Origin of the sequence: Streptomyces flavovariabilis (assembly GCF_000725785.1) — a bacterium.
Taxonomy (GTDB): domain Bacteria; phylum Actinomycetota; class Actinomycetes; order Streptomycetales; family Streptomycetaceae; genus Streptomyces; species Streptomyces hawaiiensis.
The window spans coordinates 112,188-169,082 of the sequence record NZ_JNXD01000016.1; the positions used below are offsets into that span (position 1 = coordinate 112,188).

Annotated in this window: 52 protein-coding genes and 1 pseudogene (1 of these 53 cut by a window edge); 31 read left to right on the top strand and 22 right to left on the bottom strand. The window is 71.5% G+C overall.

What is annotated here, in order from left to right; genetic code table 11:
- From secD to IO24_RS0126640, 4 genes are all read right to left on the bottom strand, one after another.
- Positions 1-1,890, bottom strand: partial view of a protein translocase subunit SecD gene (gene secD, locus IO24_RS0126625; protein ID WP_031139710.1) — the 5' portion only. 381 nt of this gene lie to the left of the window's left edge; the window shows 1,890 of its 2,271 coding nt (coding positions 1-1,890); it begins with the start codon at positions 1,888-1,890; the stop codon falls past the left edge of the window.
- A gap of 82 nt (positions 1,891-1,972) precedes the next feature.
- On the bottom strand, positions 1,973-2,395 hold the full coding sequence (locus IO24_RS0126630) for a hypothetical protein (protein ID WP_031139711.1): 423 nt from the start codon (positions 2,393-2,395) through the stop codon (positions 1,973-1,975).
- Between the two features lie 65 nt (positions 2,396-2,460).
- Positions 2,461-3,141: a response regulator gene (locus tag IO24_RS0126635; protein WP_031139713.1), complete on the bottom strand. Its 681-nt coding sequence runs from the start codon at positions 3,139-3,141 to the stop codon at positions 2,461-2,463.
- 2 nt (positions 3,142-3,143) lie between these two features.
- Complete coding sequence (locus IO24_RS0126640) at positions 3,144-4,097, bottom strand: HAMP domain-containing sensor histidine kinase (RefSeq protein ID WP_031139715.1); 954 nt, start codon at positions 4,095-4,097, stop codon at positions 3,144-3,146.
- 363 nt (positions 4,098-4,460) lie between these two features.
- On the opposite strand from IO24_RS0126640, the gene IO24_RS0126645 reads away from it, so the two are divergent.
- The 6 genes from IO24_RS0126645 (at position 4,461) to IO24_RS0126670 (ending at position 12,255) form a co-directional block, all read left to right on the top strand.
- Positions 4,461-4,772, top strand: a complete 312-nt coding sequence (locus IO24_RS0126645) for a TraR/DksA C4-type zinc finger protein (RefSeq protein WP_031139717.1) — start codon at positions 4,461-4,463, stop codon at positions 4,770-4,772.
- 44 nt (positions 4,773-4,816) lie between these two features.
- Complete coding sequence (locus tag IO24_RS0126650) at positions 4,817-5,191, top strand: TraR/DksA family transcriptional regulator (RefSeq protein ID WP_031139719.1); 375 nt, start codon at positions 4,817-4,819, stop codon at positions 5,189-5,191.
- Positions 5,188-6,066, top strand: a complete 879-nt coding sequence (locus IO24_RS0126655) for a rod shape-determining protein (RefSeq protein ID WP_045296557.1) — start codon at positions 5,188-5,190, stop codon at positions 6,064-6,066. Before IO24_RS0126650 ends, IO24_RS0126655 begins: the two co-directional genes overlap by 4 nt.
- A gap of 82 nt (positions 6,067-6,148) precedes the next feature.
- Positions 6,149-6,712 carry a dihydrofolate reductase family protein gene (locus tag IO24_RS0126660; protein ID WP_031139724.1) on the top strand — a complete coding sequence of 188 codons (564 nt, stop codon included), beginning with the start codon at positions 6,149-6,151 and terminating at the stop codon, positions 6,710-6,712.
- Between the two features lie 255 nt (positions 6,713-6,967).
- Positions 6,968-10,834: a Pls/PosA family non-ribosomal peptide synthetase gene (locus IO24_RS0126665; protein WP_031139726.1), complete on the top strand. Its 3,867-nt coding sequence runs from the start codon at positions 6,968-6,970 to the stop codon at positions 10,832-10,834.
- Between the two features lie 77 nt (positions 10,835-10,911).
- Positions 10,912-12,255 (top strand): M1 family metallopeptidase, encoded by a 1,344-nt coding sequence (locus tag IO24_RS0126670; RefSeq protein WP_031139728.1) that lies wholly within the window; start codon positions 10,912-10,914, stop codon positions 12,253-12,255.
- A gap of 42 nt (positions 12,256-12,297) precedes the next feature.
- Here the strand turns inward: IO24_RS0126670 and IO24_RS0126675 are convergent, their stop codons facing one another.
- Positions 12,298-13,683 (bottom strand): hypothetical protein, encoded by a 1,386-nt coding sequence (locus IO24_RS0126675; RefSeq protein ID WP_031139730.1) that lies wholly within the window; start codon positions 13,681-13,683, stop codon positions 12,298-12,300.
- A gap of 250 nt (positions 13,684-13,933) precedes the next feature.
- Here IO24_RS0126675 and IO24_RS0126680 point away from each other — a divergent pair, with 250 nt between their 5' ends.
- From IO24_RS0126680 to IO24_RS0126725, 10 genes and pseudogenes are all read left to right on the top strand, one after another.
- Complete coding sequence (locus tag IO24_RS0126680) at positions 13,934-14,587, top strand: LysE family translocator (RefSeq protein WP_031139732.1); 654 nt, start codon at positions 13,934-13,936, stop codon at positions 14,585-14,587.
- 108 nt (positions 14,588-14,695) lie between these two features.
- A complete protein-coding gene (locus tag IO24_RS0126685) occupies positions 14,696-15,259 on the top strand; it encodes a snapalysin family zinc-dependent metalloprotease (RefSeq protein ID WP_031139735.1) in 564 nt (187 codons plus the stop codon).
- An 829-nt stretch (positions 15,260-16,088) separates the two neighbouring features.
- Positions 16,089-17,030 carry a bis(hydroxyethyl) terephthalate hydrolase gene (gene bdeA, locus IO24_RS0126690; protein WP_031139737.1) on the top strand — a complete coding sequence of 314 codons (942 nt, stop codon included), beginning with the start codon at positions 16,089-16,091 and terminating at the stop codon, positions 17,028-17,030.
- 714 nt (positions 17,031-17,744) lie between these two features.
- Positions 17,745-19,007, top strand: a pseudogene (locus IO24_RS0126695) (LuxR C-terminal-related transcriptional regulator); the annotation flags it as partial.
- 189 nt (positions 19,008-19,196) lie between these two features.
- Positions 19,197-20,474 carry a PucR family transcriptional regulator gene (locus tag IO24_RS0126700; protein WP_031139741.1) on the top strand — a complete coding sequence of 426 codons (1,278 nt, stop codon included), beginning with the start codon at positions 19,197-19,199 and terminating at the stop codon, positions 20,472-20,474.
- A gap of 285 nt (positions 20,475-20,759) precedes the next feature.
- On the top strand, positions 20,760-21,581 hold the full coding sequence (locus IO24_RS0126705; RefSeq protein ID WP_037668482.1) for an ABC transporter ATP-binding protein: 822 nt from the start codon (positions 20,760-20,762) through the stop codon (positions 21,579-21,581).
- Positions 21,578-22,378, top strand: coding sequence for an ABC transporter ATP-binding protein (locus IO24_RS0126710; protein ID WP_031139745.1), 801 nt, complete (start codon positions 21,578-21,580; stop codon positions 22,376-22,378). Before IO24_RS0126705 ends, IO24_RS0126710 begins: the two co-directional genes overlap by 4 nt.
- Complete coding sequence (locus IO24_RS0126715) at positions 22,375-23,271, top strand: branched-chain amino acid ABC transporter permease (protein WP_031139747.1); 897 nt, start codon at positions 22,375-22,377, stop codon at positions 23,269-23,271. The genes IO24_RS0126710 and IO24_RS0126715 overlap by 4 nt, the downstream gene beginning before the upstream one ends.
- Entirely contained in the window at positions 23,264-24,403 is a 1,140-nt protein-coding gene (locus tag IO24_RS0126720) for a branched-chain amino acid ABC transporter permease (protein ID WP_031139749.1), read from the top strand. Before IO24_RS0126715 ends, IO24_RS0126720 begins: the two co-directional genes overlap by 8 nt.
- Positions 24,400-25,683, top strand: a complete 1,284-nt coding sequence (locus tag IO24_RS0126725; RefSeq protein ID WP_031139751.1) for an ABC transporter substrate-binding protein — start codon at positions 24,400-24,402, stop codon at positions 25,681-25,683. Before IO24_RS0126720 ends, IO24_RS0126725 begins: the two co-directional genes overlap by 4 nt.
- Positions 25,684-25,779: 96 nt before the next feature.
- Here the strand turns inward: IO24_RS0126725 and IO24_RS0126730 are convergent, their stop codons facing one another.
- Together IO24_RS0126730 and IO24_RS0126735 are read right to left on the bottom strand one after the other, a co-directional pair.
- Complete coding sequence (locus tag IO24_RS0126730) at positions 25,780-26,889, bottom strand: beta propeller repeat protein (RefSeq protein WP_031139753.1); 1,110 nt, start codon at positions 26,887-26,889, stop codon at positions 25,780-25,782.
- 2 nt (positions 26,890-26,891) lie between these two features.
- Positions 26,892-27,941: a hypothetical protein gene (locus IO24_RS0126735; RefSeq protein ID WP_031139755.1), complete on the bottom strand. Its 1,050-nt coding sequence runs from the start codon at positions 27,939-27,941 to the stop codon at positions 26,892-26,894.
- A 295-nt stretch (positions 27,942-28,236) separates the two neighbouring features.
- Here IO24_RS0126735 and IO24_RS0126740 point away from each other — a divergent pair, with 295 nt between their 5' ends.
- Positions 28,237-28,752 carry a hypothetical protein gene (locus IO24_RS0126740; protein ID WP_234335284.1) on the top strand — a complete coding sequence of 172 codons (516 nt, stop codon included), beginning with the start codon at positions 28,237-28,239 and terminating at the stop codon, positions 28,750-28,752.
- A gap of 21 nt (positions 28,753-28,773) precedes the next feature.
- Here the strand turns inward: IO24_RS0126740 and IO24_RS0126745 are convergent, their stop codons facing one another.
- From IO24_RS0126745 to IO24_RS0126755, 3 genes are all read right to left on the bottom strand, one after another.
- A complete protein-coding gene (locus IO24_RS0126745; RefSeq protein WP_234335285.1) occupies positions 28,774-28,926 on the bottom strand; it encodes a hypothetical protein in 153 nt (50 codons plus the stop codon).
- 388 nt (positions 28,927-29,314) lie between these two features.
- The gene (locus tag IO24_RS0126750; RefSeq protein WP_107063028.1) at positions 29,315-31,237 is read right to left on the bottom strand and encodes a protein-arginine deiminase domain-containing protein; all 1,923 of its coding nucleotides are present in this window, start codon (positions 31,235-31,237) and stop codon (positions 29,315-29,317) included.
- Positions 31,238-31,453: 216 nt separating this feature from the next.
- A complete protein-coding gene (locus tag IO24_RS0126755) occupies positions 31,454-31,876 on the bottom strand; it encodes a DUF350 domain-containing protein (protein WP_031139764.1) in 423 nt (140 codons plus the stop codon).
- Between the two features lie 210 nt (positions 31,877-32,086).
- Between IO24_RS0126755 and IO24_RS0126765 the strand changes: the two genes are divergently transcribed.
- Together IO24_RS0126765 and IO24_RS0126770 are read left to right on the top strand one after the other, a co-directional pair.
- Entirely contained in the window at positions 32,087-32,779 is a 693-nt protein-coding gene (locus IO24_RS0126765; RefSeq protein ID WP_031139768.1) for a 2-phosphosulfolactate phosphatase, read from the top strand.
- 61 nt (positions 32,780-32,840) lie between these two features.
- Complete coding sequence (locus tag IO24_RS0126770) at positions 32,841-33,902, top strand: enoyl-CoA hydratase/isomerase family protein (RefSeq protein WP_031139770.1); 1,062 nt, start codon at positions 32,841-32,843, stop codon at positions 33,900-33,902.
- 132 nt (positions 33,903-34,034) lie between these two features.
- On the opposite strand, the gene IO24_RS0126775 is transcribed toward IO24_RS0126770, so the two are convergent.
- Together IO24_RS0126775 and IO24_RS0126780 are read right to left on the bottom strand one after the other, a co-directional pair.
- A complete protein-coding gene (locus IO24_RS0126775) occupies positions 34,035-35,075 on the bottom strand; it encodes a vWA domain-containing protein (RefSeq protein ID WP_031139772.1) in 1,041 nt (346 codons plus the stop codon).
- 157 nt (positions 35,076-35,232) lie between these two features.
- Positions 35,233-35,772 carry a phenolic acid decarboxylase gene (locus IO24_RS0126780; RefSeq protein ID WP_031139774.1) on the bottom strand — a complete coding sequence of 180 codons (540 nt, stop codon included), beginning with the start codon at positions 35,770-35,772 and terminating at the stop codon, positions 35,233-35,235.
- Positions 35,773-35,865: 93 nt separating this feature from the next.
- Between IO24_RS0126780 and IO24_RS0126785 the strand changes: the two genes are divergently transcribed.
- A complete protein-coding gene (locus IO24_RS0126785; RefSeq protein ID WP_031139777.1) occupies positions 35,866-36,306 on the top strand; it encodes a MarR family winged helix-turn-helix transcriptional regulator in 441 nt (146 codons plus the stop codon).
- Between the two features lie 151 nt (positions 36,307-36,457).
- Here IO24_RS0126785 and IO24_RS0126790 read toward each other — a convergent pair whose 3' ends face one another.
- The 5 genes from IO24_RS0126790 to IO24_RS0126810 all read right to left on the bottom strand — a co-directional run bounded on the left by IO24_RS0126790 (position 36,458) and on the right by IO24_RS0126810 (position 40,262).
- Positions 36,458-36,838 (bottom strand): hypothetical protein, encoded by a 381-nt coding sequence (locus IO24_RS0126790; RefSeq protein ID WP_031139779.1) that lies wholly within the window; start codon positions 36,836-36,838, stop codon positions 36,458-36,460.
- Positions 36,839-37,015: 177 nt separating this feature from the next.
- Positions 37,016-38,167 (bottom strand): S1 family peptidase, encoded by a 1,152-nt coding sequence (locus IO24_RS0126795; protein ID WP_031139781.1) that lies wholly within the window; start codon positions 38,165-38,167, stop codon positions 37,016-37,018.
- A gap of 149 nt (positions 38,168-38,316) precedes the next feature.
- Positions 38,317-39,057 (bottom strand): CHAT domain-containing protein, encoded by a 741-nt coding sequence (locus tag IO24_RS47225; protein ID WP_338055588.1) that lies wholly within the window; start codon positions 39,055-39,057, stop codon positions 38,317-38,319.
- Positions 39,011-39,529, bottom strand: a complete 519-nt coding sequence (locus IO24_RS0126805) for a GtrA family protein (RefSeq protein ID WP_037668486.1) — start codon at positions 39,527-39,529, stop codon at positions 39,011-39,013. The genes IO24_RS47225 and IO24_RS0126805 overlap by 47 nt, the downstream gene beginning before the upstream one ends.
- A gap of 367 nt (positions 39,530-39,896) precedes the next feature.
- Complete coding sequence (locus IO24_RS0126810) at positions 39,897-40,262, bottom strand: STAS domain-containing protein (protein ID WP_031139788.1); 366 nt, start codon at positions 40,260-40,262, stop codon at positions 39,897-39,899.
- Positions 40,263-40,503: 241 nt separating this feature from the next.
- Between IO24_RS0126810 and IO24_RS0126815 the strand changes: the two genes are divergently transcribed.
- The 4 genes from IO24_RS0126815 (at position 40,504) to IO24_RS0126830 (ending at position 43,960) form a co-directional block, all read left to right on the top strand.
- Positions 40,504-40,914, top strand: a complete 411-nt coding sequence (locus IO24_RS0126815; protein WP_045296562.1) for an ATP-binding protein — start codon at positions 40,504-40,506, stop codon at positions 40,912-40,914.
- A 97-nt stretch (positions 40,915-41,011) separates the two neighbouring features.
- Positions 41,012-42,070, top strand: coding sequence for a TerC family protein (locus IO24_RS0126820; RefSeq protein WP_031139792.1), 1,059 nt, complete (start codon positions 41,012-41,014; stop codon positions 42,068-42,070).
- Positions 42,071-42,451: 381 nt separating this feature from the next.
- Entirely contained in the window at positions 42,452-43,582 is a 1,131-nt protein-coding gene (locus IO24_RS0126825) for an amidinotransferase (RefSeq protein ID WP_031139794.1), read from the top strand.
- A 174-nt stretch (positions 43,583-43,756) separates the two neighbouring features.
- Positions 43,757-43,960, top strand: a complete 204-nt coding sequence (locus IO24_RS0126830) for a cold-shock protein (protein WP_031139796.1) — start codon at positions 43,757-43,759, stop codon at positions 43,958-43,960.
- A 151-nt stretch (positions 43,961-44,111) separates the two neighbouring features.
- Here IO24_RS0126830 and IO24_RS0126835 read toward each other — a convergent pair whose 3' ends face one another.
- Positions 44,112-44,687 carry a TerD family protein gene (locus tag IO24_RS0126835; protein WP_031139798.1) on the bottom strand — a complete coding sequence of 192 codons (576 nt, stop codon included), beginning with the start codon at positions 44,685-44,687 and terminating at the stop codon, positions 44,112-44,114.
- Positions 44,688-44,975: 288 nt separating this feature from the next.
- On the opposite strand from IO24_RS0126835, the gene IO24_RS0126840 reads away from it, so the two are divergent.
- From IO24_RS0126840 to IO24_RS0126855, 4 genes are all read left to right on the top strand, one after another.
- On the top strand, positions 44,976-45,365 hold the full coding sequence (locus tag IO24_RS0126840; RefSeq protein ID WP_031139800.1) for a BlaI/MecI/CopY family transcriptional regulator: 390 nt from the start codon (positions 44,976-44,978) through the stop codon (positions 45,363-45,365).
- A gap of 6 nt (positions 45,366-45,371) precedes the next feature.
- Positions 45,372-46,304, top strand: coding sequence for a M56 family metallopeptidase (locus tag IO24_RS0126845; RefSeq protein ID WP_031139802.1), 933 nt, complete (start codon positions 45,372-45,374; stop codon positions 46,302-46,304).
- Positions 46,305-46,588: 284 nt separating this feature from the next.
- Positions 46,589-47,926, top strand: coding sequence for a hemolysin family protein (locus IO24_RS0126850; protein WP_031139805.1), 1,338 nt, complete (start codon positions 46,589-46,591; stop codon positions 47,924-47,926).
- Positions 47,923-48,948: a hemolysin family protein gene (locus IO24_RS0126855; protein WP_031139807.1), complete on the top strand. Its 1,026-nt coding sequence runs from the start codon at positions 47,923-47,925 to the stop codon at positions 48,946-48,948. The genes IO24_RS0126850 and IO24_RS0126855 overlap by 4 nt, the downstream gene beginning before the upstream one ends.
- Positions 48,949-49,108: 160 nt before the next feature.
- Here IO24_RS0126855 and IO24_RS0126860 read toward each other — a convergent pair whose 3' ends face one another.
- A complete protein-coding gene (locus IO24_RS0126860; RefSeq protein ID WP_234335286.1) occupies positions 49,109-49,303 on the bottom strand; it encodes a hypothetical protein in 195 nt (64 codons plus the stop codon).
- Between the two features lie 619 nt (positions 49,304-49,922).
- Here IO24_RS0126860 and IO24_RS0126865 point away from each other — a divergent pair.
- Positions 49,923-51,392, top strand: coding sequence for a SulP family inorganic anion transporter (locus IO24_RS0126865; RefSeq protein WP_037668528.1), 1,470 nt, complete (start codon positions 49,923-49,925; stop codon positions 51,390-51,392).
- A gap of 202 nt (positions 51,393-51,594) precedes the next feature.
- On the opposite strand, the gene IO24_RS0126870 is transcribed toward IO24_RS0126865, so the two are convergent.
- Positions 51,595-51,978: a hypothetical protein gene (locus tag IO24_RS0126870; protein WP_045296564.1), complete on the bottom strand. Its 384-nt coding sequence runs from the start codon at positions 51,976-51,978 to the stop codon at positions 51,595-51,597.
- Between the two features lie 53 nt (positions 51,979-52,031).
- Complete coding sequence (locus tag IO24_RS0126875) at positions 52,032-53,831, bottom strand: S8 family peptidase (RefSeq protein WP_031139816.1); 1,800 nt, start codon at positions 53,829-53,831, stop codon at positions 52,032-52,034.
- Positions 53,832-54,160: 329 nt separating this feature from the next.
- Between IO24_RS0126875 and IO24_RS0126880 the strand changes: the two genes are divergently transcribed.
- Both IO24_RS0126880 and gap read left to right on the top strand, forming a co-directional pair.
- Positions 54,161-55,117, top strand: coding sequence for a GlxA family transcriptional regulator (locus tag IO24_RS0126880; protein ID WP_031139818.1), 957 nt, complete (start codon positions 54,161-54,163; stop codon positions 55,115-55,117).
- Between the two features lie 96 nt (positions 55,118-55,213).
- Positions 55,214-56,212, top strand: coding sequence for a type I glyceraldehyde-3-phosphate dehydrogenase (gene gap, locus IO24_RS0126885; protein ID WP_031139820.1), 999 nt, complete (start codon positions 55,214-55,216; stop codon positions 56,210-56,212).
- Positions 56,213-56,422: 210 nt separating this feature from the next.
- Here the strand turns inward: gap and IO24_RS46685 are convergent, their stop codons facing one another.
- Positions 56,423-56,572: a hypothetical protein gene (locus tag IO24_RS46685; protein ID WP_244310223.1), complete on the bottom strand. Its 150-nt coding sequence runs from the start codon at positions 56,570-56,572 to the stop codon at positions 56,423-56,425.
- Positions 56,573-56,895: the final 323 nt, after the last annotated feature.

The window sequence follows — 56,895 nt, forward strand, 5'->3', positions numbered from 1 at the left end:
CAGCCAGGCGAAGACCCCGAGGAGCATGACCACGTCGTGGGCGAGGGCGATCACCGCGGCGGAGCCCAGCACCCAGCGGAAGCGTGCCGCGAGGTAGACGAACTGTGCCCCCAGGGCGACGGCGAGCGCGATCAGCGCCCCTTGGCGCAGTTCCTTGCCGAGGCTGGGGCCGATCAGTTCGTCGCGGACCTTGTCCGCCCGGCCGGCGACGTCGCGCAGCGCGCCGGTGACCTCCGCCTCTTCGGCGTCGGTCAGCGGATCGGTACGCACCGTCAGACCCGTGTCGCCGGAGGACTGCACGACCGCGTGGGGGAACCCGGTGTCGGCGAGGGCGGTCCGGACCCGGCCGGGATCGACGGGGCCGCTGGTGGAGTATTCGATGAGGCGGCCTCCGGTGAACTCCACACCGAGGTCGACGCCGCGCACCACGAGGCCTGAGCCGGCCAGCACGAGCACGGCCGCGGAGGTGGCCAGCCAGCGGCGCGGGCGGCGCAACAGCAGGGGGTTGCGACGGGTGAGGCGGTCGCGGACCGCACCGGTGGTGGCGATGCCGGTGAGACGGGGGCGGCGGCGGACGCCCGGCCGGCTCGCGGCGAGCTCGGCGAGCACGCGGCTGACGACCAGGGCGCTGAACATGGATGCGAGCACACCGATGCCGAGCGTCACGCCGAAGCCGCGCACGGGTCCGGAGGCGAGGAAGAACAGCAGAGCGGCCGCGATCAGCGTGGTGATGTTGGAATCGGCGATCGCGCTGAAGGCGTTGCGGAAGCCGGCCGCGAGCGCCGAGCGGATGCTGGGCCTGCGACGCCCGGCGTACTCCTCGCGCGCCCGCTCGAAGACCAGCACGTTGGCGTCCACGGCCATGCCGATGGCCAGGACGAATCCGGCCAGGCCCGGCAGGGTCAGGGTGGCTCCGAGGGCGGCCAGGGCGGCGTAGGAGACCAGGCCGTAGCAGGCCAGGGCGAGGGCGGCCAGGACGCCCAGCAGCCGGTAGACGGCGATGATGAACAGCGAGGTCAGGGCCGTGCCGATGGCCGCCGCCCAGGCACTGGCGGTGATGGCCTGCGCGCCGAGGGTGGGGCCGACGGTGCGCTGCTCGACGGTCTCGACGGGCACGGGCAGGGCCCCGCCGTTGATGAGCAGGGAGAGTTCGCGGGCCTCCTCCGGGCTGAAGGAGCCCGTGATCTGGGTGGCGCCGTCGCGGATGCCGGCCCCGCAGGCGATGGACGGGTCGACCTGCGGGGAGGAGATGACCTTGTCGTCGAGGACGATGGCGACGCGTCGTGCCGGTTCGCCGGGTGCCTGGCAGGCGGCCTCGCCGGTCAGGCGGGCCCAGCCGGCCCGGCCCGCGCCCTCGAAGCCGACGGTGACGTGCCATCCGGCGCCGCCCTGCTGATCGAACCGGGCGGCGGCCTCCTTGACGTCCTCGCCGGTCAGGGACGCCGACCCGAGGCGCAGTGGCGTTCCGGACTCGTCGGGCAGGAGGCGCTCCCCGGGCCGTTTCGGCGGCTGCCGGGAGGTGCCGGCACCGTCGTCCGTGGTGCCGAGCACGGGGTGGAAGGTGAGCTGCGCGGTTCGGCCCAGGACGTCGGCGGCCTTCTTCGGGTCCTGCACACCGGGCAGTTCGACGATGATCCGGTGGTCGCCGGAGCGCACCAGGGTGGGTTCGGCGACGCCGAGCGCGTCGACGCGGCCGCGCAGCACCTCCAGGGTGCGGTCGGTGGCCGCGCTGTCGGCGTCGGCCGTGGGGGTGGAGCGGGTCTCGAGCACGATCTGCGTACCGCCGCGCAGGTCCAGTCCGAGCCGGAGGGGCACGGTGACTGCGACGAACAGGGACAGGGCGAGCACGGTGAGGGCGAGCAGCGCCCTCACACGCAGGGAACGGTTCAACGGGAGCCTCCGGCAGGCATGCCTCGGCAGCGGCCGTCGTGGGCCGCGGCGGGGCGAGTCGGGATGTGCGGGGAACGGGGCGTCAGGTGCCGGAGAACACCGGGGGCGCCCGCCCCTGGTCCTGGGCCGCGTGTGGCTGTGAGGAGGGCACGTGGCCGGGCGGAGGCTCGTACAGGCCCGGAAGCCGGCACGGGGCGGCGTCTGCGCTCTGCCCGAAGGTGCCGAGGTGTCCGCGCGGGCCCGGGTGCTCGCTGTGCTGCTCAAGGCGGGTGGCCGCCCGGACGACGCGGGCGGTGTCGCATCCGTCGCCGGCGCGCGCCCCGTCGTGCCGGTGGCAGTCCGCCGCCGAGGTCACACCGGCCACCGCCCATGACGCGCCGGGCGGCGGGCCGGAGATGCCGAGGGTGGCCAGTACGGCCAGCACGACGGCTGCCAGCACCGCGGCGGCGGGTGAGCGGGGCCGGGCGGTGCTGGTGACAGGCGCTGTACGCGCGGTGTGGTGCACCGCCCCCCTCTCGTCTTGGCGTCGGGCCGGGCACGCTCCCGGTCGGGAGGCGGGCGGCCGGTGGGTCAGGGTTCGATCAGTCCGGCGCGGATGGCGTAGCGGGTGAGGTCGAGACGGTCGCGCAGACCGAGTTTCTGCAGCAGGTTGGCGCGGTGACGCTGGACGGTCTTGACGCTGATGAACAGCAGGTCGGCGATCTCCTTGGACGAGTGGCCCTCGGCGACCAGTTTGAGGACCTCCTCCTCGCGGGGGGTGAGTATCTGGTCAGGAGCTTCCTCGCCGTGGCGGGCCCGGTCAAGGTAGTTGCGGATCAGGGCGGCCACCGCGCCGGGATACAGGAAGGGCTCGTCCCGCATCGCGGCCCGGCAGGCGGCGACCAGATCCCGGTCGGCGACCGACTTCAGCACATACCCGCTCGCGCCGGCCTTCAATGCCTGGAAGAAGTACTGCTCGTTGTCGTGCATGGTGAGCATCAGGATCCGCAGTCCCGGTCTGAGAGCGGCCAGTTCGCGGGCGGCCTGCAGACCGGTCAGCCGCGGCATGGCGATGTCGAGCACGGCCAGGTCGGCGTCGTGGGTGCGGGCCAGCTCGATGGCCTCGGCCCCGTCACCGGCCTCGGCGACCACTTCGAGGTCCGGTTGCTGGTCGAGGATGAGCCGCACACCGCGGCGGACCAGAGCGTGGTCGTCGGCGAGCAGGATGCGGATCGTGCTTGATTCCGCCGGGGGAGTGGCCGTGTCGGGCATGGTCAGGGCTGCTTCCTTGCAAGGGGCGCGATGAGCTGGACTCGGGTGCCGGCCCGGGGCGCAGGGGTGATCTCGAGGCTGCCCCCGACGAGCAGGGCCCGCTCACGCATTCCGCGGATGCCGGCGCCTTCGCGGGGTGCCTCGATGCCGCTGCCGTCGTCGGTCACCGTCAGTACCACGCCGTCGCCGGTGCGGCGCAGGGCGACGGTGACCCGCTCGGCGTCCGCATGGCGGGCGACGTTGGTCAGCGACTCCTGGGCGACGCGGTAGAGGACCAGCTCCGTCTCCGGCGCCAGAGCGGGCAGGTCGGCGTCGAAGCGGCGCGTCACCAGCAGCCTGGTATGGGTGGCGAAGTCCTCGCTGAGCGAGGTCAGGGCGCTCACCAGGCCCAGGTCATCCAGGACCCCGGGCCGCAGCCGGCGTACCAGACGACGCACCTCGTCCAGGCTCTCCCGGGTGATCTCCTGCAATTCCTGCAACTCCTCGCGCTGCGGCCCCGGTGCGTCGTCCGCGGAGCGCTTGAGCCCCAGCAGGATCGCGGTCATGCTCTGGCCGACCTCGTCGTGCAGCTCCTGAGCGATGCGCCGGCGTTCCGCCTCCTGGGCCAGCAGGGCCCGGGCGCTGCTGGCCACCCTCTCCTGCTCCAGCCGTTCCAGCATCGCGTTGAACGTACGGATCAGCTCGGCTACTTCGCCGCGGCCGGAGGCGGGCAGGCGCTGCCCGGGGCGCAGCAGGTCCACGGTGGTCATCAGCTTGGTGACCCGGTCCAGCGGGGCCAGGCCGAGCCGCAGCAGCGCGGCGTTCGCGACGAGCATGACGCCCAGACCACCCAGCAGGATGACCGCTTCGGTCAGCAGCACCGGCACGGAGACGGTCACCGGAGCCAGCAGCAACAGTGCCGTGGCCGTACCCAGCACCACGGCGTTGAGTGCGAAGATCCGCCAGAACAACGACACCGCCCCTGCGCCTCCCCTTCCACGAACTCGGTCTCACCTCCACTGTCGGGCATCGCGGAGCCCACCGCGTTCGCGGGCGCTTGAGCAAGCCTGCGGCCAGGCTGCCCCTTCCCGCGTGTCCCGTCCATGGGAGCCAACCCCCATTTCCCCGGGCACGCACCACCCATGGCGCGGCCGCATGGGTCCCCCGCCCCGGTGGAAATGGGGCCCGCGCCCGATAGGTATCCGCCGCGGGCCGGACCAGGGTGGAGCACACACGACCACCCGGCAGCGGACGGGCGGCCCCGGCAACGTCGCCGGGGCCGCCCGCCGCGCGGGACCGACCCGCGCATCTGCCGTATGCCGCCGAGAAGGGGACCGACCATGTCGCTCGATGTCACCCGGGCCGAGCCCCACCCGCACGAGGCCTGCCGGCGCCTGGAACATGCCCGCACGTCGCGGCTGGCGCAGCTGCGCGCCCTCGACGAGACCGAGCGCAGCCCGGACGATCATCTGCTGTCCGCGCAGAAGACCGCGATGGAGCGGGTCCTCGAAGAGATCGAGGAAGCCTTCACCCGCATCGACGAGGGCACCTACGGACTGTGCGTGGGCTGCGGGAAGCCCGTCCCCGCGGAACGGCTCGAGATCCTGCCCTACACCGGCCACTGCGTCGCCTGCCGGCGCCGCGTGGCCTGACCCCGCCCGTACCGACCTCCTACGCCCTGCCGCAAAGGGGTGACGTGGTGAACCACCAGATCATCGACGAGAGCACGACGCACCTGTCGGCCGAGGACCTCGCGGCGCTGCGCGAGAACCTCCACGAACAGCGCCTGTTCCGCCAGGAGCAACTGCGCCTGCTCGCCGGACCGGTCACCTCCCGGACCGAGGACCGGCTCCGGCAGCGGGCCGCCGCGCAGATCGAGGTCCGCGTCAAACTCGCCGCCTCCGCCCGCATGGTCCTCGCCGACGTCGAAGCAGCCCTCATCCGCATGAACGAGGGCTCGTACGGCACCTGCCACCTGTGCCGGCGCCCGGTCCAGCGGGAACGGCTCATGATCGTGCCGCAGGCCCGCTACTGCGCCCGCTGCCAGCAGGTCAAGGAGGCACGGCCATGACCGGGACCCGGGACCTGCCGGGCGATGCGGCCCGGCACCGGCCGTGGCCCATGTGCCGGCGCTGCTGCGGCATCGCCCTGGACATGGGCAGCGCCCGCACCCGCGTCTGGCTCGCCGGCCAGGGCACGGTCGTCGACGTGCCCACGGTCACCTTCTCCGGGGCCGGCGCGGTCCACCCCGTCCAGCGCGGCACCATCATCGACACCCCGGGGTGTTCCCGGATGCTGCAACGCCTGCTCGGCGACCGGCTGCCCCTTCTCACCCGCCCCATGGTCATCGTCGCCACGCCCGTCCTGGACGGCATCGCCTACCGCACCCGGGCGCGGGCCGCCGTTCAGGTGCTGCGGCCGCGCAGCGTCCTGACCGTCCCCAGTGCCCGGAGCATCGCCCTGGCCGCGGACGCGGACATGTCCCGGCCGCTGATCGTGGTGGACATCGGCGCCCACCTCACCGAGGTGGTGCTGCTGTGCGACGGCGCCGTCACCGACGCGCACCGTACGGCCGTGGGCACCGGCGATCTCGATGAGACGACCGCGCCCGAACAGATCGTCGACGCGGTGCTCGCGATGCTGACCGCGATCCGCCGCCACGACCGCGCCCCGCTCACCGCCGGTGCCCTGCGGCGCGGCATCCTCCTGGCCGGTGGCGGAGCCCTGCGTCCCGAGATCACCTCTCCCCTCACGGCTCGCCTGAGAGCACCGCCGCGGATCGTCCCGGCCCCGCACACCGCGGCCGTCCGCGGCGCCGCCAGATTCCTGCACGCCGCCCACACCCACCCCTCGGCCTCCGCAGCCCTCCCGCCGGCCGCCCCTCCTCGGACAACGCCACGCTCACCCGGTCGGCTCTTCATCTGGAAGCGGCCGGGTTCGTGGTAAACAGGGGCCGCTGAACAGGTCATACCCTCGATCCATCATGTGCGCCCTGTCCTGTCGAACTCGTTGCCGAGGAGGACTCCTGATGCGCAGCGTGACCTATTCGATGAACGTCTCCCTTGACGGCTACATCGTCGGGCCCGACGGCGAGTTCGACTGGACGGCGCCCGACGAGGAGGTCTTCCGCTTCTGGATCGACGAGATTCGCGAGGTCGGTGTCCACCTGCTGGGGCGACGGCTGTACGAGACGATGCTCTATTGGGAGGCCGCCGACCAGAATGCCTCATTCGACGACTCGATGCTCGAGTGGGCCGCGCTCTGGAATCCGCTCCCGAAGGTGGTGTTCTCCACGACGCTGTCGGCGGTGCGGGGCCATGCCCGCCTGGCCTCGGGCGGCCCGGCGGAGGAGATCGAGCGGCTGCGTGCCGAGCCGGGGGAGGGGGACATCGCGATCGGCGGCGCGACTCTCGCCGCCGAGGTGGCGGCGGCGGGCCTGATCGACGAGTACCGGGCCGTGGTCTACCCGGTGCTGGTCGGCGGTGGCATTCCGTTCTTTCCCCGAAGCGAGCGCCGGGTGGATCTCGAACTCGTCGAGACCCGCCCCTTCGGCTCGGGAGTCGTCTACCTCCGTTACCGCGTGACGCGCTGAAGGGTCAGCCCTCACCTCCCCAGCGGCAGCCTCTGTGGGGGAAATCTCGCTCGCCGGAAGATCCCCAGGTCGGCGGCGGTGCCGCCGGCCCTGTTCGCCCCCGAACGGCCGCTCCACCTGGTGTACCGAAGCGCCCAAATCTAGCCTCGTACTAGGATTTCCGGCTTGTCACCGAGCTGGACCCGGACAACCCCAGGCACACCTGCGGGCCCGCCAGCGCCCCGGAGTCATCCGGGATCGAGACGCGAGGACCGGATGGCAGCCATACAGGAGGGCGACGCTCTCGGCCTGCTCGGCGAAGAGCTCGGCGCGCAGATCCAGCAGGAGTTCGGGGACGCGGCCCGCTTCTCGGGGCGCCCGGCGGCCTCGCCGCGCACGCTCGTCGACGTGTTCGAGGCGTCCGTGCGGTCGTATCCCGACGAGCCCGCCCTCGACGACGGCACGAGCAGTCTCACCTACCGCGCGCTGGCCGCGGAGGCGGAGCGGCTGCGACGGCGGCTCGCCTCCGCCGGAGTCGGGCTCGGGGACCGGGTGGGGGTCCGGGTCCCGTCCGGCACCAACGACCTCTACACCGCGATCCTCGCCGTGCTCGCGGCCGGTGCCGCGTACGTCCCCGTCGACGCCGAGGACCCCGACGAGCGGGCCGAGTTGGTGTTCGGGGAGGCGGACGTACGGGCCGTCATCACAGCCGGGCACGAGATCACCGTGCACGGCGCCGGCGAGACCCCCGCCGCACGCCCCGGCACCGGGCACGACGCGTGGATCATCTTCACCTCCGGCTCCACCGGGAAGCCCAAGGGCGTCGCCGTCTCACACCGCAGTGCCGCCGCGTTCGTGGACGCCGAGGCCACGCTGTTCTCGACCGAGGAGCCGCTCGGGCCGGGGGACCGGGTCATGGCGGGCCTGTCGGTGGCGTTCGACGCCTCCTGCGAGGAGATGTGGCTGGCATGGCGTACCGGTGCCTGCCTGGTGCCGGTGCCGCGTTCTCAGGTCAGGAGCGGCGCCGATCTCGGGCCCTGGCTGGTCGAGCAGGAGATCACCGTCGTGTCGACGGTGCCCACGCTCGCCGCGCTGTGGGAGCCGGAGACCCTCGACGACGTACGGCTGCTGATCTTCGGCGGTGAGGCCTGCCCGCCCGAGCTGGCCCAGCGGCTGGTGACCGAGGGGCGCGAGGTCTGGAACACGTACGGGCCGACCGAGGCGACCGTGGTGGCCTGCGCCTCGCTGATGAGCGGTCAGGAGCCGATCCGGATCGGGCTGCCCCTGGACGGCTGGGAACTCGCCGTCGTCGACGAGGCCGGCGAGCCCGTCCCCATGGGCGGCAGCGGGCAGCTCGTCATCGGAGGGGTCGGGCTGGCCCGGTATCTCGACCCGGAGAAGGACGCGGAGAAGTACGCGCCCCTTCAGTCCCTGGGGTGGGAGCGGGCGTACCGCAGCGGCGACCTCGTCAAGGCGGAGCCCGAGGGGCTGGTCTTCCTCGGGCGGGCCGACGAGCAGATCAAGCTCGGCGGACGGCGGATCGAGCTCGGTGAGGTCGACGCCGCGCTCCAGGGCCTGCCCGGGGTCGCCGGAGCCGCGGCCGCCGTGCGGACCGCTCGCAGCGGCAATCAGCTCCTCGTCGGGTACGTCGTCACCCAGGACGGGTGGGACCACGCTCTCGCCGTCGAGAAGCTGCGGGCCGAACTGCCCGCCGCGCTCGTGCCGTTGCTCGCGCCGGTCGAGGAGCTGCCGACCCGGACGTCGGGCAAGGTCGACCGGGACGCGCTGCCCTGGCCGCTGACGGACCTGGCGACGGACGGCCCCACGGAGCAGCTCTACGGCACCGAGGCCTGGCTCGCCGAGCAGTGGACCGAAGTGCTCGGCATCCCGGTCACCGGCGCCTGCGACGACTTCTTCGCGATCGGCGGCGGCAGCCTGTCCGCCGCCCAGCTCACCACCCGGCTGCGCGCCCGCTACCCGAGCGCGGCCGTCCTCGACCTCTACCAGCAGCCGGTGCTGCGCAAGCTGGCCCGCCGGCTCGAGAAGTCGGTGCGGGACGAAGAGGCCCGGCGCACGATCGCCCCGGTGCCGAGGCGCGCCCAGGTGATCCAACTGCTGCTCCTCGCCCCGTTGTTCACTCTCCTCGGCCTGCGCTGGACCGTGGCACTGGCCGCTCTCGGGAATCTGCTGCCCGCCTACGCGTGGCTGCCCACGGCCCCCTGGTGGCTCCTCGCGGTCGCCGCCGTCGCCCTGTTCAGCCCGCCGGGGCGGCTCGCCCTGGCCGCCGGCGGCGCACGACTGCTGCTCCGCGGCGTGAAGCCCGGCCGGTACGCACGCGGGGGCGGCGTACATCTGCGCCTGTGGACCGCCGAGCGGCTGGCCGAGTTCAGCGGGGCGACGTCGCTGACAGGGTCGTGGCTGGAGCGGTACGCGCGAGCGCTCGGCGCCAAGGTCGGCCCGGACGTCGACCTGCACTCGCTGCCGCCGGTCACCGGCATGCTCAAGCTGGGGCGGGGCGCTGCCGTGGAGTCCGAGGTGGACCTGTCCGGCTACTGGCTGGACGGCGACCGGCTGGAGATCGGCACGGTCAAGGTGGGCGCCCACGCCGTCGTCGGCACCCGCAGCGTGCTCTTCCCCGGCGCCCGGGTGGGCAAGCGGGCCGAGGTGGCGCCCGGTTCCGCGGTCGCCGGGCAGATTCCCACCGGCCAGCGGTGGGCGGGCGCGCCCGCGGTCAAGCTGGGCAAGGCCAAGCGCAACTGGCCCGGGGAACGGCCGCGGCGCGGGACGTACTGGAGCGTGCTGTACGGCCTCACCGGTCTTGCGCTGACCGCCCTCCCGGTGCTGGCGGGGCTGGCCGCGCTTCTCGTGGCCGGGGTCTTCGTCACGCCGGGCTCGGTCCTCCCGGGCGCGGTCCTGGCCGTCGTCCCGGCGACGCTCACCTATGGACTGACGTACGCGGTGCTGCTGCTGATCGCCGTACGGCTGCTGAGCCTGGGGCTGCGTGAGGGAACGCACCCGACACACAGCCGCATCGGATGGCAGGCCTGGACGGTCACGCAGCTGATGGACCGCTCGCGGGAGACGCTGTTCCCGCTGTACGCCGGACTGGTCACGCCGGTGTGGCTGCGGCTGCTCGGCATGCGGATCGGGCGCGGCGCCGAGGTGTCGACCGTGCTGGCACTGCCCAGCCTGACGACGGTCGGCGAGGGCGCGTTCCTGGCCGACGACACCCTGACCGCGCCGTACGAGCTCGGCGGTGGCTGGATGCGGATCGGGCGGGCCGAGATCGGCCGGCGGGCCTTCCTCGGGAATTCGGGGATGACGGCGCCGGGGCGGAGCGTGCCGGACGGCGGGCTGGTCGGCGTGCTGTCGGCGACACCCAAGAAGGCCAAGAAACACACGTCCTATCTGGGGCTGCCGCCGGTCAAGCTGCCGCGGGCCGCCGCCGACGGCGACCAGAGCCGTACGTACGAACCGCCGGCCCGGCTGCTGTGGGCGCGCGGTCTGGTGGAGCTGTGCCGGATCCTGCCGGTGTTCTGCTCGGCGGGTCTTGCGGTGCTGACGATCGCCGCACTGTGTGCCCTGGGGGCCTGGGCGCCGCTGCTGTCGGGGCTCGTACTGCTCGCGGCGGGAGGGTGCGCGGCCCTGGTGTCGATCGTCGCCAAGTGGGTGCTCGTGGGGCGGCACCGCAGCGGGGAGCATCCGCTGTGGTCCTCCTTCGTATGGCGCAACGAGCTCGCGGACACCTTCGTCGAGGTGCTCGCCGTGCCGTGGCTCGCGGGCGCGGTGCCGGGCACACCCGTGATGACGGCATGGCTGCGCGGTCTGGGCGCACGGATCGGCAGGGGCGTGTGGGTGGAGAGCTACTGGCTGCCCGAGACCGATCTGGTGACGCTCCAGGACGCCGCCACCGTGAACCGGGGCTGTGTCCTTCAGACGCACCTCTTCCACGACCGGATCTTGCGGACGGATACTGTGGTCCTCCGTGAGGGCGCGACGCTGGGCCCTGGCGGGATCGTCCTGCCCGGCAGCACGATCGGGGCCCGCACGACGCTGGGTCCCGCCTCGCTCGTCATGGCCGCGGAGTGCGTCCCCGACGACACCCGCTGGCTCGGCAACCCGATCGAGGCATGGCGCCCCTGAGGGCGGGCGACCCGGAGCCGGAGGGCGACGGACCGGCACGCAGGGTCAGCAGCGCAGCGCAGGGAGAAAAGACGGCAGTGGCAGTCCAGCAGACGGCGGGCGCGGACCCGTACTTTCCGGAGCACGGCGACCCCCGCTACCGGGTGCACCGGTACGAGCTCGCGCTGGACTACCGCCCGGGCCCGAACCGGCTGTCCGGGACGGCCCGCATCAACGCCATAGCGGGGCGGGCGCCGCTCACCGAGTTCGTGCTGAACCTGGCCGACTACAAGATCGGCCGGGTGCGGGTCGACGGACGGCAGCCGCACTACACCCACCGCGGCGGCAGACTGCGCCTCCGCCCGGCCAAGCCGGTGCGCGCCGGGGCGCCCTTCACGGTCGAGGTCCACTGGTCGGGCAACCCCGAGCCGGTGAACAGCCCCTGGGGCGGGCTCGGCTGGGAGGAGCTGGAGGACGGGGCGCTCGTGGCCAGCCAGCCGGTCGGGGCGCCGTCGTGGTACCCGTGCAACGACCGGCCCGCCGACAAGGCGTCGTACCAGCTCTCGATCACCACGCCGTCGGCGTACGCGGTGGTGGCCGGCGGACGTCTGCTGACCCGGACGACGAAGGCGAGCACCACCACCTGGGTGTACGAGCAGTCGGCGCCGACCTCCAGCTATCTGGTCGGCCTCGCGATCGGCAAGTACCAGACGGTGCTGCTGGGCGACCCGGGCCCGGGCGGGGTCCCGCAGCACGGGCACATCCCGGCGCAGCTGCTGGGCGACTTCTCGCGGGACTTCGCGCGTCAGCCGCAGATGATGGACGTGTTCCAGGAGCTGTTCGGGCCCTACCCGTTCGACGAGTACGCGGTCGTGGTGACCGAGGAGGAGCTCGACGTGCCCGTCGAGGCACAGGGGCTGTCGCTGTTCGGCGCCAACCATGTGGACGGGGCGCGGGGTTCGGAGCGGCTGGTGGCGCACGAGCTGGCGCACCAGTGGTTCGGCAACAGTGTGTCCATCGCCGACTGGCGGCACATCTGGCTGAACGAGGGGTTCGCGAAGTATGCGGAGTGGCTGTGGTCGGAGCGCTCGGGCGGGCGTACGGCGGAGCAATTCGCGGCCGCCGCACACCGGTTGCTGTCGTCGCTGCCGCAGGATCTGCGCTTGTCGGACCCGGGGCGCAAGTCGATGTTCGACGACCGGCTCTACGAACGCGGCGGACTCGTGCTGCACGCGGTGCGCCGCGCACTGGGCGACATCGCCTTCTTCCGCATGCTGCGCGGCTGGGGGCAACTGCACCGGGGCGGTACGGTCACGACCGCGGCCTTCACCTCGCACGTGGCGCGTTTCTCGACCGAGCCGGTGGACGAACTGCTGCAGGCGTGGATCCACGGGACGACGCTGCCGCCGCTGCCCGGGGCCGGGAGTCCGGCGGCGAGCTAGGACCCGCTCCTCGCGGCTCTCATCACGGCGCTCCCGACGGCGTCAGCGGGGGATGCCCGCGGCGTCCAGGTACTGGTGCATGACCTCTGTCGGGAGGCGGGGGTTGCCCAGGGCCCGGGTGGACAGTTCCGGGTCCTCGCAGCTCTCCAGGACGAGGTCGACCGGCAGGGCGGGGTGCGCGGCGGCCATGGCACGCACGCGTCTCTCGGGATCGGTGAGCAGCCGGACCACCACGGCGGCCGGTGCTCGCGTGTCGAGTCCCACCAGCCATCTCTTCTCCGGGTCCGGGTCATCGGCGAAGCGCCGGCCGGTGCCCGCACGCGGGAAGTTAGGGTGGCCGAGCAGGCCGCCTTTGGTGATGACCTTGCAGTCCAGGTAGGTCTGGAGCACGACCTCACCGTCGACGGCCGGCTGGTTCTCGCACAGGAGGAGCCGTACGGGGTAGTCGTCGTCCGCGGAGAGCAGTTCGACGGCGTCGGCGGGCAGGTGCGCACTGCAGGCGGCGCTGCGGCGCAGCAGGATGTGGGCGGACCGGGCGCATCGGCGCAGCACGTCGGGATCGGTGCAGCGGAGCACCCACTCGACGGGAGACAGTCGGTCGGCCGGGCTGATGGTGATGTCGACGGCGGCACGTTCGGTCTCCGTCAGCTCGGGCCGTACCGATACGGCCAGCCGGACGCTGTGCGCGTCGTCTTCGGCCAGCGGACGGACGATGTCGATGGCCACGTCGAGGTTGGCCGCCAGTTCGCGCCGGTCCGCCTCTTCGCCGCTTGCCGCGAGCCGCTCGGCGGTCGCCGTGCTCATGGCGCCGTAGCGGATCACCTCCTGCCGGTCGAAGGGGCCGAGGCCCGCGTCGAGCAGGAGGTCGGTGTAGCCGGCGTCGTCGCGGCAGGCCTGCATCATGGCTGCCCTGCGCACGTTCTCGTCGGCATCGTGGAGGAGACGGTTCCGGGTGTGTTCGGAGAGCTGGGGCCACTGGCGGCAGGCTGCCTGCCGGAGCTGCGCGTCCTGGTGGTCGGCGAGCCGGGCGACCAGGTCCGCAGCCGTGTACCGGCAGGTGGCCGCGCTCCGGCGGACCCGCGCCTCCTGGTCGGCGAGCAGGCGCTTCTGGGCGGACAGGGGGAGGGGCTCCACGGGGATGCGGAACCAGTCGGGTCCGTAGGCCAGAGCTTCGCGCACCCGTGTGTCGGGATCGTCGACGAGCCGGGCGCGTTGTTCCGGCGTCACCGAGGGGTTGGCCGCGAACGCCGACCGCAACCTGTGGTCGGGGTGCGCGACGATCGCGTCGACCACCTCGTCCGGCAGAGCGCGCCAAGCCAGCGCGTCCCAGGCGGCGATGGCTTCCTTGTGCAGCAGCCGGGTCAGTACCTCGACCGGTGCCGCCGGATTGCGCGCGATGGCGGCGATCGTCTCGCGGTCAGGACACATGTCGCACATGGCTCCCCCTGTTCGCCGGCGAATGACGCGGGCCCGCAGATTGTGCTCGTGCCGTGAACACGAGGTCAACGCAGTTGATCACTTCCGTCCGGGGCTGATCCGGTCCTCGTTCCCACAGCCGGGCTGTCCGGGCTGCCCGCACGGGGGTACTCGACGGTGCCGCCGGTCCGGTTCCGGCGCGCGGAGGCGCCAACGGGCCCTGGCCGCAGACGGTTTCGCAGGGCGCAGGAGTGGAGGGCGGATGACAGTCGACCTGGTGGGCTTCCTCGGCGTTGTGCTGGTGGCGTACTTGGTGCCGGGCCCCGACTTCCTCGTGGTGGTCAGATCGGCGGCCGAGGATCCCTCGAAAGGCAGAGCCGCGGCACTGGGCGCCCAGACCGGGCTGTGCGTGCACATGCTGGCCGCCGCGGCCGGCCTCTCGGTGATCGCCACCCGCTCACCCATGGTGTACGACGGGATCAAACTGATGGGGGCGGCCTACCTCGTGTATCTCGGTGTGCGGGCCGTACTGGCCGCACGCCGGGCCGCCCGGGAGAGGCGCAGCGCGAACGAGGTAGCGTCCCACGCCGCCCCGCAGGAGGGCAGGCCCGCCCAGGGACGCTTCCGGTCCGGCTTCACTCAGGGGTTCCTGACCAACCTGCTCAACCCCAAGGCCGCGTTGTTCTTCCTCAGCATCCTGCCGCAGTTCGTCGACGGCGACGGATCTCCGGCACGGCAGATCTTCTTCCTGGGCATGCTGGACGTCGTCATCGGCGTCGCCTATTGGTTCGCCCTCGTTGTCGTCGCCGCCCGGCTGCGAGCCCTGCTCGCCCGGCCGAAGGTCCGCCACCGCTGGGAACTGACCACCGGCTGGTTGTTCATCGCCATCGGCGTCACGGTCGCGACCGCCGCCTGAGCTCTCGACCCTGCTTGACCGTTTGACGGATTCAGCGGTGACCTTGCCGGGCAATGGGCTAAGAAATGTCATGAGCACGACTGCCCTTTCCCCACAAGGAGGTCGATCATGCACGTCCGTATGCTGACCGGCGGCCTCGCCGCTGCCTGTCTGATGTCCGTGTCCCTGACGGGTGGCCAGGCCGCTGCCGCCGCCCCCCGGACGGCGGATGCCCCTCTGGCCGCCCGTGTCCTGACCTACGACGCCGGCGGCTCCGCGGAGTTCAGGAGCGCCGTCGACCGGGGCGCGGCGATCTGGAACGAGAGTGTCGACACCGTCGAGCTGCGCCCGGCCGCAGCAGGACAACGAGCGAACATACGGGTTCTCGCGGACAACGGCTGGCCGCGCGCCCTGCCCACCACCCTGGGCAACGGCACCGTGTACATCGGGCGCCAGGCCGTCGGCCAGGGCTACGACACGATCCGCATCTCCTCGCACGAACTCGGGCACATCCTGGGTCTGCCGGACCGCAAGCCCGGTCCCTGCTCGAGCCTGATGTCGGGTTCCACCGCGGGTACTTCGTGCACGAACCCGTATCCGAACGCGGCGGAGAAGGCGGAGGTCGAGGGGAACTTCGGCAGCGCACTCGCCGGGCGGGCCCCGGCGGTGCGTACCGGGGTGATCGTGGACTGACGCGTGCGGTGCCACGGGTGAAGGCCCCGCTCCCTCGCTGACTCGCCCGCCTTCGATCGGTGGCGGCGAGCAGTCGCGACGACTCCCCTGCCACTTCGCCGGACGGCAGGGGAGCCGGCCCCTCTTCATGCCGGGCCGGCCCTGACCGGCGTGACACACGCCGGGGAACGCGTCACCGGCACCTCCGGCGGCAGCCGCACCTCAGCAACGCGTCCAGGGACGTGCGGCATCGTCACAGCCTCGGCCGCCTCGCCCGTTCCTCACGACCGGGCGTGAGGTGCTGCGGGACGGCAGCGCCCCGCAGCGCGAGGTCGGCCGGGCGCCGGGACGCGGCCGCCTGGTGCCCTCGGGTTCCATGACGCAGGGGTGGTCCGCGAGTGAGCGCAGGGCCGCCGTCGGGCCGTCGGTGGCCGGAGTCCCGACCGATCTCGCCAGGGTGACGTGCAAGGCGCCACCCTTGCCCCCTTCGCCCGGCCGGGCAGCTACGTGGTCCTGCCGTCCAAGCCAAACCGCGCCGGTCCTCCACCAGCCCCGCGTCCACCATGAGTCGGGCGGACCACGGGTGTTGTGCTCATCGGTGCCGGCTCCGGCTCCGGCTTCGGCTCCGGGTGATTCCGCACGTGAGCCCGCCAGGAGGCCCGCAGCGAAGGGCGCACCTCAGGGGGCGGCCGCGCAAGACCGGTGACATTGCCGGTCCCCGCGCGGTGGCCGGTCCCCGACAGTGGCACGGCCAGCCCGACGGCGGTGCCCACGGCAGGCACGCGGCAGACACCCCAGGTCCCGCGCGCCCGCGCCCGGCCACCCGCCACGACAGAGAGGACGACTCGTCGTGCAACTCCACCCCCACACCGACTCACCCATCCGCACCCGCGACACCCGCGGACGCCGAACCGGGCGCCGGGCCGGACGACTGGCCGGCGCCGCCGCGGCACTCGCCCTGGCCGTCGGCCTGGGGCCCCTGACGAGCCCGGGGGCCCACGCCGCGGACAACCCCTACGAGCGCGGCCCGGCCCCCACCACCTCCAGCATCGAGGCGTTGCGCGGCCCGTACGCCGTGTCGCAGACGTCCGTCTCCTCCCTGTCCGTCTCCGGATTCGGCGGCGGCACCATCTACTACCCGACGAGCACCAGCGACGGCACCTTCGGCGCGGTGGCCATCTCACCCGGCTACACCGCCTACGAGTCGTCCATCGCCTGGCTCGGACCGCGCCTGGCCTCGCAGGGCTTCGTGGTGTTCACCATCGACACCCTCACCACGCTCGACCAGCCCGACTCCCGCGGCCGTCAGCTGCTGGCCGCCCTGGACCACCTCACCCAGCGCAGCTCGGTGCGCGGCCGGGTCGACGCCTCTCGTCTCGGCGTCATGGGTCACTCGATGGGCGGCGGCGGCAGCCTGGAGGCCGCCAAGTCGCGTCCGTCCCTGCAGGCGGCGATCCCGCTGACCCCGTGGAACCTCGACAAGACCTGGCCCGAGGTCACCACGCCGACCCTGATCTTCGGAGCCGACGGAGACACCATCGCCCCGGTCGCCTCCCACGCCGAGCCCTTCTACTCAAGCCTGTCCTCCTCGCTTGACCGGGGCTACCTGGAGCTGAACTCGGCGACGCACTTCACACCCAACTCGTCGAACACGACGATCGCGAAGTACAGCGTTTCCTGGCTCAAGCGGTTCATCGACAATGACACCCGCTACGAGCAGTTCCTGTGCCCGCTGCCCCGGCCGAGCCTGACCATCGAGGAGTACCGGGGCAACTGCCCGCACGGTTCCTGACGTCCCGAGCCCCCGGCTGCACAGCGGCGGCAGCGAGGGGGGACCGGCGGCGGACGCGTGCGACGCGTCCGCCGCCGGTGGCGTGCCGGGGCACACGCGACACGGCCGGCCGCTGGGCCCCGGCACAGTCCGCCCACCGGCCGTACTCGGTCAATCCGCAGGTCGAGCCGCGGTTTTGCCCTCAGGGATACGCGGACGTCAGGCTTCCGGTCTTCCTTACGCGCAAGTAACCTCCGAGGGGTGACGGGAGACAGAAACAGGGTGCGGACGGCCCCCCGCGCAGGGAGCCGGAACGGCCGGGGCGCCGCCCGGTCGTCCGCCGGGTACCGCGGCCACGCCGAACTCGCGCGCGGCAGACGGCAGTTCTTCGACGGTCCGGTGGACGACGCGCGCGAGACCCTGCTGCTGGCCGCCTCCCTGCTGGCCGCCGGTGCCCCGGACCTGGCCGCGACCGCACGCCTCTGCGCGGCGGACGCCGCCTGGGCGTCGGGCGACGTCATGGTCTGTCTGACCGTCCTCGACGGCACGGACATCTCAGGGCGGGCAGGCGAGTACGCCGCACCGGGCGTCACCACAGCCGAGGTCCTGGCCGAGGAGGGTGGCGCCCCGGCGGCCGACGAATCCGGCGCCCCTGCAACCGGCGGGGGCCAGGCCCCCGCGGCGGTGCGAGACGCCGACGGCCCGCCGTCGTCCGACCCCGCAGAACTCACCGTTCCCCCTACGGAGGACGGGCAGCCGGAGCCCTCCGTCCCCGCCCGGGGGGCGGGGTGGGCACGCGACCCGTTCTTCCGGGACTACCGCGACGGCATGCGGGCCCTGCTGGCCCGGCGGCCGGAGCACGCCGCCGGGCCGCTGCGGCGCGTACTGGACCAGGCGCGCCGTGACGACCGGCCGGAGCGGCTCCTGCGCGCCGCGGCGGCGGCCTTGCTGCTCGGGGACGTCCACGCGGCCCGCACCGCCGGGGCCCGTGCCCTCGCGGCCGCCCGCAACGCGGAGTGCGTCGCGTCCGAAGCGCGCGCCCTGGAGTACCTGGCCTACGGCGAACTGCGCGCCGGCCGCCATGCGCAAGCGCGCGCCCACGCGGAGGAGGGCGTGTGCGCGGCGCTGACGGCCGGCCACCGCAACACCGCCGCGAGCCATCGTGCGATGCTCGCCCTGGCCGCTTCGATCGAGGGGGACACCGCCGCGGTCGCCGGGTACGCTTCGGCCGCCCTGGTCACCGCCCGTCGCCACGGCCTGGCCCAGGCCGCGACCCTGGCCGAGTGGGCCACCGCCCGCGCCGATCTGGCCCGCGGCCGCCCCCTGGACGCCGCCGACCGGCTCGGTCCGCTCGTCGGACCCGGCCCCCGGCGTGGTCACTTCGCCGTCTGGATGCTCGCCGTGCCCTGCTTCGTCGAGGCCGCGGTGCTCGCCGGGCAGCCGGAGAACGCCCGGGGGGTCGTCGAGGACCTCGCCCGGTGGGCGGCCTTCGGCGCCGATCCGCACGCGCCGGCCCAGCTCGCGCGCTGCCGTGCCCTGCTCGCCGTGGACGACCTCGAAGCCGACGGCCTCTACCTGCGGGCGCTCGCCCTGCACGACGGGTCGGGCGGCGACTTCGAGCGTGCCCGCACCGAGCTCCTGTACGGCCGGTGGCTGCGGCGGCGCCGCCGTCTGCGGGAGGCCCGTAGCCGGCTCGGAGCCGCCCTGGTCGCCTTCGAGCGCTGCGGCGCGGGGGCCTGGGCCGACCAGGCGCGCGGCGAGCTGCGCGCCAACGGAGCCGCGTCCGGGAAGGAGCCGACCGCGGGGCTCTCACGGCTGACGCCGCAGCAACTGCGTATCGCCCGCCACGTGGCCGAAGGCGCCACCAACAGGGAGGTGGCCCAGCGGCTGGCCGTCAGCACCCGCACGGTCGACTACCACCTGCGCAACGTCTTCGCCGCTCTCGGCGTGCGCTCCCGCGTCGAACTGGCCCGCATGGTCGGCCAAGAGCACCGCTGAGCCCCCGGAAATCTCAGCGTCCCGCGGAGAAGACGCCGCACGACTCTGGGGACCGACCGGACGGTATGCCATTCTTCCAAGCAGCACCACGCGGGTGACGACGGCCGTACGGCCGGCGCACCCGCCGGACGCCGCTACGCCCGGACGGCGCCGGGGCCGCCGGAAGGCCGAAGTCGGGGGAGGACCGCCATGCATCCTGCCGCACGCGCACGTACGACGTTCCGCAGCGGGCCCACACCTGTTCCGCAGCCGCGGTCGCGACGGATCCGGTCGCTGATCGACGCCGACGCGCTGCGCGTCCTGCACCGGGCCGCCCGCGTCCTGCTCGACGACCTGCCGGACCTGACCGACCGGCTGCTGGCGGTCCTGCGCGAGCAGGAACCGGCATACCGGATCGCGCTGGAGAACGACGACGCCGCCACGTGGCAGGAGGTGTACCGCTCGTTGCGGCACAGCGTGACCTCGCTGCTCGACCCGCGCGGCACCCGTGAGGCGGCCCACCGCTGCACCTGGCGGATCGGCGTCACCCGGGCCGAGCAGGGGCTGCCGCTGGACGCCCTGCTGCACGCGTTCCGGCTGGGCGGGTCGCTGGTGTGGCAGCGGCTGGTCGAGGAGACCACCCGCTCGGAACCCGAGGACATCCGGCTCCTCGTGCACGTGGCCACCGACGTGTGGAACTTCGTCGACGAGCACTGCACCCTCGTGGCGGACGCCTACCGGCAGGCCGAGCGGCAGCTTGCCTGGCGGCGCGAGAACAGGGTGCGCCTGCTGGCGGCGGCCCTCCTGGACGGCACGAGCCGGATCGCGGACCTGCCCGAGACCGCCGAGAGACTGTGCCTGCCGGAGCACGGCCGGTACGTCGTCGTCGCGGTCGCCGGCGGCAGGCCGCAGGACCCCCCGCTCGCCGAACGCGCGTACTGGCACTCAGGAGTGGACGTGAACTACGGCATCGTCCTGATCGGCGACGCGGGGGGCCGGGAGAGCGATGAGGACGACCACGACCCCACGGCGACGCCCGCCCTGACCGGCGACGGCCCGGCCGGATGCCGGATCGGCGTGGGCAGCGCCGTCACGGGACTCGCCGCCGTCGGTGACGCCCGGCGCCTGGCCGACCTGGCCCTCAGCATCTGCCCGCCCGAGGGGGGCACGGTCCGGCTCACCGAGCACCTGCCCGAGGCGCTGGTCGCCTCCCGCCCGGAGCTCGGCGCGACCCTCACCGAGCGGGTGCTCGGCCCCCTGCTGCGCCTGGAACCGGCCGACCGGGACGTACTGCTGGACACCCTGGTCGCTTGGTTCGCCTGCGAGGGCTCCGCCCAGCGCGCCGGTGAACGGCTGTACTGCCACCGCAACACCGTCCTGAACCGGCTGCGCCGCTGCGAACAGCTCATCGGCCGCTCCCTGGCACGCCCGCACGACGTGGTGGAGATCAGCCTCGCACTGACGGCGCGCCGACTGCTGCGCCGCTGACCGGACCTTCCACCGCTGCCGGCGCGCCTCCCCTGCGTCTCGCTGCCCCGGCCCACCGCCGCCACCGACCCGCCGACGTCCCGCGGCAGTGCGCACCCCGCCCGGCACCCTCCCGCGCCGCGCGTCCCCCGCCCCTGGGCAGCCGCACAATCCCCGGCGACCCGCGTTGGGACCACGCAGCCACCCGGCCCGAACACCTGTACCTTCCGCCCGCGCCCGTGCTGTCGTGAGCTGCCCTTCCACCCGAAACACCCGTGCCCGACGGCACGGACCCGAGGAGCCGTGATGCCCGAAGCACCACCGGACGATGAGCCCGCCCTGCATGTCGAGGGCCTCGACGTGACCTACGGCCGCGCCCTGTCCGCCCTTCGCTCCGTGTCCCTGACCGTCCCGCACGGCACGGTCGTCGCGCTGCTCGGCGCCAACGGCGCGGGCAAGACGACGTTGCTGCGGGCGGTGTCGGGCACGCTGCGCCTGCACCGCGGCGCGGTCACGGCCGGCCGCATCCGCTACGGCGCGACGGAACTCGACGGGCGCGACCCGGTCACCGCGGTGCGCGCCGGAGTCGTCCAGGTCCCCGAGGGGCGCCGGGTGTTCGCCGGGCTCACCGTCGACGAGAACCTGCGCTCCGGCGGCCTCGGCCTCGGGCGGCGCCGCCCGGACCAGGTCGCCGAGGCCCGGGAGCGGGTCTTCACGCTTTTCCCGCGCCTCGCCGAACGCACCCGGCAGGCTGCGGGGCTGCTCTCCGGTGGCGAGCAGCAGATGCTCGCCATCGGCCGGGCCCTCATGGCCGCGCCCCGCCTGCTCCTGCTCGACGAGCCCTCCCTGGGCCTCGCCCCGCAGATGGTCCACCGGATCGCCGAGGTCGTCCGCGAGATCAACGCCCAGGGCACCGCCGTCCTGCTCGTCGAACAGAACGCGGGCATGGCGCTGTCCCTTGCCGACACCGCCCACGTCCTGGAGGTCGGCGAGGTCCGGCTCTCCGGCCCCGCCGGCGAACTCGCCCGCACGGACGCCGTGAAGCGGCTGTACCTGGGTGAGACCACCGAAGAAGGGACCGAGACCGCGCAGAGAACCGGAACCACCGAGGGGCAGGGAGCCGCGTGACCGTCCGCACCACCGCACCGCCCGCACTGACCGTGACGGACGTGACCGTCCGGTTCGCCGGGCTCACCGCCCTGGACGCGGTGTCCTTCACCGTCGCCCCGGGCTCCGTCCACGCCCTCATCGGACCCAACGGAGCGGGCAAGTCCACCTGCTTCAACGTGCTGTCGGGTCTGTGCCGCCCGGCCGCGGGCACCGTACGGCTCGGGGACGCCGACCTGACCCGGCTGGCCCCGCACCGCATCGCCGCCCTCGGCGTGGCCCGCACCTTCCAGAACATCGTCACCACGCAGGGCACGGTCGCCGACAACCTGATGCTCGGCCGCCACGCCCTGTCCAGGACCGGGTTCGCCGCCAGCGCGCTGCGCCTGCCGCACGCACGGCGCGAACAACGCGAACACCTCGGCCGGGCCCGCGAGATCGCCGAACTCACCGGCCTCGCACACCACTTCGACCGCCCTGTCGCCCTGCTCTCTTACGGCGACCGCAAGCGGGTGGAGTTCGCCCGCGCGCTCTGCCTGGAGCCCAGCGTCCTGCTGCTGGACGAGCCGGTCGCCGGGATGAACGCGGCCGAACGCGCACGCACGGTCGAGGTCGTGCACACCGTACGCGCCGAACTCGGCCTGTCCGTCGTGCTGGTGGAGCACGACATGAGCCTGGTGATGCGGCTCGCCGACGAGGTCACCGTCCTCGACTTCGGCCGTGCCATCGCCCACGGCACCCCGGACGAGGTCCGCCGCGACCCGGAGGTGCTGCGCGCCTACCTCGGCACCGGCGCCGAACAGGAGGACGCGGCATGACCACCCTCCTGGACAACGTCTTCAACGGCCTCGCCCTCGGCGCGGTCTACGCCCTGGTCGCCCTCGGCTTCGTCATCATCTTCAAGGCCTCCGGCGTCATGAACTTCGCCCACGGCTCCCTGCTCCTGCTCGGCGGCTACCTCACCGCCGTCCTCCACGACGACCTCGGCTTCGCCGGGGCCCTCGCGGTGTCCGTCCTGGTGACGGCGGCCGTGGCCGGAGCCATGGACCGCTTCCTGCTCCAGGCCGGCGGGCCGGACCCGCACACCGCCCATGTGCAGACCATCGTCACCATCGGCGTCGACATCCTCATCCTCACCGACCTGTCGCGGCGCATCGGCGGTGACCTGCTCTCCCTCGGCGACCCCTGGGGCGACGCGGTCAGCGGGCTGGGGCCGGTGACCGTCGCGGACAGCCGTATCGCCGCGATCGTGGTCTCCACCGTGGTCATAGCCGGCGTCTTCGCTCTCTTCCGGTACACCTCCTGGGGCCTGTCGCTGCGTGCCGCGGCCGAGGACGTCGAGGCGGCCTCCCTGATGGGCGTACGACTGGTGCGCATCCGCATGCTGGCCTGGTGCCTGGCGGGAGCGCTGGCCGCCCTGGCGGCGGTCTTCCTCGCCGCGTTCCCCGCGCCCGGCCTGGAGCGCACCACCGGGCAGATCGCCCTGAAGGCGTTCCCGGCGGCGATCCTCGGCGGCATGGCCTCGCCGCCCGGCGCCCTCGCGGGCAGTCTGCTGATCGGCATGACCGAGGCGCTCGTCGCGGGCTACCAGTCCGACCTGCACATCCTGGGCGAGGGCTTCGGCGACGTCGCTCCCTACGCGGTGATGGTGCTGGTTCTGCTGGTGCGGCCGACCGGGCTGTTCGGCGGAAAGGCGGCGGTCCGTGTCTGAGCGACTCTCCCGCGCCCGCGCGATCCGTCTGGCCTGGACCGTCGCGACCGTCACCGTCCTGTGCGCGCTGCCCTTCTACCTCGACGCGTTCTGGCTGCGCATCGGACTGTTCTCGATGGCGGCGGCCGTCGGAGCGGTGGGCCTGGGCCTGCTGTCCGGGACGGCCGGCCAACTCTCCCTCGGTCATGCGTTCTTCCTGGCCGTGGGCGCCTACGGCTACGTCTGGCTGGCCGGTGAGCCGGGCCCGGGCCTGCCCACCGCGGTGGCCGCCGTGCTCGCGGTCCTGCTCGCCGGAGCGGCCGGCGGGCTCTTCAGCCCTGTCGCCGGCCGGGTGCGCGGCATCTACCTGGGCGTCGCCACCCTGGCCCTGGTCTTCCTCGGGCACCATGTCCTGCTGACCGCCGACTCGGTCACGGGCGGATTCAACGGCCGTTCGGTGCCGCCGCTGGAACTGGGCGGCTTCTCCTTCTCCGCGGATTCCGAACTGACCCTGCTGGGCGTGCCCTTCGGCGCCGAGGAACGGCTCTGGTACCTGGGACTCGCCCTGCTCGCGGTCACCTGGTTCACCGCCCGCGGACTGCTCCGCGGCCGCCCCGGACGCGCCCTGGCGGCCCTGCGGGACAGCGAAACCGCGGCCGCCGTCATGGGCGTGGACGTCTCCCGTCACCGCTCCGCGGCCTTCGTCGTCTCATCGATGTACGCGGGCCTCGCCGGGGTGATGCTCGCCCTCTCCTTCCGCCGCGTGGTACCCGACTACTTCGGCCTCGTGCTGTCGGTCGACTACCTCGCCATGATCGTCATCGGCGGGCTGGGATCGGTCGCCGGAGCCACCGCAGGCGCCGTCTTCGTCACCGCGCTGCCCCTGCTGATGACCCGTTACGCCGACCAGCTCCCCCTGGTGGCCGCCCCGGGCACCACGGACGGCACGGTCGGCCCCACCGAGGCCGCCCGCTACCTCTACGGTGCCGCGATCGTCCTCATCCTCCTCTTCGCCCCCGACGGCCTGCACGGCCTGGTCCGCCGCCTGCGCGCCCGCCTGCGAAGCCGCCGCGCCTCCCCACCACCCACGAACACCACCTCCCCGTCCCTCCCGCCCACGCCGGCCGTACCAGCCAAGGAGCCCACCCCGTGAAGCCCACGCACCCCACCGCACCGCGCACCAAGACGCTTCTGGCCACCGCCCTGGCGGCCGTGCTGCTCGCGGGCACCGGATGCAGTTCCAAGGCCGGCTCCTCCGGGAGCACCGACGACGGCGCCGACGGCATCAAGGCCGGGCCCGGCGTCACCGACAAGACCATCAGACTCGGTGCCTTGACGGATCTCACCGGCCCCTACGCGACCCTCGGCAAGAGCATCGTGCAGGCCCAGCAGATGTGGGCGGACGAGGTCAACGCCCGCGGCGGCATCTGCGACCGGCGCATCGAGATCGTCGTCAAGGACCACGGCTACGACGTCCAGAAGGCCGTCACCGCCTACGCCGACCTCTCCGCGGACGTCGTGGCGCTGCCCCAGGTCATAGGTTCGCCCGTGATGGCCGCGCTGCTCGACGACATCGAGCGGGACAAGGTGCTCACCTTCCCGCAGGCCTGGGCCGCCTCCCTGCTCGACCGGGACTCGGTCCAAGTCCTGGGTACCACCTACGACATCGACATGATCGCCGCGGTCGACTTCCTCACCCGCAGCAAGAAACTCGCGAAGGGCGACACGATAGGTCACGTCTACTTCGAGGGCGACTACGGCGCGAACGCGCTCGAGGGCTCACAATGGGCCGCCAAGAAGGCCGGCCTGAAAATCGCCGGCCAGAAGATCAAGGCGACGGACACCGACCTGTCCGCGCAGGTCTCGGCCCTGCGCAAGGAGGGCGTCAAGGCGATCCTGATCAGCGCCGGACCGGCCCAGACGGCCTCACTGGTCGGGGTCGCGGCCTCCCGGGGCCTGAAGGTGCCCGTCGTCAGCAGCGCCCCCGGCTACGCCCCGCAGCTGATGAAGACACCGGCCGCCCCCGCCCTGGCGGCCATGCTGAACGTGGTCAGCGCCGCGCCCGCGGTCAGCTCCGACCTGGCCGGAGTGCGCAAGATGGTCGCCTCCTACAAGAAGAAGTACCCGGACTCCCTCGTCGACTCAGGCGTCCTCTCCGGCTACAACGCCGCCCGCCTGATGGGCCGCGACCTGGAGAAGGCCTGCGAGAACGGCAGCCTGGCCCGCGAGGACGTGGTCAAGGCACACCGCTCCCAGTCCGGCGTCGATGTCGGCCTCGGCACCGCGCAGAACTTCTCCGACAAGGCGCAGCCCGCGAGCACGTCGACCTACGTGCACAAGCCGGACGCCAAGGCCGTGGGAGCCGCGGTGAACGTGGAAGACGCCCACACCGCGCCAGGCGTCAAGCAGTACCTCGTTTCCCGCACTCGGTGACACCGGGATCCGCCCAGGACCGGTCCGTGATCGCCGACCCCGCGGCGCGGGCCCGGCCCTGAGGAGCGGCAGCGTTTCACGGCTGAGCCGCCCGGCTCAGCCGAACCGCAGGATGCGAGGGGCGAAGGTGTTCTCGGGCCCGGTGGCGCGGCCGACCGACCACACCGACGCCGTGCCCGGCACCGGCGCAAGCCGCAGCGTCCGGGAGTCTCCCTCCCCGGTCACCGCCGGTTCGCTGTACTCGGCGAACGACTGTCCGTTCCAGGCGAGGAAATCCGGCCCGGGGACGAACGGTGGAGAGCTGCCCGGCGGGCCCCACTTCTGCGAGTTGGCCACCGAGACCCATCCCAACTCGCCGGACGGGGCGGGCACCAGAGACGTGATCCCGCCGAAGTCGGCGGGCACGCTCACCCGGTTCCACGTCTGCCCGTCGAAGCGGACCAGCAGGGGTGGGATCGGCCGGCCCACCGGTCCGCCGACGAACCCGGCCGAGCCACCCGCCCACACCTCCGTCGGCGAGACCGCCAGCACACTGCCGACGGCCGACCGCGGGAACCCGTTCACGATGGTCTGCTGCCACGCCTGCCCGTCCCAGTGCGACACGGCCGCGCCCGACGCGGTTTCGCCCGCCGCCCAGACGTCGTCGGCGGCCAGGATGTGCAGGCCGTACACGGCTCCCGGCGGCGCCGGTACGTCCTGCCAGCCGCTCCCGTCCCGGCGCAGCAACACCTGCGCGCCGTCCCGCGAACCGATCAGCCAGGTCTCACCGCCGCCGCTGACGACTTCGGTCAGCAGCACACCGCGCGGCGGCCGGCTCTCCGACCAGGCGCTGCCGTCGTAGCGGAGCAGGTGGGCGCTGCCCGCCGAGTCGCGGCCGACCGCCCAGACGGCGGTCGGTGACGTCCCGGCGACGGACAACAGCTCTCCCTGCCAGCCGGTCCCGGGCAGACTCTGGCGCTGCCACGCGGCTCCGTCCCAGCGCAGCAGCAGCGGGAAGCCCGGCGCCTCACGACCGACGGCGTCGGCGCCCACCGCCCAGGCCCTCTCCGGCCCGAACGCCACCGCCTCGTTCAGCCCGGCCTGGGGACGTACCTGTGCCGGGAGGGGAACGTGTTGCCAGGACTGCGTTTGCGCCGCGGCCGAGCTCATGCCGGCCAGGACGGTCATGGCGACGGCGAGGATCGCGACGAGAAGTCTGTGTGCCATGGTCAGCCTCCCAGCCGCTCGCTCATCAGGTTGGGTTTCGAGCCGTAGATCTCGACGGTCCCGAAGGACAGCAGCGAGAACCCGGCCCTCGCCAGTGCACGTGGTGTGACGTCGATCGCGTTCGGGCGCTCCGGGCCGTAGGAGAAGGTCGTGCGGACGCCGTCCACTCGCGCGTACTTCGACTGGAACGCGCGGTCGCTGCGCACCGGCAGCCACAGCGCGCCGTCCGGACCGCGCACCATGGCCTCGGTGTAGGTGTTGCCCAGCGGGGGGTGGGTGGTGCGCCAGGTGTGCCCGTCGAAGGTCGTCAGGTAGGTGCGGGCCATGCCGTCGGTGTACCGGCTGCCGCCGACGGTGACCCGGCCGGACGGTTCCAGCAGGATCGTGTGCACGTTGCTGTCCGGCGGCAGTGGGACTTTCGCGTCCCGCCACACCGTGCCGTTCCAGCGCAGAAGGATGGTGCCGGAGTCGGTGTCCGCCCAGGCCCAGGCGTCGGTGGCCGTGCGTGCGGTGATCCCCATGAGGTACCGGACGCCGTCCGGGGTGGACTGTGCGGTCCAGCGGGAACCGTCGTAGTGCAGCACCTTGAGCCCGGTGTCGTCCTCACCCACCACCCACGCGGCACCCGGGACGGCGGCGAAGTCCTGGTAAATCCACAGGGTCTGCGGCAGCGGCACGGCATTCCACCCTCCCGCCGAGCGGCGCAAAATCTCCCCGTCCCCCACGCGGTTGCGGAAGACCCACACCTCCTCGCCGACGAACTGCGCCTTGCCCAGCCAACCCGGCTCACCGGCTCCGGGGAAGCCGGTGTCCCGGCTCCAGGACGAGCCGTTCCACCGGTACAGCATCGGCCGCGGCCCGTCGGCAGCGTGCTCGTACCCGGTCGCCCACGCCTCGCGCGGCCCGCGGGCGGCGACATCGGAGACGGTCACCGGCGGGGCCGCCGCCGGCACCGGCAGCGCCGACCAGTCCGGCGTCACGGCCACGGCCGGCGACACCACCGCGGCACACGCGATCACGAGGCAGATGATGACCGCGCGAAGCCCGTTCACGAGACCTCCCCAGAACGCGAAGGTCGCTCAATGTATGGCCACTGACCCACTCGTGAACAGACGTCACACGGCCAATCCGGTGTCTGCCGCCCCGCCCTGCCACGGAGGAGGCGAGGCGTCGTCGGCGCGGCGCCGGTGGTCGAAACGGCTCCGGCCATGCGCCCGCGGTTACCGGCTGCGGGAGACGGCGGGAGGCATGCTGATGTGGTGACCGGCATGCGCGTATGCGGATGCCGTGACGACCGGGCAGGGACGCGGGGACTCGCGTCCTGGGACAGGTGAGGGGCATCAGGTGGTGGACGACCGGCGAGCGGATGTGCCGCCCGGCGCGCAGGCCGGTGTACTGGCGGACCGTCTCAAGGAGCGGATCTACGCGACCATCACGATGATCGCCGTGGTGGTCGGTCTGTCTCTCGGCGACGTGGGTTCCCTCGGCGCCGTCGCCACGGTCCTGACGACCGCACTGGGTCTGTGGCTCGCGGCGTTCGTCGCCGACCAGCAGGCGCACCGCACGGTCCACCGCCATCTCGCCACCGGCCGCGAGCTGCGGCGCATGTTGTACGTCAGCAGCCCGCTGCTGTCCTGCGCCGTGGGCCCGGCCGTGCTGATCGCTCTGGCCGCGCTGGACGTCCTGTCCCTGAACACCGCCTTGCTGGCGGCGGCGGGAGTGGGCGTCGTCTCCCTCTTCCTGTGGGGCTGTCTGGGCGGGCTGCGCATGGGAGGCGGTGCCCTGACGGCGCTGGTGGCGGGTTTCGCGGACGCGGCGATCGGTGTGGCGGTCGCCCTGGTGAAGACGGCGGCCGGGCACTGATACGGAGCGGCCCCGACTGCGCTACGCGGCGCTGCCGTGGCCGGCCTCGCCCGGATCTCCCAGCGGCCGGGTCGGCCCGTCGTCCTCCACCGTCCGGCGCCCCGGTTCCGTCGCGTCCAACTCGTAGTGGTGCCGGCAGTCGTCGCACCGGTACACCGGGATTCCCGCGTCCACGGTCAGTACGGCGCCCTCGGGGCAGCGGTCCCCATCACCGCGACCCGCACACTCCAAGCCTGCACGCCCTTCCCCCATGCGTTCGACCGTGCGCCAGACGCCCGGTGCCCGGGGAGGGTGCTGCCGGGGGCGCACAGGCGCGCAATCCCGAACATCGCCCCACCGGTCGTCAGGGGCCCCACAAGGTGTCGGCGACGGCGACCGGAGTGGCCGAGTCCACCCTTGTCGCGTGTCCTGGTGAGGCGCCCTGGGGTGCCGTTGCGCACGAACACGGTCCGGCGGCGAGGGCGCCCCGGTCCACCGCAGGCCAGGTGGACCGGGACCGTCCCCGAAGCCCGTCCCGGCGAAACTCCGCCGCTTGATGCCGTGGGCCTGAACCTCGCGCCGTCTACATCCCGTTGCGGTTCACGCCCGGGCGTTGCCACCACGCGGCGCTCACGTCGCGCAGGGTGTTGGTGCCGCAGTGCACTTCACCCATCCCGAGGTGGTACGTGTACCAGTCGTCGATGTACGACACCTTCAGGCCGACCCGCTCGTAGGCGGCGGTGACGGCTGCCGTGAAGATGTCCTTGCCACCGACGACGGGCCCCCACTGGCGGGGGGCGAGGTAGCGGTCGCGCCCCAGGAGCACGCCGTTGACCGCACCGGGAACGTACGCGCTGGTCGGCACCGTCGCCGGAGCGGCCGCACGCGGAGCCGGGTGCTCGGCGAGCCACTTCTGCTGGCCGTGGTCCCCGAGACCGTCCACGAGGTCGGAGCCGGCACCCATGCGTGTCAGACGCGGCACGGGGATTTCCCGGCCTTCGGCCGTGAACGCCTCAGAGTTACGGGTGTACAGCGCGGGCACCCGCACGATCTCCTCGTCGGTGACTCCCGTCTCGCGCTTCAGGATCTCCAGGTTGGCCGCGATGCGCCGTGCCGCCATCTCGTTGTCGGCCACCAGATGACGGGAGGCGAGCGCCTGGTCGATGGTCTCCTTGGGAGCCGGGGTGTCACTGCGGCCCGGGACGGAGAACATCTTCGTCTTGCCGTGGCCGTCGCGCTTGGCGTCACGCAGCAGTCGCAGCCCCGCCTGCGGGTCGGCGACGCCGATGCGCCAGCCGCGCGGGGTGTCGGCGGGCAGGAACTGCACGAACTCGTCGACGTGTCCCACGCTCAGCCATGAGGTGTCCAGCAGCAGCGGATCCTGCAACCCCTGCGACTTGAGCATGGTCCGCATCACCTTCGACGGACGCGCCCCGCTGTCCTTGAACTCGCCCATGATGATCCGCCCGGCGGGGAAGGAGCGCCCGCCGTGCGCGTGGGGCGGGATGGTCTCCAGGTTCCCCATCGAGTTGAGAGACCAGTCGTCGGGCTCCGCCGGGTCGGTCACCTGCACGACACCGATGTCCCGGCCGCGCACCCTCTCGAACAGCTCCCGTCCCGCATCCCGGTCCGGCTGGGCGGAACGCAGCATCACACGCATCACCTGCCGCTCACCGCCCGGCCCGGTCATGCTGACATAGGCCGGTTCGACGAAGTCCTGGGCCCAGCGGTCGGCGTACATCTCGAAGGTGACCAGTGGCGTGGTGACCCCGGCCTTCCTGACCTCCTTCTCGAGGGCGGTGACGAACTCCCGCTGCAGGCGGCTGTCCGGGCCATCGCCCTGCACCTTGGACACCATCACCTGCTGGGTGTTCTGCACGTGATGCTGGGTCAGCAACGGTGCGACGCGCAGGGTCACGGCGTCGGAGGTGACCTTCTGTCCGGACGTCACCGTCAGGCGGACCACCGCACGGCCGTCCCACTTCGCGGTGTCCCGGACGACATCGGTGGCCTCGACGCCGAACTCCACACCGGAACGCAACTCGGCGGCCGTCAGCCGGGTCCCGGACGTCACCAGGATCCACTTCCCGGCACGCTTGAGGAAGAGGTGCGCGTGCTTGCCTCCTGCGGCGATCTTCAGACTGCCCGTGGCGTCCGCGGGGAGACCCGGCTGTGGCACGGAACGGACCCGGGCGAGGTCGGCGGCGTCCTCGGCGCCGTTGACCTTCGTGTCGGAACCGTCGTTGCACGCGGCTAACGTGGCATCGGACAGCGGCTCGCCACCGGGCCCGGTCACCGGGCACCGCTTGGTGTCGTCATCGATGTTGGGCAGATACACGGCCCCACGCTCGACGGACCAGCCGTCCTCACCGTTGTTGTCGCTGCCGCCGGTGACATCGACACGCCCGTCGCGGTTCACATCCGCGCGCAGATCGGCGCGCCCTCCCGACTCGGCGGCGAAGGCGGAGCCGACCGGCCCGACCAGCACGGATCCCGCGGCAGCCATGGCAAGGACCGCCGACCCGGCCGGGTACAGGCGCGAACGTATACGTCTAGGTGAACGCACAGCACGTTCCTCTCAGTTGTGGGGCTCCGCCGTACAAGAGGAGAAACAGTGGCTGTGCGTTCACTGTGCGTCAAGAGTTACGTCGAAGGGAGCAGTCGAACTGCTTGTTCCCTGCCCGGTGGATCCAGCCGGTGGCGGGAGAGGTCGCGCAGCGGTTCAGGCGATGGACGCCGAGATGACGGCTGACACAGCGAGGTTGCAGGAGGCCGTCACCCAGACCGCGGGATGGGGCTCCTCCTCGACCAGCGTCGCACCCAGGCGCCCCGGTGTGACCAGGTCCACCACCAGGAACGCCACCGCCATCATCACCAGTCCGAGCAGCCCGAACGCCGCGGTCGAGACCAGGCCCTTGCCGAAGTCCTCGTACGTCGTCCATATGGACGTGAACACGATGCCACCGATACCGAGCAGTGCGGAGCTGAGGACCGTGGCGGCGTTGCGATTGCGCTCCTCCCAGATCTGTCGGCCGAGCTTTCCGGGCGTCAGCACGTCGACCAGGACGATGCCGAGGACCAACAGAACGAGTCCCAGGCCGCCGTAAGCAGTGGCCCTCCCGAGTCCGTTGACGATGTCGCTCATGGGGGTGCCAACTCCGAAGCGTAGAGATCATGAGTGATCGCGGTCAAAGAGAGGCAAAATGTAGCGCACACGCGCCGCCCGCTGAACGGCGCCCGGCCCTCCACGTCATGAGCGCCGCCAGACATCCCGAGCTGCTGCGTGGCGAGGCCGACGGTGTGATGCGAGCCACTGTCCAGGTGCTTCAGGTCGGGCATGCGCGATCATGGCCGGATGGACGCTCGTTTCCTCGGCATCGCCGAGCTGGCCGAAGCCCCGTCCGTGGCGGTCGTGGTCGACGTCATGCGTGCTTTCACGGTGGCTGCCTGGGCCTTCGCCCAAGGGGCGGAAAAGATCGTTCTTGCCGAGTCACTGGACGAAGCCCTGGCGCTCAAGGCTCGCCACCCGGATTGGGTGGCGCTCAAGGACGGTCCGCCCGCGCCCGGGTTCGACACCGTCAACTCCCCAGGCCTGCTGCGGTCCATCGACCTCGGCGGACGGACCGTCGTGCAGAAGACCACGGCAGGGACGGTCGGCGCCCTCGCGGTGAAGGAGGCGTCGCTGGTGCTGTGCGCCGGCTTCGTGGTGGCGGAGGCGACGGCTCGGCTCCTGCGGACCCGCGCGGGTGACAGCGTCACCTTCGTCGTCACCGGCGAGGACGGGCAGGCCGATGAAGACCTGGCGTGCGCTCAGTACATCGCCCGGCGGGCCACCGAGGCCGAAACGGATGCCGCCGAGTTCCTCCGCCGCGCCGGCGAGTCGCGTGCCGCCGCCGAGTTGGCCCAAGGGGTGCGCCAAGGAGTCCATCCCGATGACGTCGCACTCTGCCTCGAACTCGACCGGTTCCCCTTTGCCATGGCGGCGGACCTGGAAGACTCGCTCATGGTCCTCCGTCCGTGTGCCGTGCCCTCCCTGACCGGCGAGTAAAACGAAGGAGTCGAAGAGACATGCGCGTCATCGTGGCCCACGGCCTGGGGGAGGCCTTCCGATGAGCGGAGCCGAGGAACCCGAACCCGTCCTCTTCCACATCAGCGGGCGCGTCGCCCGCATCACGCTCAACCGGCCTCGGGCCCTCAACGCGCTCACACACACCATGGTCCGCCGCATCGACGAGGCCCTCATCGAGTGGGAGCGCGACCCTGCCGTGGAGACCGTCGTCATCACCGGTGCGGGCGAGCGAGGCCTGTGCGCCGGCGGTGACATCCGTGCCATCCACGACGACGCCCGCGACGGTGACGGCACGGCTTCCGCGGCGTTCTGGCGCGACGAGTACCGCCTCAACGCCCGCATCGCCCGCTACCCCAAGCCGTACGTGGCCGTGATGGACGGCATCGTGATGGGCGGCGGTGTCGGTGTCTCCGCGCACGGCAGCGTCCGCGTCGTCACCGAGCGGTCCCGGGTCGCCATGCCGGAGACCGGCATCGGCTTCGTACCGGATGTGGGCGGCACCTACCTGCTCGCCCTGGCGCCCGGGGAGTTGGGCACCCACCTGGCCCTGACCGGAGCTCAGATCGGCGCCGCTGACGCGCTGCTGTGCGGGCTCGCCGACCACTACGTGCCGGCGGACGCGCTAAGGCATCTCCTCGACGCCCTGGCCGAACTGCCCGTAGCGGAGGCCCTGGCCGGCCATGTGCGGCCGCCCCAGTCAGGTGTTCTGGCTGCCCAGCGTGACTGGATCGACGCCTGCTACGCCGCCGACACCGTCGAGGAGATCGTGCGTCGGCTGCTCGCGCACGGCGACCCCGCCGCCAAGGAGGCCGCGGAGACGCTGCTCGCCAAGTCGCCGACCGCCCTCAAGGTCACCCTCGCCTCGTTGCGCCGCGCCCGGGAGCTCGGCCCGCTGGAGCTGGTTCTGAACCAGGAGTACCGCGTCTCCTGCGCCGCCCTGGACACCCCCGACCTGGTGGAGGGAATCCGCGCCCAGGTCGTCGACAAGGACCGCCGGCCGCGCTGGTCGCCGAAGACCCTGACCGAGGTCACCGACGCCGATGTCGAGCGCTTCTTCACCCCGCTCGGCGAGCGCGAACTCGGTCTGCCGCCAGTGCTGTAGATGCTGAGCCCGCCTGCCGAAGGCGCTCGTGTTCCCGTCGGGAGGGCGACCCGCTGGTGGGGGCCGTCGACCGAGCCGGGATGGGGCGCCGGGGGTGATCAAGCCCCGACGCTCCATCCGCTCGACGAGATGTCAGAGCATGAGCAGCAGCCGCGTGTTGGGTACGAGTTTCCGGTTGACGCTGGTGCTCTGCACGAAGATGGTGAAGTGGTCGTTGTGGTCCGGCTTGACACGGACTTCGGTGTCAGGAAGTCCGAGCAGGGCTCGGGCTTCGGGTCCCGTGTACACACGGTCCGTCTTCTTTTCCAGCACGGCTATCTGCTTCTGCGCCTGGATCTTCTCCGACTTGCTCAGCTGGTAGAACGCCCCACCGGTCCGATAGGTGTGGCCGCATTCGATGACCCACTCCCTGATCGCCGCGTCGCGAGCCACCGGGATCAGCTGGTACGTCGTCGGATCGGCCGGGCTGAGACCGGCGGCCTTGATGGTGTCTTCGTTGACCGCTTCCGCGCCGGTGGAGAACACCGCGCGCGATCCCCGGATGCCCTGGGCGCGGCCCATCATGAAATTCTCGGTGGCCTGCTGGATGACCTGCCCGGCCTCTTCCAGGCCCTGTGTGCTGGTGGCGTCCCATATGGCGATGTTGTCCTTGGGGAAACCGCACTGCATGGCCTCGCGCTTGCCCATCTGGTCCGGTACCAGCACGGCCAGCGTCCAGTTGTCCTGCTGCGTCTCGATCATCTGGGCCACGGCCTGGACCAGTTGACGTGGATCCTTGGTGGGGGAGTCCTGGCAGCGGTGGCTCGCGTTCTCCTGTCCGTCGGTCAGCACGAACGTCAAGAAACTGTGGTCGCCGTACAGTTGGGCCGTCTGAGCCAGCTCGCGCTGTGACTTCAGGGCGGCTGCCAGAAGGGCCGTCATTCCACCGGTGCGGTACAGCTGCTTCAGGGACGGCATGCGCAGCACGTCCTTGTCGTAGATGACGCACTCCACCTTGTCGGCGAAGATGTACACCGTGACGCGGGTTTCCTGGTCCAGTTCCCCCGAACGGCGGGCGAGATACGCGATCTGCTGGTCTGCGACGTCGACGACCTTGCGGCTCAAGTGCGACATGGACGAGCTGGCATCCAGCACTAGAGCGACATGATTGATGTAATTCTGGGTTCCGGTCATCACAGCTCCCCCTCGTTCCGGCTTGATGTTCCTACCTTCTCACCCACCACTGACAATCGATCTTGGCTCCGGCGCTGACGAGGCCGGTACGTTCTGCACGGCCGGTCCACAGGGGCTCACGGCCGCTCTCCCAGGGCCAACCTCACGCTCTGGCCCGTCAGTCGGTGCGGTCGGACCAGCCCGGCGGGAGGTCGCCCGGGGCCGTGGAGATGACGGTCTCGTCGTCGGGGCCGACGAACTCGAAGAGGGTGATCCTGGCGAACTCGGGGACCACGTAGATCGGGTAGGTCGGGCCCTCGTCGCGGTACCTGCGCATCTCGTCGAGGTGGTCGTTCTGGTAGAGGACCGTGCGCTCGCCGTGCTCCTCGACCCAGTGCGGGAAGAAGATCACGCCGTGCAGACGGCGCTTGCCGGGCAGGACGTCCACGCAGACCGACGTACCGGTGGGCTCGTTCCAGGAGATCTTGTAGTGGTCGTCGTCCAGCTGGACCAGGTCGACCTCCTGGTCCTTGACCCAACGACCGCCCACCATGCCGGAGTGGATCCGGTAGTCGATGGTGGTGGGGTTCTTCACGTACATCTCGTACTGCCAGCCGTTGGCGTAGGTGTAGATGAAGCGGTGGCCGACGATCCCGGAGAGCTGCTGTGGGGGCACCGGGTTCCGGACGGTGGTCTCGTGCGCTCCGTTGCTGACCATGCGGGGACCTCCCTGTCGCTACTGCGGTGACGGACCTCTATTTTGTCACAAAACTATTTTGCAACAAAATGATCTCGAGGGCATCATGGACGCATGGACACCGCCACCGGCCTCGGCCGCCTCATCGGACCCCTCCGGCGAGCCGTGCTGCTTCGCACCCGCCGCTCGGCGGAGCTGCCGGATCTGCCCGAGGCGCAGATCGAGCTCCTGAGAGCCCTCTCCGACGCCGGGGCCCTCCCCCCGCGCGAGGTGGCCACCCGCCTGCGGGTAGCCCCCTCGACGGTCAGCAACCTGGTCCGCGCCATGACCGCAGCAGGCCTCGTCGAGCGCAAGCCGTCGTCGACCGACCTTCGCACGGTGACCCTCGTGGCCTCCCCTCATGCTCTCGATCTGCTCAGCCGGTACGACCGAGTGAGCGCGGAGGCGCTGAGGCGCGCCCTGGCCGCCCTCCCGCCGGACAGCCGACAGGCCATCGACGAGGCGCTGCCGGCGCTCACCGAGTTGATCGAAGCCCTGGAGGAGCAGCACGGCTGACCCTCCGGCCCGGCGAGTGAGGCGTGTATTCCGAATGCCGGGGTAATCGCTTTCTGCTGGACGGGAAGGGCTGCGACACCTGGGGAGGTCGAAGCGGCCCTTCCCCAGCGCTGTCCTTCTCCGGCACGCGACGGCTCTGGAACGACCGGCGTCACGACAGCAGCATGCGCGTCCACGCGACGGCCAGGAGCGTGCAGACGACGGTGAACAGGCCCTGCACCACGGCCGTGACGGGCATCCTCAGGCGGGCGTGCACGAAGACGCCGATCGCTGCCGCCGCCGGGATGCCCCAGACGACGAGCCACGCCAGGACGGGAGTGTCGCGGGGCTGCGCGGGGCGCGAGGAGTGCGACGACTGCGCGCTTCCCATGCCGACCGCGACGAGCAGCAGCCCGCCGGCCACGACGATGACCGCGTCCGCCACCAGGAGCAGCAGGGCAACGGCGATGTCGATCCATCGGGAGGGGCGTTCGCCTCGGGACGGGTCCTGGGGGTCCTGGGAGTCCTGGTCGATCGTGGGCGGTGAGGCCATGACCTGACTGCACCACGGAATGGCGTACTCGGCACCGTCCGGGACGGTGAAGGAGCCAGACTGTGACCATCGGTCACACGACAAGACCGTCCCTCCGGACGGGAACACCCTGCGCAGGGGTCCGAGCGGGCTCCGGTGGGTTTCCCCGCCGGGGCCCGCTCGGCGCGCTATGAGCGGTCAGGCCGTGTGCAGCCTCAGCCCGTAACGGTTGAGGATCTCGTTGACGGGCTGATGCCAGGTCTGGCCACCGCCGGCGCAGTTGCCCCAGCCGCCGGAGGTGACGCCCTGGGCCTGGTCGCCGCTGATGAAGGAGCCGCCGGAGTCACCGGGTTCGGCGCACACGCTCGTCTTCGTCATCTGGTGGACGGCGCCCTGGCTGTAGTTCACCGTCTCGTTCTTCGCCAGCACGGTGCCGCAGTGCCAGTGAGTGGTGGAACCGGAGCGGCAGACGGAGGCGCCCACCGGGGCTTCGGCGGAGCCGCGGACGAGCCGGTCGGGGACCGTGCCCCAGCCGAGTACCACCGGTACGGTCCACCAGCCGCTGCCCACGCTCACCCAGGCATAGTCGTTGCCCGGGAACGACGAGCCCTGGAAGGTGCCGATGTACGACCGGTCCCAGCCGTACACCGCCGCGCTCGGCGAGCCGCAGTGCCCGGCGGTGACAAAGCCGCCGTGCACGGAGAAGCCGATGGAGCAGCGGACGTTGCCGGTGTAGTAGGGGTCGCCGCCCACGGTGCCGGCGGCGAAGGTACGCGGTGCGGAGGGTATCTGCCGCACCGCCACGGGACCGGCCTGGCGGGCCCGGGCGAGGAAGGCCTGGACATCGTTGTCGTCCCGGTGGGCGGCGACGATGTTCACGATGACCTTGTTGGCCTTCGGATCCACGTGCCAGCTGCCGACTCCGGCGGGCGCGGGCAGTGCGTCGACGGACTTCTTGGCGGCGTCGAGTTGCCGCGCGTCGTACCGCACGAGGCGTACGGTCGCGCCGGTCGCGCGTACGGCGTCGGCTTGAGCGGCGCGGGTGACGGCGACGGTGAGTTCGCCACTGCCGGCGTCGAACCAGGAGCCGCCGTAGGCCGGACCGGCGGCGCCGCGCGCCTTGCGTTCGACGGCCGTCGCGGTCCGCTCCGCGGCCAGGCGCGCTTCGGCCTCGTCCCGGGTCAGCCCCAAGTCGCGCTGCATCGCGGTGAGAAGCTCTGTGGAGGCCGGTGCCCGGGTGGAACGTGCGGGAGTGTCCGCGGCGGAGGCCGGCAGGGCGCTCGCGGTCGCCCAGGTGCCGAGCAGGAGGAGTGCGGACAGGCCGGTGCGCAGGGTTGTGGTGCGTCTCAAGGGATGCCCCTTCGTTGTTCCAGCAGGGTGGGGTGGAACAGCAGAGCTTGAGAGCGCTCTCGGGATACGCGCGGCAGAGCCTAGCCCGTGATCATGAAAAGGTCTATGCCTATCGTCGGCCGCACACCGTGAGCGGGTCCGTCAACCGGCTACCTCCAGTCGCCCACGGCGATGAAGGCGCCCCAGTGGTAGAAGTGACGGCGGCCGGGGCCGCTGCCCGCCACCGCCCGTGCCGCGCGGTGCAGCGCATCGGCGCTGCCGTGGCCGGCGGCGAGTCGGCGGTGGAAGACGGAGCACAGGGCGGCAGCCGAGCCGTCGGCCACCCTCCACTGGCCGGCGATCACCGTGCGGCTTCCGCCCAGCAGCAGGGCCCGGGTCAGGCCGACCGGTTCGTCACCGGCTCGGTACTCGTTGACTCCGGTCTCGCAGCCGCTGAGCACCACCAGGCGCGCGGCTACCAGCCGACCGGTCCGGGAGCCGGGACGGCCTCCGTCCCGCCGACGCCCCCGGTCGGCAGGGCGGGTGCGTCGCCCAAGCCGGAGGCGGGCGCCGAGCCCGCACCGCAAGCGGCCCCGGCCCAGGCAGCAGCCGGCTCCGACACGCCGACCGGCGGCCAGGACTGATCTCTCCCGTCCCCCGAACCGGCCGGAGCCGGCCGGAGCCCGCACCTCGCCGAGTGGCGGGCCCAGCCTCGCTCCCGACGTGAGGTGATGCAGGGCTTCGGTTCCGAGTCGCGCTGGATGCGGCACGCGAGCCCGCACCGCGCACGACTGCGCACCCGCAAGCGCGGTCACCGGGACAGGGTGGAAGCCGCCGCCGGACGGCGGGTCGCTGTAGCGTCGTTCAGGCCGTGCGGCAAAGCACCGCTGAGTCGGCTGCCTTCGAGCCACGGCCCAAGGGCGAGCACGCGATGACGGCGCGGGCAGCGGGAGCGGTCTGCGAGAGGTGCCGCGCGAAGACAACCAGGCGCAGGACCGCGAAGCGTGCGATACCGGCGACTGCGGAGGCGGACAGGTAGACGACCTGCTCGACTGTCGCGCTGGGTGCCGCAACCAGTTGATGCAGGACGCCCATCGCCACGCAGGTCACTGCATACGCGGCCGCCGCGGACCCGGCCGACTGCGCATGCTGACGCCAGGTGACGTGCCGGCCTGCGCCGAAGGTGAACCTGGCGTGCAGCTCGGTGGCGAGGAGCGTGGACACCGTGCTGATCAGGGCGTTGGCCAGGACCCAGGGCATCCATGAGGCGACGGCCACGACGGCGAAGCTGGAGGCGAGTCCCACCCCACCGCCGCAGAGCACGAAGCGGGCGAAGGCGGTCGGGGCACCGGGTGCCGCTTGCTGTCTGTGCGCTGTCTCCATGATCCCCCCTGACCGCTCCGCGACAGGTGCGTCTCTCGACCCTGCACGGCCCCGCGAACGTTTCTACAGACGGAAACGCTACGTTGCATTCGCGGGTTGGGCAACGCATTTGTTGCGCGAAGGAGTTATATGCGCAGGTGGGATTGCCAGATTCGTTGCAATGACTCGAGGATAATGCAACGGGTGTGGGCGGCTTATCGTTGCAATGGATGGCGGTGAAGGCTATGCGGCCGCCGCTCGTGCCGACCTCTCCGAGCGCGGCACGGCCAGGACGCCGACGGCCTGATCGGCTGCGGCACCGTTCCGCTGCCGGGCACGTCAGAAACGCAGCCGTCGCGGGCTCTTCCGGGGGTGGTCCGGGCAGCGGTCAGTGGGTCAAGGCCTGCTCGGTCGTGGGGTGGCAGGGGATGAGGGTGTCGACGCCGACCAGCTGCAGGACGCGCAGGACGGACTCCTGAGCCCCGGCGATGCGCACCCAGCCGTCTGCGTCGTTCACCTGCTGATAGGTGGCGACGAAGACGTTGATGCCGCTGGAATCCATGAAGGTGACGCCGCTGAGATCGGCGACTATCCGTGGCGGTGCGGCCAGATCGTCAACCAGCAGGGCTCGGCCGAGAACGTCCTGGACGTCGTGGTCGATCTCGCCCCGCAGGGTCACGACACGGATGCCCTCGATCACGCGGTGTTCGACGGAGAGCCGCTCTGGCCGGTCCGCTGGTTCGATGTGGGCCACGGTCTCCTCGACTGCGATTCAGGCTGTCCCCGGTTCAGGACGCGCGCGGTTGATTCTGCCCCACCGCTACGGCCGGATGCACCCACGAAACTGTTTCGAACATCACCCGTGCGGCATGCATGCCGAAGGACGGGGTAGTGGCGCGCGAAACGGGGGAGTGAGGGCGAGGACAGTGAAATCTGATGCCGATGGCGACGTCTGTGCCGATGGCGACGTCTGTACAGCGCCGGATGAGTATCTGGTGCGCGTCGGCTTCGCCCTGGGCGGCGATGACGGCTGCATCGCAGACGCCCGCCAGCACGCCGCCGCCTTCCTCGACCAGGCCGGCGACGAGTACGGCCTGCTGGTGCCGGCGCGCGTGAAGGACCTCACCCAGCTCGTGGTCAGTGAGCTGGTCACCAACGCCTGCAAGTACGCGCCGGGCCCCGTCCTGGTGGAGCTGGGGCTCAGCGCCGGCGCCGTGGATGTGGTCGTGTGGGACAGCGACACCACGGTCCCCGCGGCCCGGGCAGCGGATCCCGGCAGAATCGGTCAGCATGGCCTGGAGATCGTCAAGGCGGTGACGCAGGGCTTCTCCGTCGACCGGGAGGCGGTCGGCAAGCGCATCACGGCCCGCATCGCCCTGCCCGGCGAGCCCACATCAGCCCCCTGACCTGACCGCCCCGGGGCCCGGGGAGACACGCCCCTGCGCATGCCCCAGACTCGAAGAAGGAGGAGGGCGCCGGTCGATCGTGTAGGGGGTCGGACCTGTGCATGACGTGCCCCTGTGGCTGTGGGCGGTATTCGCCGTCACCGTGCTGGTGTCGCTGGCGGTGGATCTGCTCGCGCACCGGAAGGCGCACGTGATCGGCTTCCGCGAGGCCGCCGCCTGGAGCGGAGTCTGGGTGGGCCTGGCCGTCACCTTCGGTGTCGTCGTCTACCTGGTGGTCGGTACGACCGCAGGCGTGGAGTACACCACGGCCTGGCTGCTGGAGAAGAGTCTGTCGGTCGACAACCTCTTCGTCTTCGCGCTGATCTTCGGCTACTTCAGGGTGCCCCGCGCCTACCAGCACCGCGTGCTGTTTCTCGGGGTCCTGGGCGCCCTGGTCTTCCGGGGCGTCTTCCTTGCCGCCGGGGTCGCGGTGGTCAGCCGCTTCACCGCCGTCCTGTTCGTCTTCGCCGCCATCCTCTTCTACAGCACCTACAAGATCCTCAAAGAGGAGGAGGGCAGCTTCGACCCCGGCAAGAGCATCGCCGTCAAGCTGCTCCGTAAGGTCATCCCCGTTCGGGACGACTACGCGGGCACCCACTTCTTCGTCAGGGAAGCCGGGAAGCGCGTCGCCACCCCGCTGCTCGCCGTCGTCGCCGCCATCGAGGCGGCCGACCTCGTGTTCGCCGTCGACAGCGTGCCCGCCGTCCTGGCCGTCAGCAGCGACGCGTTCATCGTCTACACCAGCAACGCCTTCGCCATCCTGGGCCTGCGGGCTCTGTACTTCATGCTCGCCGGCCTGCTCGACCGCTTCCACTACCTCAGCACGGGCCTGGCGCTCATCCTCTCCTTCATCGCCGTCAAGCTGATCCTCCAGGCCTCCCACAAAACGATCAGCACCGCCGTACCGGAGATCCCCTCACCCCTCAGTCTCGCCGTCATCGCCACGGTGCTGGCCGTCTCCGTCGGACTCAGCATGCTGCGTCCTGCACCCGGCCCAGGCGGTGGCCCGACTGCCGACGATGACCGGCCCACCGAGAAGCCGCCGGCAGGGCCGGGCCCAACCGGCCCGGGGTCGTCCGGCCCGCACAGCAGTGGCGAACCGCCGAAAGCCAGGTGACGGACGGGTCCTGAGCCGCCGCTCCTCCACCCTTGTTCCTTTCAAGGGGCTCCCAAAAGGAAGCAAAGGAGTCATAAAATGGCGGTATGGACAGGGAGCGGAAACCTGGGGAGGCGACGTCCTCCAGCCACGTCTGCCGATCGTGCAAGCAGCCGGTCGACACCGCCGTGAAACGGCACAAGACCATGGGCGTCTACGTTCCGGTCTGGACCGAGGGACCTTGCCGCAATCCCGAATGCCGGCAGTACGTGCCCGACCAGGAACCGATCCACGCGGTGAGGGGCGCCCCCCGGCGGAGCCGGGCCGGCTGGGAACCGGAGAAGCCGCCACCGTCCGGGACGGAAAGACAGCTCTGACCCGTGCCGACGAAGGCGACTGGTCATGGCGTCTGAACAGGGTGCGGCGACGGTCGATGACGACGGTGCGGAGCGGTTGGTGTCCCCGGTCTGCTCGCACACGGAGTGGGACCCGCTGGAGGAGATCATCGTCGGCCGTCTGGAGGGCGCGACGATCCCCTCCGATCACGAGGTGGTGACCTGTAACGTCCCGACGTGGGCCGGGCGGTTGCAGGGGCTCGCGGCCGGCTTCCGCTACCCGCGGCTGCTCGTGGAGAAGGCGCAGCAGGAGATCGAGGGCTTCGTCGACCTGCTCGAATCCCTCGGCATCACCGTCCGGCGCCCCGAGGTCGTCGACCACCGGCGCCGCTTCGGTACCCCCGACTGGACCTCGCGCGGCTTTTGCAACACCTGCCCGCGCGACAGCATGCTCGTGATCGGCGACGAGATCATCGAAACGCCCATGGCCTGGCCCTGCCGGTACTTCGAGACGCACTCCTACCGCCCGATCCTGAAGGACTACTTCCGACGCGGCGCGCGCTGGACGGCGGCTCCCAAGCCGCAGCTCACCCAGGAGCTGTTCGATCCGTATTTCCGCGTCCCCGGGCCGGACGAGCCGATGCGGTACATCCTCACCGAGTTCGAGCCCGTCTTCGACGCGGCCGACTTCGTCCGGGCGGGACAGGACCTGTTCGTCACCCGCAGCAACGTCACCAACAGGATGGGCATCGACTGGCTGCGCCGCCATCTCGGCCCGGGGTACCGCATCCACGAGATCGCCAGCCGCTGCCGTACCCCCATGCACATCGACACCACGTTCGTCCTGCTCGCGCCCGGGAAGGTGCTGATCAACCCCGAGTACATCGATCCCGGCGGGCTGCCGGACGTGCTGGACTCCTGGGACGTCCTGGTCGCTCCCGAGCCCGAACCGATCGGCGAGCGGCTGCTCAAGGTCACGTCGATGTGCGGCAAGTGGCTCAGCATGAACGTGCTCATGGTCGACGAGAAGCGGGTGATCGCCGAGCGGCACCACACCGGCATGCTGCGCGCGCTGGAGAAGTGGGGCTTCGAGCCGATCCCGTGCGACCTGCTGCACTACGCGCCCTTCGGCGGCTCGTTCCACTGCGCGACCCTCGACGTCCGGCGCCGCGGCCCGCTCCGGTCCTACGTCGACTGACGCTGTACGAGCTCGTCGGCCCGACGGCCGTTTCACCAGAAGCAGAACGGCTCTGTCATCAGTCGGGTGAGCGCCGTGTTCTGGGGTAGAACGGGTGTTGGCTCGTGCGACTGCAGGAGCCGGAGCATGCCCGGATGAAGGGCTGTTCCAGGGCATGAACGAAGGATCGACAGTATGGCCAGCGGCACCGTGAAGTGGTTCAACGCCGAGAAGGGCTTCGGCTTCATCGAGCAGGACGGCGGAGGCCCGGACGTCTTCGCGCACTACTCCGAGATCCAGGGCAGCGGATACCGCGAGCTGACGGAGGGCGAGCACGTCACCTTTGACATCGGCCAGGGTCAGAAGGGCCCGCAGGCCCAGAACATCGTCCGGGGCTGACCGGGCGTAGGGATGCACAGCGAGGCGGCTGCCCGATCCGGCAGCCGCCTCCCTCAAGGGCTTGCGGGTTCCGTACGGGCCAGGCCCGAGAGCAGCGCGGAGGCGGCGCCGACCTGTCCCGAGGGGCCGGTCGACGCCGCCTCCGCGGGTGTCAGACGCCCACGCCGAAGTCGGAGGCGATACCGGCCAGGCCCGAGGCGTAGCCCTGCCCGACGGCGCGGAACTTCCACTCCGCGCCGCTGCGGTACAGCTCGCCGAAGACCATCGCGGTCTCGGTGGAGGCGTCCTCGGACAGGTCGTAGCGGGTGATCTCCGCGCCGCCGGCCTGGTTGACGACACGGATGAACGCGTTGCGGACCTGGCCGAAGCTCTGGCCGCGGTTCTCCGCGTCGTGGATCGACACCGGGAACACGATCCGGTCGACCTCGGCGGGCACGGCAGCGAGGTTCACCTTGACGACCTCGTCGTCGCCCTCACCTTCACCGGTGAGGTTGTCGCCGGTGTGCTCCACCGAACCGTCGGGGCTCTTGAGGTTGTTGTAGAAGACGAAGTGCTGGTCCGACAGAACCTTGCCGGACGTGTCGAGGAGCAGGGCGGAGGCGTCGAGGTCGTAATCGGTGCCGGTGGTCGTACGGACGTCCCAGCCCAGACCGACCAGAACGGCGGTCAGGCCCGGTGCCTCCTTGCTGAGCGAGACATTGCCGCCCTTGGACAGGGAAACTCCCACTGCGTACTCCTTCTCGGCAGGTGCGGTCGAGGTCCGCGGCACGGACCCAGACTCAAGAATCTACATCACTGTAGAGAAGGTGGCAGGGCGACGCGGCCGTGCCCCGGGCCCGGCGCGGTCGCGCGATGTCCCGCGCCGGTCCCGTGAGTTGCCGGACAGTGAGGCATGGGCGATCAGCAGCACGAGGGGGCGGGAGGACGGTCGGGGCTCGTCGGGCGGCATGCCGGCCCCGGGGGCGTCTATACGATGTCCGTGCGGGAAACGGACGCGGTGGAAGGGAGACCGGGCGTGGCTGAGCAGCGGCAGCGTCCCCGGCGGCGAGGGCAGGGTGAGCTGGAGGCGCTGGTCCTGTCGGCGCTGCGGGAGGCGGACGGGCCGGTGACGGCCGGCTGGGTGCAGCAGCGCCTGGGCGAAGACCTCGCCTATACGACGGTCATCACCATCCTGACCCGCCTGCTGGTCAAGGGGGCCGTCACCCGAGAGCGCGCGGGCCGCTCCTTCGCCTGGACGCCCGCGTCGGACCAGGCGGGCCTGGCCGCCCACAAGATGCGCAAGGTGCTGGACTCCGAGGGCGACCGCGAGGCGGTGCTGGCCAGCTTCGTGACCGGCCTCGGCCCGGACGACGAGCGGCTGCTGCGGGAGCTGCTGGGCCGGTCGAGGGACGAAGGGGAAGACTGAAGCCTCATGGGGGTGTTCGTCTTTCTGCCGCTGGTGCTGCCCTTGACCGCGTGGCCGATCGCGCGCCTGGCCGAGCAGCATCTGCATCCGCGGACCGCGACGCGGCTGCTGACCCGGGTGGCCGCGGTGATGGCCGCTTGCAGCACGCTGTGCCTCGGCCTGGCGATGGTGGTCGGCACCGCCCAGCTTCCCGGAAACCCGCTGCCCGACGGCTGGTCGGACCCCGAAGTGCGGGCGGCGGTCCCGTACGACGAGATCGCGGGCAAGGCGGCCATTCCCGCTCTGTGCGCGGTGCTGGTGGCGTGCGGCCAGGTGCTGTGGCGGCACGGGCGCGTGCGTCGCCGTGCTCACCGAGCGTTGGCCGGGTTGCGGGAGACAGGGGTGGCCGTACTTCCGGACGACGTCCCCTACGCCTACGCGTTGCCGGGCGGCCGGCGCGATCGCGTCGTGGTGACCACGGCCATGCTGGACTGCCTCGAACCCGCCGAGCGCCGGGCGCTGTTCGCCCACGAGCGCGCCCATCTGGCCGCCCGGCACCACCGCTTCCTTCTCGCGGTCCAGCTGGCCGCCCGGGCCAACCCGTTCCTGCGTCCGCTGCGGACGGTGGTGGCGTACACGGCGGAACGGTGGGCCGACGAGGACGCGGCCCAGACGGTCGGCAGCCGCCGGACCGTGGCCCGCGCGATCGGCAAGGCGGCCCTGGTGTCCCGCGGCACTGCGGTGGCGACCCTGGCCGGCTTGGCCGCGGCGGGGCCGGTACCGCGCCGGGTGGCGGCCCTGCTCGGACCCGCTCCGACGGTGCGCAGCCGGCCGCCGCTGTTCACGTCGGTGGGGGTGGCGATGTGGGGCGCGGCGGTGGGAGCGGCCGTGTCGGCGATGTCCTCGGCGAACTCCGCCGTGACGATGGTCATCATCCTGCACGCGGCCACGCCCCTCTGACGCGGGCGGCCGCCCTCGCGGGCCTTCTGCGAACGAGTGGAAACGTAAGGGGGTTGGTCCGGGCGGTTGTTGCGCCGCGCCCTTCCCAGACCGCTCAGGGCACTGCGCGCGTAAGGGTTTTCGCACCTCCTTTACAGTTGGTGTAGAAGCAGGCAATCCTGTTTCCACCCCCTGTCCCCGTGTGATTCGAGAAGGAGCGACGTTCCCCCGATGGGTGAGCCTCCCAGTACCGGCCGTGCCGTTCCCCGCCGGACTCATGCGACCGAGGGAGCGGGGGTGGCACGGTGACCGAGGTCCTGCTGCTCCTGCTGGCCCTCCTCCTCACACTGGCCTGCGCGGTGTTCGTCGCGGCCGAGTTCTCGCTGACCACCGTCGAACGCGGTGACCTGGAGCGTGCCGCAGAGGCCGGCGAGCCGGGCGCCGAGGGCGCGCTGAAAGCCGTACGCGGCTTGACCCTCCAGCTCTCCGGCGCCCAGTTGGGCATCACCGTCACCTCCCTGGTGATCGGCATGCTCGCCGAGCCGTCCCTCGCGGCACTGCTGCGCGGCCCGCTCAGGGCGACCGGCCTGGGCGGCGCCGCCTCGTCGGTGGCGACCGTGCTGGGCGTGGTCATCTCCACCGTCGTGCTGATGGTGGTCGGCGAGCTGGTGCCGAAGAACTGGGCGATCTCCCGTCCGCTGGCGGTCGCGAAGGTGGTCGCGGGTCCGCAACGCGCGTTCACGGCCGCCTTCGGCCCGTTCATCGGCCATCTGAACGGCACCGCCAACCGGTTCGTCCGCCGCTTCGGGCTGGAGCCGGCGGAGGAGCTGGCGTCCGCGCGAACCGCCGAGGAACTGGGCGCGCTGGCCCGGCACTCGGCCGCCGAGGGTGCGCTGGAGGCGGATTCCGCCGAGCTGTTCGTGCGGACCCTGCACCTGGGCGAGCTGACAGCGCAGAACGTGATGACGCCGAGGGTCGACGTCAAGGCCCTGGAAGTGCACGCCACGGCCGCCGACGCGGCCAACCTCTCCCATGCCACCGGTCTGTCCCGCTTCCCCGTCTACCGCGACAGCCTGGACGAGGTGGTGGGCTCCGTCCACATCCGGGACGTGCTCGCCCTGGAGCCGGAGAAGCGGGCCGCCACGCCCGTGACGGCGCTGACCACCGCACCCTTGCTGGTGCCCGACAGCCTTCCCGCGGACCGGCTGCTGGAGCGGCTGCGTGAGCACCGCACCATGGCCGTGGTCATCGACGAGTACGGCGGCACGGCGGGCGTGGCGACCGTGGAGGACATCGTCGAGGAGGTCGTCGGTGAGGTGCGCGACGAGCACGACCCCTTCGAGGCACCCGACCTGGTACCCGCCCCTGCCACGCGGGACGGGCACGCGGTGTGGGAGGCGGACGGCAGCGTCCGCATCGACCAGCTCACGGACCTGGGACTCACCGCCCCGGAAGGGCCGTACGAGACGGTGGCCGGACTCATCGCCACCCGCCTGGCCCGCATCCCCTGCAAAGGTGACGTCGTGGCCCTCGACGGCTGGCGGCTCGAGGTGCTGGAGGTCGAGCACCACCGCGCCGACCGGATACGCATCACCGAGTCGGCCGCCGCGTTGCCCTCCCAGCTCATGAAGGAGGTCCGATGACCGCGCTCCAACTGGCCATCGGCGCCCTGACGCTGCTGACCAACGCGTTCTTCGTCGGCGCCGAGTTCGCCCTGGTCTCCGTACGCCGCAGCCAGATCGAACCCCACGCGCAGGCGGGCGACAAGCGGGCGCGGATGACGCTGTGGGCGCTGGAGCACCTCTCCCAGATGATGGCAACCGCCCAGCTCGGCATCACCGTCTCCTCGCTGATGCTGGGCGCGGTGGCCGAACCCGCCATCGCCCACCTGCTGGAACCCGGATTCGAGGCGGCCCACATCCCGCACGGCCTGGTGCACCCCATCGCGTTCGTCATCGCGCTCATCCTCGCCACCTATCTGCACATGCTGATCGGTGAGATGGTCCCGAAGAACATCGCGCTCGCCGCGCCCGTGCGCAGCGCCCTGCTGCTGGCCCCGCCGCTGGTGGCCCTGACCCGGACGCTGCGGCCGTTCGTGTTCGGGATCAACGCCGTCGCCAACGCTCTGCTGAAACTGCTGCGCGTGGAGCCGAAGGACGAGGTCGAGTCGGTCTTCACCGACGACCAGCTCGCCCGCATGGTCCTCGATTCCAGCGAGGCCGGCCTGCTCGGTCCGGCCGACGGCGAGCGGCTGCGTGACGCGCTGGAGCTGGGTACACGGCCGGTGGGCGAGATCGTGGTTCCGGCCCAGCGGATGCGCACCGTCGACCACACGGTCACCCCGGCACGGCTGGAACGGGTGGCCGCGGAGGCGGGCTTCTCCCGCTTCCCGGTCACCGGCCCCGAGGGCACAGTCCTCGGCTACCTGCACATCAAGGACACCCTCGGCCTGACCGACCGCGACCGTCCCTTCCCGCGCACCGCGCTGCACAAGGTCACCCTGGTGCGCATCGACACCCCGCTGGACGACACGCTCACCGCCCTGCGCGCCGAGGGCAGTCATCTGGCCGCCGTCGTCGGGGAGAGCGGCACGGTCATCGGCTTCGTGACCATGGAGGACGTGCTGTCGGAGCTGGTCGGACCGGCGGCTCCGGTCACCGCGTGACCGCCGGGCCACCCCGAGCGCCCCGGCTTCCCCCCCGGGGCGCTCGCACTCCTGACCGCTGCCCGGCTCGTCCGCTCCACTCCACGCTTTGTTGCTGCGTCACTGGCACGGGTGCCCGGCAGCACATGTCAACCGCGGTCTGCGGCGCGCCACCGACTCGTCAAGCGGCGTGGCGCCGCTGCTCCGAGGTGCGCGCTGGAGTGTCCCGCCCTCCGCGGACGAGCCGCAGGTGACGGCGGGTGCCGGCGTGACGCGGCACGCCGGAAGCGCGGAACAGCCGCTCCTCCCACCAGGCCATACCGGCCAACAGCCCCCCGAGCGCGGGCAGCAACAACACGGCCACAGCGACGATCACAGCCGATCACCCCTCCTCGTGTCTCGCCGGCCGAGTGCCCCGTCACGACATGGCCGATGAAGGGGAGGGCGTGAAGGTCGTGTGACCACCGCTCGCGAACTCACGCGCGGTTCCGGCAGGAGGAAGCGCGAAAGTGCTTCTCCTCAGGGTAATGACAGCTTCGCGCCAACTCCACTTCGGTTTTCAGGCTCTCTGGCCCTGCAAGCGCTGAGTTAACCCCGCAAACGACTTTGCCAAGTTAACGTGTTCTTGACTCACCTTTGACCGACCATTGGTACGGGCAAAAGGTAATGGGGCTGTCTGGAGGAGGGCGCATGTTCCGAGGTGTGGAGTCCCGGACCCTGGTTCCCCTCTCACCGCCGTCCTCGTCGCTCTCCAGTACGTCGAATTCACGACGCCCTTCGCATCCGCGCAAACAACCCGTCATGCCAAGGCCAAAGCTCTGTTTCTTCTGCACCGGCAAAGAGCACCCCACTCCCTAGCCCGGTAAGTCCGACGTGCACCCCCACGGCGCGCCAGGAGGTCCCCCCACCATGCAATCCATCGACAACGCCCGCTTATGCGGACAGCGTCCTGACCACTCCGGCACTTTCGAGACGCGGTGAGGGAGTTGATGACCATGCCGGCCAAGTTTCCTTACCTGCGGCAGGACTTCCTCGCGTCCATCGTCGTCTTCCTGATCGCCGTACCGCTGTGCGTCGGCGTGGCGGTCGCCTCCGGCGTCCCGGCCGAACTCGGCCTCGTCACCGGCATCGTCGGCGGCCTCGTCGCCGGGTTGATGCCCGGCAGCAGTCTTCAGGTGTCCGGACCCGCCGCCGGCCTGACCGTGATCGTCTTCGAGGCCGTCAGCGAGTTCGGCGTGGGCACGCTCGGCGTGATCGTGCTGTTCGCCGGTCTGCTCCAGCTCGCCATGGGCTACCTGAAGATCGGCCGCTGGTTCCGGGCGATCTCCGTCTCCGTCGTCGAGGGCATGCTCTGCGGCATCGGTCTCGTGATCATCGCCGGCCAGATCTACGCGGCGGCGGGCCTGAAGGCGCCGGAGACCGGCATCGGAAAGATCGCGGGTCTGCCCGGGGCATTCGCCGACACGCTCGGCAGTACCGAGGCCCTGACCTCCCTCGCGATCGGCGCGGGCACGATCGCCGTCATCGTGCTGTGGAAGAAGGCGCCGAAGTCGGTGCAGACCGTGCCCGGCGCCCTCGCGGCGGTCGTCCTGGCCACGGTCGCCACCCTCGCCCTCGACCTGCCGGTCGCCACCGTCCGGGTCGAAGGCCTGCTCGGTGTCATCCAGCCGCCCGGCGCCGAAGCCCTCAGCGAGCTGGCCGGCCCGGCCATCTGGGGCACCATCATCGCGTTCGCGCTGATCGCCTCCGCCGAGAGCCTGTTCAGCGCGGCCGCCGTGGACCGGCTGCACGACGGTCCACGCACCCAGTACAACAAGGAGATGATCGCCCAGGGCGCGGGCAACACCCTGTGCGGCCTGCTCGGCGCGCTGCCGATGACCGCGGTGATCGTGCGCAGCTCCGCCAACGTCCACGCGGGCGCGAAGACCAAGGCGTCCCGTGTGCTGCACGGTGTGTGGCTGCTGCTGTTCGCGGCCGCGATGCCGTGGGTCCTGGCCCTGATCCCGATTTCCGCCCTGGCCGGCATCCTCATGCACGCGGGCTGGAAACTGATCCCGTTCCGTCAGATCGCCACGCTGTGGCGGGACCACAAGGGTGAGGCACTCATCCTCGTGATCACGGCCGTCTCGATCGTCGCCGTGAACATGTTCGAGGGTGTGCTCATCGGTCTGGCTCTGGCGATCGTCAAGACGGCCTGGGAGGCTTCACACATCAAACTGGAGGTCATAGACAAGAGCGCCGGTCCGATCCAGGTCTACCTGTCGGGCAACGCGACGTTCCTGCGGCTGCCGAGAATCCTCGAAAGCCTGGAGAACCTGCCGCAGGACCGCCCGGTCGAGCTGGACCTGTCCGGCCTGCACCACCTCGACCACGCCTGCCGTACGGCCCTCGAGTCCTGGGCGGAGCGGCACAGTGCGGCCGGCACGGAACCGGTGAAGGTCACCGAACCGGTGAAGTACGCGTAACGGCCCGAAGGGCAGGCCGTGGGGAGCCGGCGACGGGAAGGGAGCCACCCCCAGGCGGTTCCGGCAGGGGGGGGCGCCGCCGTCGACGATCCGCGTCGAGCGGGATCAGAGCAGGCGCCGCACCCCAGGGCGCGGCGCCGCTCACCTGCCTGCGGGGCGTGCACCGTTCCCCGGGAGGCGAAACGCTCAAGCTATGTGCCGGTCACGGGGGAGTGCAGGGGTAGTTGTTGCCGGTGCCCAGCACGATGGAATTGATCGGGCTCAGATTCTGGACGCTCCCGTAGGGCGCCGCGAAGATGATGGTGTTGCCTCTGCCGGTGCCGTTGTAGCCGGTGCACAGCTCCACCCAGGCGCCGCCGTACTGGTTGTTCACCACGTAGTGGTCGCCGAACTGATTGCTGAGGTTGTGTGCACCGTAGGCCCAGTACACACCACCGCTTTGGATACCGGAGTTCGGGTCGGCATTGTTGTAGATGCACACGGCTCCGTACGGGCACCCGTAATAGGTGGCGTTGGAACTCGCGGACGCGGGTCCGGCGGTGACGGCCACGACCGACCCCGCTACCGCGACGGCCGAAACCGCCATCCTCACGAATCTGGTGAAAATCGCAAGTACCTCCTTGTAGTGACGCGCGTGAACTAGAAGGTGAGGTTCCAGGTATCGATCCGCCCGGTGTCCTGTGTCGCGATGTCGCGGACGCGCAGTTTCCACGTACCGGACGCGGTCTCCGACGAGGCGTCGACGGTGTACGGCTTCACCACGTCGTCCCCGCTGTCGCCGTCGGCGAAGTCCTCCAGGGAGTAGACCGATCCGTCAGGGGCGACGAGCGACAGCACCAGGTCGCCGCGGTACGTGTGCTTGACGTCCACACCGACCTTCAACGCGGCCGGGGCGTTGCCCGGCACACCGGTCACGGTGATCGGTGACTCCACCGTGGCGTTGTCGGCGACGGCGACGTCGGTGGCGTTGTCGAAGTACCGGCCGGGCTGCGGCGCGGTGCCACCGACGGCCTTCAGCGCGTCGACCTGACCGTCCCCGAAGAAGGCGTTCTTCGCGGTGGTGCCGGTGCAGCGGCTGTCGGACGGGCACGCGGTGTCCGTGGCCTGGGTCCCCAGGCGCGCGCGCAGTTCCGCGGGGGTGGCGGCCGGATCGGCACTCTTCAGCAGCGCGGCGACACCGGCCACATGCGGTGAGGCCATCGAAGTGCCGTTCATGTTCCCGTACTTGCCGCCGGGGAGCGTGGAGTAGACGCCGTAGGCTCCGTCACCGCCCGGGGCCGCGACATCGATGACGTCCCTGCCGAAGTTGGAGTATGACGCCTTGATGTTCCCGTTGCCCATCGCCCCGACGGTCACGACGCCTGGCAGCTCCGTCGGGATGTCGACGCAGGCGTTCGTGATGGTGCGGTTGACGGGGGTCGAGTCGTTCGGGCTGGAACTGTCAGTGCGCTTGTTCGCCAGGTCGTAGTTGGAGTTGCCCGCTGCCGCGACCTGGAGCGAGCCCTTGCCCTCCGCGTACTCCTGTGCCCGGCGCACACCCTCGATGATGGCCGCCTGGTCCGGGTCGTCGGGGCAGTTGAACATCCACGGGTCCGTGTAATAACTGTTGTTGGTGACGTCGAAACCGCGGTCACCGGCCCACATGAACCCGCAGATGGTGTTCTCGGCGAAGAACATGCTGGTGCCCGGCTCCGCGATGCGCACGGAGGCGAGCGTCACGCCCGGCGCGACGCCGACCACTCCCTTGCCGTTCTTCGCGGCGGCGATGGTGCCCGCCACATGGGTGCCATGGGTGCCGACGTCACGCCAGGCTCCGGCGCGGGTGTCGGCCTTGCCGTAGGCGCAGGAGACGGAGTCGGCAGCGTCGAAGTTGGGCGCGATGTCCTGGTGACGGTCGTCCACTCCGGTGTCGAGGACACCCACCTTGACGGACGGCGAGCCGGTGCTGACGGCCCAGGCCTTGTCGGCGTTGATCCTGGTCATGTCCCACCGCGCGGTCTCGGTGAGACTGGTGGGCGACTGCCCGGGAGCACCCGGCAGAGTGGGGGAGTAGGCATCCGCGGGGACGTCCGAGGTGCGGGTCGCGCCGACCTTCTGCACGCCCGCGACGGAACGCATCGCGGTGGCGAAGCCGGCCGAAGAGGAGTGTGCGACCACCACGCCGATCGCGTCGTAATGCGCGAAGACCGAACCGCCCTTCCCCGCGACGGCGTTGCGTACGGCCGAGGTGTCACCGGGAGCGGTGATGACGAGGTAGGAGCGGGTGCCGGCGGCGATCTGGGCGGGCGCGGCGGCGCGGGCCGCGGCCGGGCCCGGCGGAAGGCCGGTGTCCGCGTCGGCCGCGCCGGCGGGTGTGGCGAGCGCGAGAGCCGCTCCGACGGCGGCGACGGGCAGCAACGACCGTCTGAGACGGCGCTGGGGTGTGCGGGGGGTTGTCACAGCATCCTCCGAGAGCCCGGGGCAAGGGGTGGCGCCGACCGGGCCATGGGCTGAATGGGTCGACGCAAGATTTCAGATGAGGGCATGACAAGGGAAGGGTCTGAGGCTCATCGATCGCCCTGAGTGGACAAATAGTCGACTCCGCTCCGGATCGGTCCGGCATCGGCGTTCGGCGGACCATGCCCAGGCCGGCATCGAGCGAGTGGAGACCACGCAGAGGCCAGGCGGGCGGGCGGTGGACCGCACGGCGGAAGGCGGCCCGCCCGGTGTCGACTGTCGAGCCCGGGCAGTGGCCGTATCGACGGCACGCCCCACGTAGCCTCTTTCTCGTGTCATCCTCCCGTCTTCATCGCGTCGCCGTCCTTGTGCTCGAGGGTGCGAAGCCGCTCGATGTCGGCATTCCCGCGCAGGTTTTCGCGACCCGCGCGAGCATGCCGTACGAGGTGCGGGTGTGCGGGGCGGCACCCGGTCTCGTGACCGGCGGCGACGGCCTTTCGTACTCCGTCGCCCACGGCCTGGACGCGTTGACGTGGGCCGACATCGTCTTCGTCCCCGGCTACCGGCACCCGGACCGAGAGGACCCTCCGCAGGCTGTGGTCGATGCGCTGATCGCCGCTCATGCCCGGGGCGCGCGGCTCGCCGCCATCTCCACCGGGGCCTTCGCGCTCGCCGCCACGGGCCTGCTCGACGGCAGGCGCGCCACGACGCACTGGCACTACACGCGAGCACTCACGGCGAGGCATCCGCTCATCCGGGTCGACGAGAACGTCCTGTTCGTCGACGAGGGCAGCGTGCTCACCTCGGCCGGCGCCGCCTCCGGCATCGACCTGTGCCTGCACATCCTGCGCGGTGACCTCGGAGTGGCCGCCTCGAACCACGCGGCCCGCCGACTGGTCGCGGCCCCCTACCGCAGTGGCGGCCAGGCCCAGTACGTGCCGCGCAGCGTGCCCGAGCCGCTCGGCGAGCGCTTCGGGGCCACCCGCGAGTGGGCGCTGCACCGGCTCGGCGAACCCCTCTCCCTCGACCTGCTGGCGCGGCAGGCCGGCGTCTCGGCGCGCACGTTCTCCCGGCGCTTCGTCGAGGAGACCGGCTACACGCCGATGCAGTGGGTGATGCGCGCCCGCATCGACCTGGCCCGCGAACTGCTGGAGCGCTCCGAGCGCAGCGTCGAACAGATCGCCGCCGACGTCGGGCTCGGTACCGGCGCGAACCTGCGCCTGCACTTCCAGCGGATCCTGGGCACCACCCCGAGCGAATACCGGCGCACCTTCACACAGGGCGAGTAACACCCTGGCGGGATCCTTTTGAACCATGGCGATCGCGCCACTGTCGGCGGCGTGAGCCGCAGGCGAGCCTGGTGGCGAAGGGAAGGGACATCACCTATGACTCGCATCGCCATCAACGGATTCGGCCGCATCGGACGCAATGTGCTGCGCGCCCTGCTGGAGCGCGACAGCGCCCTCGAGATCGTCGCCGTCAACGACCTCACCGAGCCCGCCACGCTCGCCCGGCTGCTCGCCTACGACAGCACGGCCGGCCGCCTCGGGCGCCCGGTGTCCGTCGAGGGGAACGCCCTCGTCGTCGACGGCCGCCGGATCACAGTGCTGGCCGAGCGCGAGCCGGCGCAGCTGCCCTGGGCCGAACTCGGCGTCGACATCGTCCTGGAAGCCACGGGCCGTTTCACCTCGGCCAAGGCCGCCCGCGCCCACCTCGACGCGGGCGCGAAGAAGGTGCTCGTCAGCGCGCCGTCGGACGGCGCCGACGTCACCCTCGCGTTCGGGGTCAACACCGACGCCTACGACCCGGACCTGCACACGATCGTCTCCAACGCCTCCTGCACCACCAACGCGCTCGCCCCGCTGGCGAAGGTGCTCGACGACCTCGCGGGCATCGAGCACGGATTCATGACGACGGTGCACGCTTACACGCAGGAGCAGAACCTGCAGGACGGCCCGCACCGCGACGCCCGTCGCGCCCGTGCGGCCGGCGTCAACATCGTGCCGACCACGACCGGCGCCGCCAAGGCGATCGGCCTGGTGCTGCCGAGCCTGGACGGCAAGTTGTCGGGCGACTCGATCCGCGTACCGGTACCGGTGGGCTCGATCGTCGAACTCAACACCACGGTCGCCCGCGATGTGACCCGCGACGACGTGCTCGCCGCCTACCGTGCCGCGGCGCAGGGACCGCTCGCCGGCGTCCTCGAGTACTCCGAGGACCCGCTGGTCTCCTCCGACATCGTGGGCAATCCCGCCTCATCGATCTTCGATTCGGCTCTCACCCGCGTCGACGGCCGTCACGTGAAGGTGGTCGCCTGGTACGACAACGAGTGGGGCTTCTCGAACCGAGTGATCGACACGCTGCAGTTCCTCGCCACCCGCTGACCGCACCGAGGCCCACGCCGTCGAGGAACCGTATGCCGAGGGTGTGCGCTGCCGCGTCGTGCAGCGCCTGACGGGTGAGCGAACCGCGCTGCTGTGGTACATCGGTACGTCACTGAACACCGCAGCAGGATCCGCGTTGCATGGCGCGGGCGGTCTCCAGCCAGGTGGTGCCGTGCGGTGGACGGGCATGGCCGGCCTGGCGGAGCGCGGTCAGGTCGGCCTGCCGGCGGGGAAGGCCGTCGTGGATGGACCAGTGGGGTGGTCGGCGGGCTTGTCGGTCAGGCGGCGAGCCGGCCCTGCGGGGGTGCCGTCGTCGGTGACGGGCAGGGCCCACAGTACGGATTCGGCGATCAGGGCCATCCATCGGCCGTCGGGTGACCAGACGGGCCCGGCTGCGACACGGTCGGACAGTGACTGGTGCGGGGCGGGCAGGTGGTGCCGTTCGCTGCCGGTGTCCGTCGGTCAGCCGGCGCAGACCGGTGCCGTCGCTGCGCAGCGACCACAGGTGGAAGCCTCCGCCGCGATAGCCGCACACCGCGATCGTCTCGCCGTCCGGTGAGAGAGCCGGACGTGTGGCTTCCAGCGGCCAGTCCGTCAACTGCCGGGCGCCCCCGCCTGCCTGCGGGATGCTCCAGAACACGCCCTGGACCTCGGCGATCAGCGCCTGGCCGCTACCGCTGGTG

Bases quoted from the DNA above. Each gene is read 5' to 3' on its own strand.
- IO24_RS0126805 (WP_037668486.1), bottom strand. From the start codon at position 39,529: ATGGAGACAGCGCACAGACAGCAAGCGGCACCCGGTGCCCCGACCGCC.
- gap (WP_031139820.1), top strand. From the start codon at position 55,214: ATGACTCGCATCGCCATCAACGGATTCGGCCGCATCGGACGCAATGTG.
- IO24_RS0126635 (WP_031139713.1), bottom strand. From the start codon at position 3,141: ATGCCCGACACGGCCACTCCCCCGGCGGAATCAAGCACGATCCGCATC.
- IO24_RS0126855 (WP_031139807.1), top strand. From the start codon at position 47,923: ATGACCGCGCTCCAACTGGCCATCGGCGCCCTGACGCTGCTGACCAAC.
- IO24_RS0126655 (WP_045296557.1), top strand. From the start codon at position 5,188: ATGACCGGGACCCGGGACCTGCCGGGCGATGCGGCCCGGCACCGGCCG.
- IO24_RS0126790 (WP_031139779.1), bottom strand. From the start codon at position 36,838: ATGGCCTCACCGCCCACGATCGACCAGGACTCCCAGGACCCCCAGGAC.
- IO24_RS0126750 (WP_107063028.1), bottom strand. From the start codon at position 31,237: ATGGCTGCCGCGGGATCCGTGCTGGTCGGGCCGGTCGGCTCCGCCTTC.
- IO24_RS0126685 (WP_031139735.1), top strand. From the start codon at position 14,696: ATGCACGTCCGTATGCTGACCGGCGGCCTCGCCGCTGCCTGTCTGATG.
- IO24_RS0126780 (WP_031139774.1), bottom strand. From the start codon at position 35,772: ATGGTCAGCAACGGAGCGCACGAGACCACCGTCCGGAACCCGGTGCCC.
- IO24_RS0126870 (WP_045296564.1), bottom strand. From the start codon at position 51,978: ATGGCGGTTTCGGCCGTCGCGGTAGCGGGGTCGGTCGTGGCCGTCACC.
- IO24_RS0126770 (WP_031139770.1), top strand. From the start codon at position 32,841: ATGAGCGGAGCCGAGGAACCCGAACCCGTCCTCTTCCACATCAGCGGG.
- IO24_RS0126830 (WP_031139796.1), top strand. From the start codon at position 43,757: ATGGCCAGCGGCACCGTGAAGTGGTTCAACGCCGAGAAGGGCTTCGGC.
- IO24_RS0126865 (WP_037668528.1), top strand. From the start codon at position 49,923: ATGCCGGCCAAGTTTCCTTACCTGCGGCAGGACTTCCTCGCGTCCATC.
- IO24_RS0126700 (WP_031139741.1), top strand. From the start codon at position 19,197: ATGCATCCTGCCGCACGCGCACGTACGACGTTCCGCAGCGGGCCCACA.
- IO24_RS0126755 (WP_031139764.1), bottom strand. From the start codon at position 31,876: ATGAGCGACATCGTCAACGGACTCGGGAGGGCCACTGCTTACGGCGGC.
- IO24_RS0126765 (WP_031139768.1), top strand. From the start codon at position 32,087: ATGGACGCTCGTTTCCTCGGCATCGCCGAGCTGGCCGAAGCCCCGTCC.
- IO24_RS0126705 (WP_037668482.1), top strand. From the start codon at position 20,760: ATGCCCGAAGCACCACCGGACGATGAGCCCGCCCTGCATGTCGAGGGC.
- IO24_RS0126715 (WP_031139747.1), top strand. From the start codon at position 22,375: ATGACCACCCTCCTGGACAACGTCTTCAACGGCCTCGCCCTCGGCGCG.
- IO24_RS0126775 (WP_031139772.1), bottom strand. From the start codon at position 35,075: ATGACCGGAACCCAGAATTACATCAATCATGTCGCTCTAGTGCTGGAT.
- IO24_RS0126645 (WP_031139717.1), top strand. From the start codon at position 4,461: ATGTCGCTCGATGTCACCCGGGCCGAGCCCCACCCGCACGAGGCCTGC.
- IO24_RS0126675 (WP_031139730.1), bottom strand. From the start codon at position 13,683: ATGTGTCCTGACCGCGAGACGATCGCCGCCATCGCGCGCAATCCGGCG.
- IO24_RS46685 (WP_244310223.1), bottom strand. From the start codon at position 56,572: ATGGCCCTGATCGCCGAATCCGTACTGTGGGCCCTGCCCGTCACCGAC.
- IO24_RS0126785 (WP_031139777.1), top strand. From the start codon at position 35,866: ATGGACACCGCCACCGGCCTCGGCCGCCTCATCGGACCCCTCCGGCGA.
- IO24_RS0126680 (WP_031139732.1), top strand. From the start codon at position 13,934: ATGACAGTCGACCTGGTGGGCTTCCTCGGCGTTGTGCTGGTGGCGTAC.
- IO24_RS0126665 (WP_031139726.1), top strand. From the start codon at position 6,968: ATGGCAGCCATACAGGAGGGCGACGCTCTCGGCCTGCTCGGCGAAGAG.
- IO24_RS0126660 (WP_031139724.1), top strand. From the start codon at position 6,149: ATGCGCAGCGTGACCTATTCGATGAACGTCTCCCTTGACGGCTACATC.
- IO24_RS0126825 (WP_031139794.1), top strand. From the start codon at position 42,452: ATGGCGTCTGAACAGGGTGCGGCGACGGTCGATGACGACGGTGCGGAG.
- IO24_RS0126730 (WP_031139753.1), bottom strand. From the start codon at position 26,889: ATGGCACACAGACTTCTCGTCGCGATCCTCGCCGTCGCCATGACCGTC.
- IO24_RS0126845 (WP_031139802.1), top strand. From the start codon at position 45,372: ATGGGGGTGTTCGTCTTTCTGCCGCTGGTGCTGCCCTTGACCGCGTGG.